Source organism: Bacillus sp. LH1, from assembly GCF_057924895.1.
Genome location: NZ_CM175007.1, coordinates 4,550,950 through 4,608,620 on the forward strand (window position 1 = coordinate 4,550,950; position 57,671 = coordinate 4,608,620).

The 57,671-nt window shown below is 36.7% G+C and carries 61 protein-coding genes and 1 other annotated feature (2 of these 62 only partly in view); of the genes, 20 read left to right on the forward strand and 41 right to left on the reverse strand.

Features of this window, described 5'->3' with window-relative positions:
- The 4 genes from thiI to ACX9TM_RS23550 form a co-directional block, all read right to left on the reverse strand.
- Window positions 1-573, reverse strand: partial view of a tRNA uracil 4-sulfurtransferase ThiI gene (gene thiI / locus ACX9TM_RS23535; RefSeq protein WP_000922337.1) — the 5' end (the start) only. Its footprint begins 642 nt before the window's first position; the window shows 573 of its 1,215 coding nt (coding positions 1-573); the start codon lies at window positions 571-573; its stop codon lies off the left edge, out of view.
- A gap of 7 nt (window positions 574-580) precedes the next feature.
- Window positions 581-1,723 (reverse strand): cysteine desulfurase family protein, encoded by a 1,143-nt coding sequence (locus ACX9TM_RS23540; protein ID WP_000638992.1) that lies wholly within the window; start codon window positions 1,721-1,723, stop codon window positions 581-583.
- A gap of 378 nt (window positions 1,724-2,101) precedes the next feature.
- On the reverse strand, window positions 2,102-3,814 hold the full coding sequence (gene ezrA / locus ACX9TM_RS23545) for a septation ring formation regulator EzrA (RefSeq protein WP_000377303.1): 1,713 nt from the start codon (window positions 3,812-3,814) through the stop codon (window positions 2,102-2,104).
- A gap of 210 nt (window positions 3,815-4,024) precedes the next feature.
- Window positions 4,025-4,864, reverse strand: coding sequence for a LysR family transcriptional regulator (locus ACX9TM_RS23550; protein WP_000362528.1), 840 nt, complete (start codon window positions 4,862-4,864; stop codon window positions 4,025-4,027).
- A gap of 124 nt (window positions 4,865-4,988) precedes the next feature.
- Here ACX9TM_RS23550 and ACX9TM_RS23555 point away from each other — a divergent pair, with 124 nt between their 5' ends.
- Entirely contained in the window at window positions 4,989-5,933 is a 945-nt protein-coding gene (locus ACX9TM_RS23555) for a DMT family transporter (RefSeq protein ID WP_001036054.1), read from the forward strand.
- Between the two features lie 11 nt (window positions 5,934-5,944).
- Here ACX9TM_RS23555 and refZ read toward each other — a convergent pair whose 3' ends face one another.
- Window positions 5,945-6,583, reverse strand: a complete 639-nt coding sequence (refZ, locus tag ACX9TM_RS23560; protein WP_000814923.1) for a forespore capture DNA-binding protein RefZ — start codon at window positions 6,581-6,583, stop codon at window positions 5,945-5,947.
- Window positions 6,584-6,730: 147 nt separating this feature from the next.
- Between refZ and ACX9TM_RS23565 the strand changes: the two genes are divergently transcribed.
- Window positions 6,731-7,210 (forward strand): GAF domain-containing protein, encoded by a 480-nt coding sequence (locus ACX9TM_RS23565; protein ID WP_000494340.1) that lies wholly within the window; start codon window positions 6,731-6,733, stop codon window positions 7,208-7,210.
- A gap of 62 nt (window positions 7,211-7,272) precedes the next feature.
- On the opposite strand, the gene megL is transcribed toward ACX9TM_RS23565, so the two are convergent.
- Window positions 7,273-8,448, reverse strand: coding sequence for a methionine gamma-lyase (megL, locus tag ACX9TM_RS23570; protein WP_063220471.1), 1,176 nt, complete (start codon window positions 8,446-8,448; stop codon window positions 7,273-7,275).
- 399 nt (window positions 8,449-8,847) lie between these two features.
- Here megL and rpsD point away from each other — a divergent pair, with 399 nt between their 5' ends.
- From rpsD to ACX9TM_RS23590, 4 genes are all read left to right on the forward strand, one after another.
- Entirely contained in the window at window positions 8,848-9,450 is a 603-nt protein-coding gene (gene rpsD, locus ACX9TM_RS23575) for a 30S ribosomal protein S4 (protein ID WP_000135312.1), read from the forward strand.
- Window positions 9,451-9,924: 474 nt separating this feature from the next.
- A complete protein-coding gene (locus ACX9TM_RS23580; RefSeq protein ID WP_063220457.1) occupies window positions 9,925-11,349 on the forward strand; it encodes a T7SS effector LXG polymorphic toxin in 1,425 nt (474 codons plus the stop codon).
- 15 nt (window positions 11,350-11,364) lie between these two features.
- Window positions 11,365-12,045 (forward strand): hypothetical protein, encoded by a 681-nt coding sequence (locus tag ACX9TM_RS23585; protein WP_000650400.1) that lies wholly within the window; start codon window positions 11,365-11,367, stop codon window positions 12,043-12,045.
- 164 nt (window positions 12,046-12,209) lie between these two features.
- Window positions 12,210-12,674, forward strand: coding sequence for a hypothetical protein (locus ACX9TM_RS23590; protein ID WP_065381853.1), 465 nt, complete (start codon window positions 12,210-12,212; stop codon window positions 12,672-12,674).
- A gap of 65 nt (window positions 12,675-12,739) precedes the next feature.
- On the opposite strand, the gene ACX9TM_RS23595 is transcribed toward ACX9TM_RS23590, so the two are convergent.
- The 4 genes from ACX9TM_RS23595 to acsA form a co-directional block, all read right to left on the reverse strand.
- Window positions 12,740-12,868 (reverse strand): hypothetical protein, encoded by a 129-nt coding sequence (locus tag ACX9TM_RS23595; protein WP_000050940.1) that lies wholly within the window; start codon window positions 12,866-12,868, stop codon window positions 12,740-12,742.
- A 127-nt stretch (window positions 12,869-12,995) separates the two neighbouring features.
- Window positions 12,996-14,252 (reverse strand): tyrosine--tRNA ligase, encoded by a 1,257-nt coding sequence (gene tyrS / locus ACX9TM_RS23600; protein WP_000512086.1) that lies wholly within the window; start codon window positions 14,250-14,252, stop codon window positions 12,996-12,998.
- 70 nt (window positions 14,253-14,322) lie between these two features.
- Window positions 14,323-14,553: a binding site (T-box leader), on the reverse strand.
- Between the two features lie 176 nt (window positions 14,554-14,729).
- Window positions 14,730-15,290, reverse strand: a complete 561-nt coding sequence (locus tag ACX9TM_RS23605; RefSeq protein ID WP_002026426.1) for a maltose acetyltransferase domain-containing protein — start codon at window positions 15,288-15,290, stop codon at window positions 14,730-14,732.
- An 84-nt stretch (window positions 15,291-15,374) separates the two neighbouring features.
- On the reverse strand, window positions 15,375-17,093 hold the full coding sequence (gene acsA / locus ACX9TM_RS23610; protein WP_000862049.1) for an acetate--CoA ligase: 1,719 nt from the start codon (window positions 17,091-17,093) through the stop codon (window positions 15,375-15,377).
- Window positions 17,094-17,269: 176 nt separating this feature from the next.
- On the opposite strand from acsA, the gene acuA reads away from it, so the two are divergent.
- The 4 genes from acuA (at window position 17,270) to ACX9TM_RS23630 (ending at window position 20,757) form a co-directional block, all read left to right on the forward strand.
- Window positions 17,270-17,902 carry an acetoin utilization protein acetyltransferase AcuA gene (acuA, locus tag ACX9TM_RS23615; RefSeq protein ID WP_000581388.1) on the forward strand — a complete coding sequence of 211 codons (633 nt, stop codon included), beginning with the start codon at window positions 17,270-17,272 and terminating at the stop codon, window positions 17,900-17,902.
- A 17-nt stretch (window positions 17,903-17,919) separates the two neighbouring features.
- A complete protein-coding gene (locus ACX9TM_RS23620) occupies window positions 17,920-18,564 on the forward strand; it encodes an acetoin utilization AcuB family protein (RefSeq protein ID WP_000634583.1) in 645 nt (214 codons plus the stop codon).
- Window positions 18,561-19,727 carry an acetoin utilization protein AcuC gene (gene acuC / locus ACX9TM_RS23625; RefSeq protein WP_000092832.1) on the forward strand — a complete coding sequence of 389 codons (1,167 nt, stop codon included), beginning with the start codon at window positions 18,561-18,563 and terminating at the stop codon, window positions 19,725-19,727. The genes ACX9TM_RS23620 and acuC overlap by 4 nt, the downstream gene beginning before the upstream one ends.
- Before the next feature lie 142 nt (window positions 19,728-19,869).
- The gene (locus tag ACX9TM_RS23630) at window positions 19,870-20,757 is read left to right on the forward strand and encodes an alpha/beta fold hydrolase (RefSeq protein ID WP_002041890.1); all 888 of its coding nucleotides are present in this window, start codon (window positions 19,870-19,872) and stop codon (window positions 20,755-20,757) included.
- A gap of 38 nt (window positions 20,758-20,795) precedes the next feature.
- On the opposite strand, the gene ACX9TM_RS23635 is transcribed toward ACX9TM_RS23630, so the two are convergent.
- From ACX9TM_RS23635 to ACX9TM_RS23645, 3 genes are all read right to left on the reverse strand, one after another.
- Window positions 20,796-21,086, reverse strand: coding sequence for a hypothetical protein (locus ACX9TM_RS23635; protein WP_000900162.1), 291 nt, complete (start codon window positions 21,084-21,086; stop codon window positions 20,796-20,798).
- Between the two features lie 121 nt (window positions 21,087-21,207).
- Complete coding sequence (locus ACX9TM_RS23640) at window positions 21,208-21,897, reverse strand: response regulator transcription factor (RefSeq protein ID WP_002195828.1); 690 nt, start codon at window positions 21,895-21,897, stop codon at window positions 21,208-21,210.
- 1 nt (window position 21,898) lies between these two features.
- Window positions 21,899-23,353: a sensor histidine kinase gene (locus ACX9TM_RS23645; RefSeq protein ID WP_000023865.1), complete on the reverse strand. Its 1,455-nt coding sequence runs from the start codon at window positions 23,351-23,353 to the stop codon at window positions 21,899-21,901.
- A 301-nt stretch (window positions 23,354-23,654) separates the two neighbouring features.
- Between ACX9TM_RS23645 and ACX9TM_RS23650 the strand changes: the two genes are divergently transcribed.
- The 3 genes from ACX9TM_RS23650 (at window position 23,655) to mscL (ending at window position 25,868) form a co-directional block, all read left to right on the forward strand.
- Window positions 23,655-24,335: an ankyrin repeat domain-containing protein gene (locus ACX9TM_RS23650; RefSeq protein WP_065381852.1), complete on the forward strand. Its 681-nt coding sequence runs from the start codon at window positions 23,655-23,657 to the stop codon at window positions 24,333-24,335.
- Between the two features lie 79 nt (window positions 24,336-24,414).
- The gene (locus ACX9TM_RS23655; RefSeq protein WP_065381851.1) at window positions 24,415-25,341 is read left to right on the forward strand and encodes a Gfo/Idh/MocA family protein; all 927 of its coding nucleotides are present in this window, start codon (window positions 24,415-24,417) and stop codon (window positions 25,339-25,341) included.
- Between the two features lie 128 nt (window positions 25,342-25,469).
- Window positions 25,470-25,868, forward strand: coding sequence for a large conductance mechanosensitive channel protein MscL (gene mscL, locus ACX9TM_RS23660; protein WP_000267011.1), 399 nt, complete (start codon window positions 25,470-25,472; stop codon window positions 25,866-25,868).
- Window positions 25,869-25,917: 49 nt separating this feature from the next.
- On the opposite strand, the gene ACX9TM_RS23665 is transcribed toward mscL, so the two are convergent.
- Window positions 25,918-26,190 (reverse strand): DUF3917 domain-containing protein, encoded by a 273-nt coding sequence (locus ACX9TM_RS23665; protein WP_000636589.1) that lies wholly within the window; start codon window positions 26,188-26,190, stop codon window positions 25,918-25,920.
- Between the two features lie 152 nt (window positions 26,191-26,342).
- On the opposite strand from ACX9TM_RS23665, the gene dhp61 reads away from it, so the two are divergent.
- The 3 genes from dhp61 (at window position 26,343) to ACX9TM_RS23680 (ending at window position 27,321) form a co-directional block, all read left to right on the forward strand.
- Window positions 26,343-26,639, forward strand: coding sequence for a protein Dhp61 (gene dhp61, locus ACX9TM_RS23670; RefSeq protein ID WP_016125924.1), 297 nt, complete (start codon window positions 26,343-26,345; stop codon window positions 26,637-26,639).
- 81 nt (window positions 26,640-26,720) lie between these two features.
- Window positions 26,721-26,957 carry a DUF3949 domain-containing protein gene (locus ACX9TM_RS23675; protein WP_000637902.1) on the forward strand — a complete coding sequence of 79 codons (237 nt, stop codon included), beginning with the start codon at window positions 26,721-26,723 and terminating at the stop codon, window positions 26,955-26,957.
- Window position 26,958: 1 nt separating this feature from the next.
- On the forward strand, window positions 26,959-27,321 hold the full coding sequence (locus ACX9TM_RS23680) for a DUF4288 domain-containing protein (RefSeq protein ID WP_033693599.1): 363 nt from the start codon (window positions 26,959-26,961) through the stop codon (window positions 27,319-27,321).
- 34 nt (window positions 27,322-27,355) lie between these two features.
- Here the strand turns inward: ACX9TM_RS23680 and ccpA are convergent, their stop codons facing one another.
- The 5 genes from ccpA to ACX9TM_RS23705 form a co-directional block, all read right to left on the reverse strand.
- Window positions 27,356-28,354 carry a catabolite control protein A gene (ccpA, locus tag ACX9TM_RS23685; protein WP_001103297.1) on the reverse strand — a complete coding sequence of 333 codons (999 nt, stop codon included), beginning with the start codon at window positions 28,352-28,354 and terminating at the stop codon, window positions 27,356-27,358.
- 492 nt (window positions 28,355-28,846) lie between these two features.
- Entirely contained in the window at window positions 28,847-29,920 is a 1,074-nt protein-coding gene (locus ACX9TM_RS23690) for a bifunctional 3-deoxy-7-phosphoheptulonate synthase/chorismate mutase (RefSeq protein WP_000168209.1), read from the reverse strand.
- Window positions 29,921-30,086: 166 nt separating this feature from the next.
- Window positions 30,087-31,109 carry a CamS family sex pheromone protein gene (locus ACX9TM_RS23695; RefSeq protein ID WP_063220453.1) on the reverse strand — a complete coding sequence of 341 codons (1,023 nt, stop codon included), beginning with the start codon at window positions 31,107-31,109 and terminating at the stop codon, window positions 30,087-30,089.
- A 118-nt stretch (window positions 31,110-31,227) separates the two neighbouring features.
- Window positions 31,228-31,554, reverse strand: coding sequence for a bacillithiol system redox-active protein YtxJ (ytxJ, locus tag ACX9TM_RS23700; RefSeq protein WP_001057469.1), 327 nt, complete (start codon window positions 31,552-31,554; stop codon window positions 31,228-31,230).
- Window positions 31,554-32,066 carry a DUF948 domain-containing protein gene (locus ACX9TM_RS23705; protein ID WP_001197720.1) on the reverse strand — a complete coding sequence of 171 codons (513 nt, stop codon included), beginning with the start codon at window positions 32,064-32,066 and terminating at the stop codon, window positions 31,554-31,556. The genes ytxJ and ACX9TM_RS23705 overlap by 1 nt, the downstream gene beginning before the upstream one ends.
- A gap of 187 nt (window positions 32,067-32,253) precedes the next feature.
- On the opposite strand from ACX9TM_RS23705, the gene ACX9TM_RS23710 reads away from it, so the two are divergent.
- Window positions 32,254-33,369, forward strand: a complete 1,116-nt coding sequence (locus tag ACX9TM_RS23710; RefSeq protein WP_000654729.1) for an aminopeptidase — start codon at window positions 32,254-32,256, stop codon at window positions 33,367-33,369.
- 40 nt (window positions 33,370-33,409) lie between these two features.
- Here the strand turns inward: ACX9TM_RS23710 and ACX9TM_RS23715 are convergent, their stop codons facing one another.
- From ACX9TM_RS23715 to ACX9TM_RS23785, 15 genes are all read right to left on the reverse strand, one after another.
- A complete protein-coding gene (locus ACX9TM_RS23715; protein ID WP_000709855.1) occupies window positions 33,410-33,844 on the reverse strand; it encodes a hypothetical protein in 435 nt (144 codons plus the stop codon).
- Between the two features lie 15 nt (window positions 33,845-33,859).
- Window positions 33,860-34,042 carry a hypothetical protein gene (locus ACX9TM_RS23720; RefSeq protein ID WP_065382383.1) on the reverse strand — a complete coding sequence of 61 codons (183 nt, stop codon included), beginning with the start codon at window positions 34,040-34,042 and terminating at the stop codon, window positions 33,860-33,862.
- Complete coding sequence (locus tag ACX9TM_RS23725) at window positions 34,039-34,443, reverse strand: PH domain-containing protein (RefSeq protein ID WP_001010641.1); 405 nt, start codon at window positions 34,441-34,443, stop codon at window positions 34,039-34,041. The genes ACX9TM_RS23720 and ACX9TM_RS23725 overlap by 4 nt, the downstream gene beginning before the upstream one ends.
- A gap of 76 nt (window positions 34,444-34,519) precedes the next feature.
- A complete protein-coding gene (locus ACX9TM_RS23730) occupies window positions 34,520-35,011 on the reverse strand; it encodes a GNAT family N-acetyltransferase (RefSeq protein WP_001003163.1) in 492 nt (163 codons plus the stop codon).
- Window positions 35,008-35,556, reverse strand: a complete 549-nt coding sequence (locus ACX9TM_RS23735; RefSeq protein WP_000494681.1) for a GNAT family N-acetyltransferase — start codon at window positions 35,554-35,556, stop codon at window positions 35,008-35,010. Before ACX9TM_RS23735 ends, ACX9TM_RS23730 begins: the two co-directional genes overlap by 4 nt.
- 182 nt (window positions 35,557-35,738) lie before the next feature.
- A complete protein-coding gene (gene murC, locus ACX9TM_RS23740) occupies window positions 35,739-37,049 on the reverse strand; it encodes a UDP-N-acetylmuramate--L-alanine ligase (RefSeq protein WP_000219468.1) in 1,311 nt (436 codons plus the stop codon).
- Window positions 37,050-37,301: 252 nt separating this feature from the next.
- Entirely contained in the window at window positions 37,302-38,420 is a 1,119-nt protein-coding gene (locus ACX9TM_RS23745; protein WP_000658370.1) for a nicotinate phosphoribosyltransferase, read from the reverse strand.
- A gap of 61 nt (window positions 38,421-38,481) precedes the next feature.
- The gene (locus ACX9TM_RS23750) at window positions 38,482-42,519 is read right to left on the reverse strand and encodes a DNA translocase FtsK (protein WP_077393178.1); all 4,038 of its coding nucleotides are present in this window, start codon (window positions 42,517-42,519) and stop codon (window positions 38,482-38,484) included.
- 155 nt (window positions 42,520-42,674) lie between these two features.
- Window positions 42,675-43,628 (reverse strand): N-acetylmuramoyl-L-alanine amidase, encoded by a 954-nt coding sequence (locus tag ACX9TM_RS23755; protein ID WP_000874035.1) that lies wholly within the window; start codon window positions 43,626-43,628, stop codon window positions 42,675-42,677.
- A gap of 40 nt (window positions 43,629-43,668) precedes the next feature.
- Window positions 43,669-44,013 (reverse strand): hypothetical protein, encoded by a 345-nt coding sequence (locus tag ACX9TM_RS23760; RefSeq protein WP_000813340.1) that lies wholly within the window; start codon window positions 44,011-44,013, stop codon window positions 43,669-43,671.
- A 388-nt stretch (window positions 44,014-44,401) separates the two neighbouring features.
- Window positions 44,402-45,016, reverse strand: coding sequence for a YtpR family tRNA-binding protein (gene ytpR, locus ACX9TM_RS23765; protein ID WP_001006770.1), 615 nt, complete (start codon window positions 45,014-45,016; stop codon window positions 44,402-44,404).
- Window positions 45,013-45,825, reverse strand: coding sequence for a DUF1444 domain-containing protein (locus ACX9TM_RS23770; protein WP_000784588.1), 813 nt, complete (start codon window positions 45,823-45,825; stop codon window positions 45,013-45,015). Before ACX9TM_RS23770 ends, ytpR begins: the two co-directional genes overlap by 4 nt.
- 79 nt (window positions 45,826-45,904) lie before the next feature.
- A complete protein-coding gene (locus tag ACX9TM_RS23775; RefSeq protein WP_000838193.1) occupies window positions 45,905-46,219 on the reverse strand; it encodes a thioredoxin family protein in 315 nt (104 codons plus the stop codon).
- A gap of 82 nt (window positions 46,220-46,301) precedes the next feature.
- Window positions 46,302-46,811 carry a DUF84 family protein gene (locus ACX9TM_RS23780; protein WP_000869940.1) on the reverse strand — a complete coding sequence of 170 codons (510 nt, stop codon included), beginning with the start codon at window positions 46,809-46,811 and terminating at the stop codon, window positions 46,302-46,304.
- A gap of 583 nt (window positions 46,812-47,394) precedes the next feature.
- Complete coding sequence (locus ACX9TM_RS23785; protein ID WP_065382067.1) at window positions 47,395-48,468, reverse strand: M42 family metallopeptidase; 1,074 nt, start codon at window positions 48,466-48,468, stop codon at window positions 47,395-47,397.
- 148 nt (window positions 48,469-48,616) lie between these two features.
- Here ACX9TM_RS23785 and ACX9TM_RS23790 point away from each other — a divergent pair, with 148 nt between their 5' ends.
- Entirely contained in the window at window positions 48,617-48,928 is a 312-nt protein-coding gene (locus ACX9TM_RS23790) for a PepSY domain-containing protein (RefSeq protein WP_000118541.1), read from the forward strand.
- A gap of 158 nt (window positions 48,929-49,086) precedes the next feature.
- On the opposite strand, the gene ACX9TM_RS23795 is transcribed toward ACX9TM_RS23790, so the two are convergent.
- Complete coding sequence (locus ACX9TM_RS23795; protein WP_065212202.1) at window positions 49,087-49,941, reverse strand: YtnP family quorum-quenching lactonase; 855 nt, start codon at window positions 49,939-49,941, stop codon at window positions 49,087-49,089.
- A 70-nt stretch (window positions 49,942-50,011) separates the two neighbouring features.
- Window positions 50,012-50,665, reverse strand: a complete 654-nt coding sequence (gene trmB, locus ACX9TM_RS23800; RefSeq protein WP_001239385.1) for a tRNA (guanosine(46)-N7)-methyltransferase TrmB — start codon at window positions 50,663-50,665, stop codon at window positions 50,012-50,014.
- 228 nt (window positions 50,666-50,893) lie between these two features.
- Here trmB and ACX9TM_RS23805 point away from each other — a divergent pair, with 228 nt between their 5' ends.
- Entirely contained in the window at window positions 50,894-51,172 is a 279-nt protein-coding gene (locus ACX9TM_RS23805; protein WP_001122235.1) for a YtzH-like family protein, read from the forward strand.
- A 3-nt stretch (window positions 51,173-51,175) separates the two neighbouring features.
- Here the strand turns inward: ACX9TM_RS23805 and ACX9TM_RS23810 are convergent, their stop codons facing one another.
- The 4 genes from ACX9TM_RS23810 to pepV all read right to left on the reverse strand — a co-directional run bounded on the left by ACX9TM_RS23810 (window position 51,176) and on the right by pepV (window position 56,610).
- The gene (locus ACX9TM_RS23810; RefSeq protein ID WP_002094168.1) at window positions 51,176-51,973 is read right to left on the reverse strand and encodes a phosphotransferase family protein; all 798 of its coding nucleotides are present in this window, start codon (window positions 51,971-51,973) and stop codon (window positions 51,176-51,178) included.
- Between the two features lie 227 nt (window positions 51,974-52,200).
- On the reverse strand, window positions 52,201-54,342 hold the full coding sequence (pulA, locus tag ACX9TM_RS23815) for a type I pullulanase (protein WP_065382066.1): 2,142 nt from the start codon (window positions 54,340-54,342) through the stop codon (window positions 52,201-52,203).
- Window positions 54,343-54,553: 211 nt separating this feature from the next.
- The gene (gene thpR, locus ACX9TM_RS23820; protein ID WP_000418986.1) at window positions 54,554-55,099 is read right to left on the reverse strand and encodes an RNA 2',3'-cyclic phosphodiesterase; all 546 of its coding nucleotides are present in this window, start codon (window positions 55,097-55,099) and stop codon (window positions 54,554-54,556) included.
- Window positions 55,100-55,203: 104 nt separating this feature from the next.
- Window positions 55,204-56,610: a dipeptidase PepV gene (gene pepV / locus ACX9TM_RS23825; protein WP_001274230.1), complete on the reverse strand. Its 1,407-nt coding sequence runs from the start codon at window positions 56,608-56,610 to the stop codon at window positions 55,204-55,206.
- Between the two features lie 357 nt (window positions 56,611-56,967).
- Here pepV and ACX9TM_RS23830 point away from each other — a divergent pair, with 357 nt between their 5' ends.
- Complete coding sequence (locus ACX9TM_RS23830; protein WP_000805512.1) at window positions 56,968-57,189, forward strand: DeoR family transcriptional regulator; 222 nt, start codon at window positions 56,968-56,970, stop codon at window positions 57,187-57,189.
- 80 nt (window positions 57,190-57,269) lie between these two features.
- On the opposite strand, the gene ACX9TM_RS23835 is transcribed toward ACX9TM_RS23830, so the two are convergent.
- Window positions 57,270-57,671, reverse strand: partial view of a pseudouridine synthase gene (locus ACX9TM_RS23835; protein WP_001234947.1) — the 3' portion only. Its footprint extends 327 nt past the window's final position; 402 of the gene's 729 nt are visible here — the last part of the coding sequence; its start codon lies beyond the right edge, outside the window — the gene reads right to left on this strand; its stop codon occupies window positions 57,270-57,272.

Below are 57,671 nucleotides of genomic sequence, written 5' to 3' on the forward strand. Positions count from 1 at the left end.
GCTATCAATACCACCAGAAAGAAGTACCATTACTTTTCCGCCAACGCCAACTGGTAAACCGCCAGCTCCCATACGCTCATCGCACATGATATAGCTATAGCCACTGCGGATCTCTACACGTACATTTACATCTGGATTATGAACATCTACTGTAATATCTTCTGTATTTTCTAGAATGTGTCCGCCAATCTCAGGTAATAATTCCATCGTTCTCATTGGGAAATGCTTATAAGAACGGTGTACAGTAATTTTAAATGTTTTCACATCACCTTTTACTTGTAAGAAAGCTGCTAATGCACCTTCTTTAATGTCTTCTAATTCTGATGGTACTTTCATCGCTAAGTTAAATTTATGAATACCGAATACATCCTTCAATCTTTCAGAGACTGCTTCATGATCTTCACCATTTAACTGGATGTACATACGATCATGTGTTGCATCGATTTTAATATTTGGGAATTTTTTCAGTTTGAACTTCACGTTATCTTTTAATGTGCTTACAAACTTAGAACGGTTCTTACCTTTTGTCGTCATTTCTCCGTAACGCACTAAAATATATTCATATTTCAACATAATTTCTTTACCTCATCACTTCATATAATTTTGGCATCGTCTCTTTTACAATACCTTCAAATTGTTTTACTTCTTCCATTGTGTTTTCTGGTGCCAAACTAATACGAATAGCGCTTGCAGCTGCTGCATGCGGTACTCCCATTGACACTAACACTCTGCTCACTTCATTTGCTTTTGAAGAACAAGCAGATTTCGTTGACACATATACACCGTGTTCTTCTAAAGCATGAACGACTACTTCTGGTTTTAAACCAACAAATGATACATTTAAAATGTGCGGTGCTGCATATGCAAGCGACGTGTTAATCGTTACATCTTCCATCTCTTTAAAGAAACGAACAAGCTCTGCTTGTAAACTTTGCAAATGAGCTACCTTTTCTTTCACTTGTTCCATTGTCATGCGAAGTGCTTTCACCATCGCTACAATGCCAGGTAAATTCTCTGTACCAGAGCGATACTTAAGCTCTTGTTGACCACCTGATAAAATCGGATCTAATCTTACGCCATCGCGTACATATAGAAGACCCGTTCCTTTTACACTGTGGAATTTATGTCCAGATATTGAGCAAAGATCAATATGAGACGCATATAAATCAAGCGGTACTTTCCCTATCCCTTGTACATGATCTACATGGAATCTTATTTTCGGATGATTCGATAATAACGTTCCAATTTCAGCAACGGGCTGAATTGCTCCAGTTTCGTTGTTCACATGAATAATTGACACAAGAATCGTATCTTCACGAAGTGCTCGTTTCACATCTTCTACCGACACAACACCATGCTCGTTAACCGGTAAATATGTTACATCAAACCCGAGTTCTTCTAATTGCTTATATGCCTCAAACACAGACGCGTGTTCAATATTTGTTGTAATGATATGTTTGCCGCGCGAACGATTCCTCATCGCTATCCCTTTAATCGCAAGGTTATTCCCTTCTGTTCCACCTGATGTGAAAATAATTTCAGAAGGTTTAACACGAAGAAGCTGCGCTGCAATCGTTCTTGATTGTGTTAATAGACGCTCTGCCTCTCCTCCAAGCGAATGAATAGAAGAAGGATTACCAAAATATTTCCCAGCAACCGTCACGTACGATTGAAGAGCTTCTGGATATGGCTTCGTCGTCGCACTATTATCAAAATAGATCATCGTTCTTCCCCTTTCAGCGCTATCACATCGTATAATCATATCATAAATACGTGTCATTACGCTAAGACTACGCAAAGGTTCCGTTTTATCTCGATTGGTGAAGGCTAATAATTGTCGAGGATGCCCTCCTATTACAGTTTCACTTTATCCCGCATGAACAGGCAATAAGACTCTCACCTCAAAATCCAGTTAGAGCAAAGAAGTTAGGTAGGAGTCGGGCTGTCCGTAAATGCCCGATTGGTGAAGGCTAGTAATCAATGGGGATGAATCCTCCTACTGATTACAGTTTCACTTTATTTTGAAACGAATAACCTTGCTGTATTCCGCTATTCATTATAGCAACATCGTCTGCAAAATTACACAAAAAAACAAACCCTTTTATGAAAGGGTTTGTTCATTGTCTACATATTCAGCTATTTTTTGAACAACGCCAGGTTCAAGTTGCTCTAATACTGAAGCCGCTTGTTCTAAAGCTGCATCATATTGATATTCACGGAATAATTTCTCAGCATAATTTAAACTTTCTGCTAGGTTTTCATCATGACTACGGTAACGGTTACCGTACTGAATTAATTTTTCCACTAAATATGCTTGTCCAATTAACTCTTCTGTCATTTCAGCCACACCGTTCACAGTTGTGTATGCTTCTTCTAAACTGCTATTTACAGCGTTCATATTTAACGGCTTCACTTCTAATTGTTCATATACAGCTTGCATTGCCATTTGCCCTCTTTTTAAATCTTCCATAATACTCTCTGGAAGACCTGGCAAATTCGACTTTTGCATAAAGCGTTTCGTTTCGAAAATAGTATTTCGCATTTCTTGTAACTTCTCACGTGCTTCAAATTCTTCTTTGCGCATCGCTTGCAGCATTTCTTTATATTCTGCATGAAGTACTTTTAACGTTTCACATTGCTCATAAACCTCTTCTAGTTCCTCACGAATAATAGAGAAGGCAATATCTTGTTCTGCAACGCGTAATTGTAGCATTTCAAAACGTTTCGTTAAAATGTGCATTTGCTTTTCAATTACTTTTTGAGACTCAATGTCTTTATCTTGTAACTGATAGCTTTGTTTCACAAGTTGTGTTTCTGTTTTCGTTTCAATCGTTTCGATACGCATTTCTTCTAAGTCATCGTAAACAGAAAGTGTTTTTTGCTCCACATAATGTCTCGCATGTACTTCTTGTTCCAATTGATCGTAGAAGCCATCTAAACGTGTTTTTAAATTTTCTACTTTTTCAGCCGCTTCTGTTATATGAAGCTCCTGTATATCCATTAAACATGTTTGTAGTTGTTTCGTCATATCGCGAACTTCTTTAGGGACTTCCAAATAATCTAATACATAACCTTGTCTTACCATATCATTATGTCCGTGTAATAAATCTTCCAGCTGAACTGGTAACGTCGCTTGACACTCTACCAATAAATCTGGAATTTGGTGAATAATGATTTCTAAATCTGCTAAACCTTCTTCCAAACTAATAACAATTTCTCTCGCTTTTAAATAGTCGCCATTGTTTGTTGCTTCTTCAAAGGTTTTAAATTTCTCAGATTCAGCGTCTAGCATCTCTTCGATTTTCTGCTCTGCTGCTCCATACATATGTCTATGAGCAAGAACACTCTTTTTCATACTACGATATGTATCACGTAACCCTTCAATTTCCGAGCTATTTTTCTCATGGCTTTCTAACAATTGCTGTAATTCATTTAAAATGTCAGTAATACGATTATCAGCGTCATCTAAACCACTTATGGATTCGTTCATCGCATGCTTTGCTTTTCGGAAGGAGAATTGCGAGGCGAATTTTCGCGCTTGCGCTAAATCTTTGTCAGCTTTCGGAAGGGTTGTTGATACAATTTCATCCCATTCTTCACGCCATTTACCAAACAGTTCTTCTGTTTGACCCGTCATGTTTAAATCTTTTACCCGTTTTAGTTCATCTGCCACAGGTTTATCTTTTATCTCTTGTTTCCACTGCTCCAGTGCTTCAATATCTTTATATGAACGATTTCTTATCACAAGCTCTATCATGAGCAGCACTAGAATAGAGCTTACTACAATGATAACGATCGTCAGGATAGAATCCATGCAAAAAAGCCTCCTAGTTATATCTCTTTTTTTGTCCGTTCCGTTTATGAAATGGAAGGCATTATGTATAAAAAGGGAATTCCCCTATATTTAACAACTAACAATGTACTAATCATACCATGTAATGGTTTGTTTTTGACCTAGTTTTTTTTAAAATTTCATGTTTCTTTCAATGTGATTGTAATCTTTCTCAATATTCCGCCTACCTCACTACCTATCCTCAAATGATTGTAATAACAAACAATCTTTCGTATGGGATACGAAATAAATTTTCCGCATGAGTGGTGGTTCAACAGAAATTACATGTACATTTCCTTGCCTTACAGACTGCTCCACTGCCCTTTCTGGAAGTAACGTGATACCAAGGCCAGCTTTTACCATTGCAAGCATCGGTTCTGCGTAAGATGTTTCCACAGCTATAGTTGGTTTTACACCTATTTCATGAAACATGTTCATAATCATTTTCCTTACATCACATATTTCTGGATATACAATTAATTTTTCATTGTGTAGCTCTTCTATTTGAATGACTATCTTCTCTTTGTACGGATGATTATTTGAAACGGCACAAACAATTTTCTCTTGTTGCACTTCTTTTATATACGTAGCACCTTCTACTACTGAATCGATGAACATCGCGTCAATCTCCCGCGCTTTAAATAAATCTCTTAATACTTCCGTATGCCCGATTTGCCATTCCACTTCGAACTCATCACCTAATATATCTTTACATTCTGATATGTAATGCTCCGCTAAACTCGGTAGTATACCAATTGAAAACTTCCGGTTCTCTTGATACCCCCTCATTTCTGTTTTCACTTCATTTATTTGCTCCAAAATCGGTAACATTCTTTTTATAAATAACTCTCCTGCCTCCGTTAACTCTACTCCTTGCGCAGAACGCTTAAGTAACGTAACCTCTAAATCCGCTTCTAACTTTTGAATTTGTTTACTAAGCGCTGGTTGCGATATATGTAAAATCTTACTTGCCTTTGATAAACTTCGCGTATGCTTCACTTCAATAAACGATCGTACTGCCTCCAAATCCATCGTACACACCTCTAACAAAAAGTTATAACCGTTATAAGAAATCGATATTTCCTCCTATAAACAATTACTCTTTATACTTATTTCATCAACTTACTATAACGAAATGTAAAGGGGAAAGATACTCTTGAACAAAAAACAAATGCTACTCGGATCCTTTCTATGCTTACTCGCTGTCACTGCCTGGGGATTTATGTTTCCTGTAATGGCAAATGCTCTGCAATTTATCGATCCATTCTTCTTCACAACGATTCGCTATGGATCAGCAGCTATTATTTTTCTTATTTTGCTATTAATTACTGAAGGAAAGACTTCACTCCGCTTAGAAAAAAGAACACTTTCTCTATTCTTTTACGGGACAGTCGGTTTCGCGGGGTATGGTTTTCTCGTTTTCTACGGACAGCAACTTGCCGGACCTTCCGGAGCAATCCATGCAGCTATGATTCAATCCCTTATGCCACTGATTGCCTTATCACTGCAATGGATAACCCAAAATCGCCGCCCACAAAACTATACATTCCTTTGTATGTTCGTTGCATTACTTGGCGTTATGCTTGTCATTTCAAAAGGAAATATTGAATTACTATTTGGAGCTGCAAGCCACTTATCAACAAATATATTGATGCTATGCGGCGTTACTTGCTGGGTCATTTATACAAACGGGGGTGCTCGTTTTCAATCTTGGTCACCACTTAGGTACACGACATTAACTTGTTTATTTGGCTCCATTTCACTCATCGTTATTGTTACTTTCTTAACGTACACAAATATAGTTACTATGCCGTCACTGCGTACAGTTGTGAGCGTTCGTTTTGAGCTCTTTTATATGTCGATTATCGCAGGCGTTATCGCTGTATTTTGCTGGAATATGGGAAATCGCTATATTTCATCTATTAACGGCATATTATTTATGAATTTAGTTCCTATCCTTGCACTCATTGGTTCTATCTTTCGAGGTTATACAGTCGATAAAATTGAAATCGCTGGGGCTGCATTAACAATTATCGCGCTATTATGTAACAATTTATGGCAAAGAAAAGTAAACATAAAAATCCCCACCTCAGTTCGTTAGGTGGGGATTCTTCACATATGAACAGCTCTTGGCCATTCATGGTACATATTCGCTTTACATAATGCTTGTTCCATCCATTGCTCAATCTCTTTCGTATACATTTCTATGAAAAATGTCTCAGACGGGAAAGAATGGAGTACTTCTGATATATATTGTGGATATAAAAACGGCATACTTATCATACCTTTTAATTGCGTCATAAACATTGTAAATGATACTTTCTGAAATTCTTGTTTCATTTGTCCTTGTCTAATCATTTGTTCTATATAATATCTTTCTTTAGAAAAATAAACGGTCATCACTTCACGAATTAATGTCGTATCAAGCGAAAGCTCTCGGTAGAAGAAACGTGTTAGTTCTCTATTTTCAAATTGATATCGTAAAATCCCGCGCACCATTTGCACCATTACATCTTTAGCCGACAAATACTCTCTCTGTTCAAACGACATTTCAATCACATGAATATATCCTTCTAAAAAATCAGTAATAAGCTGTTCTAATAAACCTTGCTTCCCAGCAAAATAATATGAAATATTCGCTACATTCACATCCGCTCGCTTTGCAATGTCTCGCACCGACGTTCCATCATAACCTTTCGTATTAAACAACGATATTGCCGCATCAATTACTTTTTGTTTCGTCTGCTTCATGCGCTCACTTCCCCTCACTGAACAGCTATAGTTTAAATTTCTTGACTTTTAAGACAAATTCCTTTAATTTTCTATCGACAAAGTCATGTGAAATACATCGTATTTTGCTAATATTTTACACATCTCGATAAAAAAGGAGCTGTTTCCATGTTTACTAAAGAAAGTTATGCAGGATCTCGCGTGCAGCAATATGAGACAGTAATTAAACAACTGGATGCGTTATTAACTGGCGAATCAAACGTAGTCGCAAACTTATCAAATGCGTCCGCATTATTAAACCAATTTTTAGATCGCGTTAATTGGGTTGGCTTTTACGTAACAGAAGGAAATCAGCTTGTCCTTGGACCGTTCCAAGGAATGCCTGCTTGCGTACGCATTCCATTTGGACGAGGCGTTTGCGGCGTAGCAGCTGAAACGAAAACAACACAGCTTGTAGCAGACGTTCACCAATTCCCAGGTCACATCGCTTGCGATAGTGCTTCTAATTCAGAAATCGTTGTACCGATTGTGAAAGAAGGAGCTGTCATTGGTGTACTTGACATTGATAGTCCTGAAAAGAATCGTTTTGATGAAGTAGATCAGCGCTATTTAGAAAAGTTTGTGGAAACACTCCTAAAACATATGTAAAAAGAAAAGAGCGAGTTATCGATTTAGTACGCCCTGTACAAAACCGATAGCTCACTCTTTTTTCATTGATTTACAGTAGATATTTTCTTTAATGCCTGCTCTAAATCAGAAACGATATCCTCCCACGATTCTAAACCGACTGATAAGCGTATTAAATTATCGAAAATGCCCATTTCTTTTCTTAGTTCAGCTGGAATCGCAGCGTGCGTCATCGTTGCTGGATGCTGAATTAACGTTTCTGTATCTCCTAAACTCACCGCAATTGTAATAAAGTGAAGATCATTAATAAACGCTTGCGTCTCTTCTTTTCCGCCTTTTACTGAAAAAGAAATAACACCGCCCCCGCGTTTCATTTGACGAGATGCTAACTCCCCTTCTGGATACCAAACACCTTCTACCGCATCATGTTTTCTTAGGAACGATACAATTTTTTCTGCATTATCACAATGACGATCCATTCTTACTGCTAACGTCTTTAACCCGCGTAATAATAACCACGCATCAAACGGTGCCATAATACCACCGATATCCTTTCGCATCGGGCGAATCTTTTCAGCTAATGCTTTCGTTTTACAAATTGTTACGCCTGCTACAACGTCACCGTGACCACCAATATATTTTGTCGCACTATGCACAACAGCGTCACAGCCAAGCTCAAGCGGTCTTTGTAAATAAGGTGAACAAAATGTATTATCAACAATAACAAGTAAGCCATTTCGCTTTGCAACCCGAATCACTTGTTTTAAATCAATTAATTTCATTGTCGGATTAATCGGTGTTTCAACGAAAATAAGCTTTGTATTTGGGCGAATTTTATTTTCAATATCAACCTCTGTCTCCATATCACAAAACGAATGCGTAATCATAAATTTTTCTTCTAACACTTCTAAAAAACCGTACGTGCATCCGTATAATCCATTTGAACAAATAATATGATCTCCAGCCTTTAAAAAACCGATTAAAGTCGCTGAAATAGCTGCCATACCAGATCCGAAGGCAAGTGCCTCTTCTCCTCCTTCTAACACCGCCATACGTTCTTCAAATAATTTCACAGTTGGATTTCCAAGCCGTGAGTAAATATAAGATGGATCCACTCCCGCAAAACTCGCCTCTCCTTGCTGCGCAGTCTCAAATGTAAATGTAGAAGTTTGAAATAAAGGTGGTGTTAAACTTCCTTTATGTTCCTCAGGTTTATAACCGTGATGAATTAACGCTGTCTCCATATGCTTCTTTTTCATAAAAACATCCCCCTTATGTTTTTATTGCCGCATATTCATCCATAAAAATTTGATGAACGTTTTCCTTCATTTTATGTAAGCGTTTTATTTGTGTTTCTATCTCTTCTTCTATATTGTTTTAAATTCCTTCTTATATTAATTTCCAAAATTTATATGCATAAAACAAAAACGTACTCGCTTGACGAAACTCTGGGTAAAAGATATAATAGCGTTTGTGTAAAATAAAAAGGCAGCCTTGTAATGTGAGTTTATCGTTTGTATTTTGTTCCTCTACGGAGGTGTATCTCGTAACTCCCTGCTGCTGGAGCGAAGGTACATGAAAACAAAATGCCCGTAAATATCGATTACGTCTGTTTTTATTTTACGTAAATAAAAACATTTTTAAAGGAGGAGTCAACTATGGCTCGTTATACAGGTCCAGCTTGGAAACTGTCTCGTCGTCTTGGAATCTCTCTAAGCGGCACAGGAAAAGAATTAGAAAAACGCCCTTACGCACCAGGTCCTCACGGTCCTAACCAACGTAAGAAACTTTCAGAATACGGTTTACAATTACAAGAGAAACAAAAACTTCGTCACATGTACGGCATGACTGAGCGTCAATTCCGTCGCACATTTGACCAAGCAGGTAAAATGCCTGGTAAGCACGGCGAAAACTTCATGATCCTTCTTGAAGCTCGTCTTGACAACTTAGTTTACCGTATGGGCTTAGCTCGCACTCGTCGTGCAGCTCGCCAATTAGTAAACCACGGTCACATCATGGTTGATGGCGCTCGCGTAGATATCCCATCTTACCGTGTAAAACCTGGTCAAACTATCAGCGTTCGCGAAAAATCTAACAACCTTGTTGTTGTTAAAGAAGCGATCGAAGTTAACAACTTCGTACCAGAATACTTAACTTTCGATGCTGACAAATTAGAAGCTACTTACACTCGTCACGCTGAGCGTTCTGAGTTACCAGCTGAAATCAACGAAGCATTAATCGTAGAGTTCTACTCTCGTTAATCTCGGTACTCTGCAAAGAGTATTATTAAAAGCCTTAGGAACCTTGTTTATCAAGGGGCCTGGGCTTTTTTTATTGAATATAGCCGATTATATGTATAAAAACAAAACAATGTAACAAAATAAAACTTAACCCTCTCTCTAGAATTTCATCCATTTTTTATCCACATTAATAAAAACCTCCCCCCTTCTTCTAACACTAAAAAAACACTACATTCTACCCCACAACTCATTTTTCTTTGCTGTACTCTCCTTTTGTTAACATGATTTTTACAACGTATTTATTTGTACATAATCTATACCTTCCCTTTTTCTATTTACATTCAACTTAAAAACCTCTTCATCACCCGAGCATCTGAATAAGATTAAAAAAACTTAATGAACAAGTATCTCTTTAACCGCAGAATTATCAGAATATTACATTTACATCCCCTTCCTTAAATTGGTATTATTTTCTTGTAAGAGGAGGGAAAGTTCATGTCTTTAAATATGTATCTCGGTGAAGTACAAGCTCAAACAGAAAGTATGAACTCTTTCTGTACCACTACTATTCAAGGTATGGAACAAATTATTCATTCTATTGATGCTTTTGCATTGGATACTGTTCTACAAGGACAAACATATAGCAGTGCAAAAGCATATTTCTTACAAACCTTTCGTCCGTTAGCACAAGGAATCATTTACTTATGCGAAGAATTAATCCGTCAAAATGATGCTTTTCCAAGAGACTTTCAATCACAGGTCGCTTCTACAGATGTTATCGAACAGGAGATATTAGAACAAATTCGAGAAATTGACCGAATGATAGCAAGTACGGAAGCAATCAATCAAGCTATGCCTATCTCGGGCATGGCTGCTATAGTAAATCTATTTGCTGACATGAGGCGTAAACTTCAAGAAAAGCTAGAGCACCTATATGAATTTAATCAAACATCTAGTGATAACTATAATACAGCGATTCAATTAGCCGCTAGTATCACGACAGGTTTAGCTGAAGTACAAAGCGGAAAAGGTTTTAGTCCCGTCAGTGGTACATTTAGTACACAAAGGTTGAATATGGAATGGATAGCCTCTATTCAAAAAATTGCAGAGGAAAGAGTTCAAGAAGCCGAAATAAAAAAAGAAATTGAAGAAAAAATGGCTTTGCAGGAACAAGAAGCTAATAGACCATGGTACCAAAAAACAGCTATTGGCGCTTGGGAATTCTTCCAAGGAATTTGTAATTCAGCTGCTGAAAACTTTACAGGCGTAGAATTACCAATGGGCAATGAATTAGAAAACAAAACAACCTTTCAAGTCGGAAATCTTGTGGGGAATTTTGTATCAGGGGTAGGATCTATTTTTGAAATTTTGGGCGGTATAGCTATTGTAACAGGATCAAATGTTGGAACCGTATTGTTAGAAGGAGTAACTTTCGGGGCAGCATCACCAATTGTTATCCCAGCTGATTTAGCTCTTACAACCGCTGGAGCAGGTGTTGCTACACATGGTGCATTTGTATGGTATAATACCGTTCAAAATAGTATCGATACTTTGCAAAGGTTTCAGTATTCTTTTGGTAAGTCTGGCGAAAGAGTTATGCAGACAGTAAAACCTAACTACAAAGACTATGTAAAAGCAGAGAAAGGACAAAGACCGCCAAATTTTACTCCTAAAGGAGCTAAGAGAGGTGGAGCTTTCAACGAAGCTAAGAGAGCAAGCGGTATTCCTGTTAATGAACAGCCAACTAAGGTGACACCAGCTGTAGATAAAAGAGGGAACCCTATTCCTGGAAGAGACTATCATTTCAAAGATGGTAAGATTATAAGAGAGCATTCAGGCGGTCATACTTATCCAGATGATCCATCTCAAAATAGAGGATCACATTTCAATGATATACATGGGAATCATTATGACTATTAAAATTGAGGTGGTAAAATGAAGTGTTGGAATGAAGTAGAAGAAGATGCATTCTCATACTACAAATGGTTTAGTAAGGATGAAGCAATCAAAAGAGTCGGGAATTTACCAAATTTAAGTTTATTCAGTGTTAATGGCTCCATGTTATTTAGCTCAGATGAAAAAAAACAATTCAAAGAAGTATGTGGCACTGAAATCAAGCAAGTATTTATGAAACATGATTTGACTAATGTCTACAAATTCTACTTGCTTGCAGCTATTGAAATCAAAGACAAAAACTCTAAAATTGAAAAATACCGAAAGGTATGGAAAGCTCTTCAAACCAAATGGAAACTTGAGGGATTTAATAAGGGTCCAGAAGTTGAAATGGAAACTGGAGGAACAACTTTCTACTCAAGTATTGCAGAGTTTTGTCTTGAGAAACTTCCAGATGCCATTGAAATAGTTTCTAGTAATCCTAAAAGATTTACAATCATTGCAAGTAAAAATAATGATATAATTGCGGAAGAAAATGTTAGAAAAATCTTCAAAAAAGCATTTAATGAATATAACAAATGGAAAGATGAAATAGATTATTTTAACCTTTCCATTCATCTCTGCCCAAAAGATGATATAGTTTTTAGATGGGGAGATTCATTAGAGGAAGCGGAAATAGCTGCTATATTTAAAGGAGATATACTTACACTTTTAAATAGCTAACTGCAAAATCTTTCTAAAAATAACTACATTTTAATTAACAATTATAATATTTGAATAGAATTAAAATAAGAAAAATCCGACTCACAAAAGACGGATTTCTTCATGTATCTAAAATGTATACTGCTTTATTTGATCTAATACTAAAAATTAGGGAGGAGTAATTTTTGGCGTATTCATTAAAACCTGAAATACAAGCCAGTCTTACAAAAATTGATTTTATTAAGAGATATAAAGCCTTATCAGAAAAATTTTCTGATAGAGAAAATACATTTGAAAACTATGAAAATGAAAAAGCAATTGAAGTATTTGAGTCTCTTGGCTATAAAGCTCGTTTTATGAAAAAAGAAAACTTTTTTAGAGTAGGAGAAGTAAAAAACAAAGATATCTATACTTTCAGGTTCAATATTAGCTTGAAATATGGACTCGTTGAATTTATTTGGGAGGCATGGCACACTGGTGAAGTTAGAACTGGAACATCTTGGGCTATGTTTGTAGACGTATTATCCAATGATACAGAAAAAATACTTCGTCCATGCTTCCACAGTTACGATGAACTCAAAGAAATCATGAAAATTGCCTTTGAAATGTACGAAGATTTTAAGCGAAAATTAATTCCTATTTATTCATAATTTAAAAAGCTACCGAAGACACCAAAACAGTTACTTCGAGTAGCTTTTATTTATATATATTAAAGTTATTTATTTTCCTCTTTTTGAACATATACATAAGCATCTTTCTGCTCTTTATGTATATCAACCTTCGAATTCTCTGCAAGTTGACCCGCGTTTAGCAAAGAAAAAATAATCAAAGCTTCTAGTGACATTTCGTTTTACCACTCCTTTCTAATTGTTATACGTTTATCATACCGCTTACATGTGATTTCCGTATGAACTCGAAAAGGAGATTAAAACAAAAAAGCTTTGAGGAATTTCCTCAAAGCTTTTTATTTATTAGTAACGAATTAAGAAATATTTCTTCTTACCGCGGCGAATGATTGTGAATTTACCTTCGATGCGGTCGTTTTCTGTTACAACGTAGTCTAATGCTTGTGTACGCTCACCGTTTACGTAGATTGCGCCGTTCGTTACATCTTCACGTGCTTGACGTTTTGATGGAGAGATTTTGCTTTCTACAAGTAAGTCGATTAATACTGTATCTTCTGCAGTACGTTCTACAGATGGTACGTCTTTGAACCCTTGTTCGATTTCGCTTGCAGTTAGTTCTGCTACAGAACCGCTGAATAATGCAGCTGAAATTTTAATCGCTTGTTCTAATGCTTCTTCGCCGTGAACAAGTTTTGTCATTTCTGCACCTAATGCTTTTTGTGCTGCACGTTTTTCTGGCGCTTCAGCTACTTGCTTTTCAAGCTCAAGAATTTCTTCATGAGATAAGAATGTGAAGTATTTTAAGTATTTAACAACATCACGGTCATCTGTGTTAATCCAGAATTGGTAGAATTCATAAGGAGTTGTTTTCTCTGGGTCTAACCAAATTGCGCCGCCTTCTGTTTTACCAAACTTCGTACCGTCAGATTTAGTAACAAGTGGAATTGTTAAACCGAATGCTTTCGCATCTTCTTCTGATTTACGGATTAATTCAAGACCAGCTGTAATGTTACCCCATTGGTCACTACCACCGATTTGTAGACGGCAATTATGTTGTTGGTATAAGTTTAAGAAGTCGTATGATTGTAAAATCATGTAACTGAACTCAGTGAATGAAATACCAGTTTCTAAACGAGATGCTACTGTATCTTTTGCTAACATATAGTTTAAACCGAAGTTTTTACCGATATCGCGTAAGAATGAAATTACATCTAAGCTACCAAGCCAGTCGTAGTTGTTAGCCATCGTTGCTGGGTTGTCCACGTTTTCAAACTCTAAGAAGTTTGAAAGTTGGTTTTTAATGCTTTCTGTGTAGTAAGCAACTGTATCTTTCGTATTTAATGTACGCTCTGCTTTTTTACCACTTGGATCACCGATCATACCAGTACCACCGCCAACAAGTGCGATTGGTTGGTGACCAGCTAATTGGAAACGACGTAACATTAATACTGGTAACATATGACCAATGTGTAAGCTATCTGCTGTCGGGTCGAAACCACAGTATAATTTAACGCTTTCTTTTTCTAATAATTGCTCAAGGCCCTCAGCATCTGTTTGCTGATTAATTAGACCGCGAAATTCAAGATCTTGTAAAATACCCATATCCTACATACTCTCCTTTAAGTTCATTACTGGCGTGAAGGTTGAAAACATAAAAAAATCGCCCCTTCAAATAAGGGACGATTTTGATTATCGCGTTACCACCCTAGTTGCAAGCAAAAAAAAAGCCTACCACCTTATTTACATAACGGCTTAGCACCGTCTTTTCCCTTTTGAATACAATTCAATCGAAAAAAGATGCTCTAGGGGCGTAATTCGCGATCATCTATGTGCTGATTTTCACCGGCCATCAGCTCTCTAAAACAGGGAAATGATCACTACTTCTCCCTTTCCACGCTCAATTATTCATATACTTTTCTTTATACCATCATTTATATAGGCGTGTCAAATAGAGGTCAGGTTTCCCTTCTTGTCAATCCTTTACAACGTCGCAAGAAGTAATTTATTAGACATATAAAAGCCTCCCTCATCTATTCTTTTATAACTGTATACAGACGAGGAAGGCACTTCGTTCAAATATTATTTTAGTTTTTTTATAATCTTTGCAGGATTCCCGCCAACTACTACATTATTAGGCACATCTTTCGTTACGACAGCACCAGATGCGATCACCGCATTGTCTCCAATTGTTACACCTGGATTAATAATTGCTCTTCCGCCAATCCATACGTTATCGCCAATTGTAACTGGTTTTCCGTATTCTGATCCGCTTATACGCTCTACTGGATCAAGCGGGTGCGTTGCTGTATAAATGTGAACACCTGGAGCTAACATACAGTTCACTCCGATTGTTACCGGGCATACGTCTAAAATCGTACAGTCAAAGTTCGCGTAAAAATTTTCACCGACATGAATGTTATAGCCGTAATCACATCTAAAAGAAGATTCAAGATGAATATTATCTCCTGTCGTTCCAAATAATTCTTTTACGATTTCGCTACGCTCTTTCAATTGCTCTTCTGGCGTATCATTTAATTTTCTCGTTAATATACGTGCTTGCTCTCTTTCTTGTACTAAAACTGGATCAGCCGGTATGTACATTTCTCCTAGTATCATCTTTTCCTTTTCTGTTTTCATCATACTATCCTCTTTAACTTATATATACAAGTTCATGATATCATAAAAAAGAAAGGCCTGAACATTTTTCGTTCAGACCTTTCCCTCTTAATCTTCCATCGTTGATAAGTCACCTGTTGGTAAATTCAGCTCCCACGCTTTTAATACGCGGCGCATAATTTTACCACTTCTCGTTTTCGGTAATTTATCTCTAAATTCAATTTGTCGTGGCGCTGCATGAGCTGCTAGGCCTTTCTTTACAAATTGACGAATTTCTTCTTTTAATTCATCAGATGGTTCGTATCCTGCTCGAAGTGCGATAAATGCTTTAATAATTTCGCCGCGCACCGGATCAGGAATACCAATTACACCAGCTTCTGCAACAGCAGCATGCTCGATTAATTTACTTTCTACTTCAAACGGACCAACGCGCTCACCTGACGTCATAATTACATCGTCGATACGTCCTTGGAACCAGAAGTATCCATCTTCATCCATATAGGCAGAGTCACCTGATACGTACCAATCTCCCGGCATGAAATAAGATTCATATTTTTGCTGGTTATTCCAGATCCCGCGCATCATAGATGGCCAACCTTTCGCAATTGCTAAGTTACCCATTGTGTAAGGAGGCACTTCATTTCCTTCATTATCAACAATCGCTGCTTTCACACCTGGAATTGGTTTACCCATTGAACCTGGACGGATTTCCATACAAGGGTAGTTACAAATTACTTGTCCACCTGTTTCTGTCATCCACCACGTATCATGAATACGAAGTCCAAATGCATTCATACCCCAGCGAATTACTTCTGGATTTAACGGCTCACCAACGCTTAATACGTGACGAACTTGTGATAAGTCATATTTTTTAATTGCGTCTTGTCCAGCTCCCATTAACATACGGAATGCTGTTGGTGCGCTGTACCAAACCGTCACACCGTAATCTTGCAGTGCTTCATACCAAGCTTCTGGACTAAAGCGTCCACCTAAAATAACATTTGACGCTCCAACTAACCACGGTGCGAAAATACCGTAAGCTGTTCCAGTTACCCAGCCCGGGTCAGCAGTACACCAATATACATCGTCTTCTTTTAAATCTAATACCCACTTCGCCGTTTGATAGTGCTGAACCATTGCGTTTTGCGCATGAAGCACACCTTTTGGCTTACCAGTAGAACCAGACGTGTAATGTAGAATCAAACCGTCTTCACGGCCTAACCATTCAATATGTAATTCTTTTGAAGCTTGTTCAAATAACGGATTGAACGCTACCGTTTTACCGCCTTCTTCTACATTATCTCCAACAAGGAAAACTGTTTTTAAAGCCGGTAAATCATTTAATGGTACGCGCTCTAATAATTCAGGCGTTGTAATTAACACCTTTGCTTCGCTATCTTCTAAGCGATCGCGAACTGCGCCTTCCATAAATGCTTCAAATAGCGGTCCAACAATTGCTCCTAATTTCACTGCACCTAAAAGTGCGAAATATAACTCTGGAGAACGTGGCATAAAAATAAAAACGCGATCGCCTTTTTCTACATCGCCATAATTCTTAAGGACGTTTCCTGCTTTATTAGAAAAATCCTTCATTTCCTTAAATGTATATTTCTCTTTTCGCGATCCATCTTGATAATAAAGAGCTACTTTATTCTTTCGATCGGATTTCGCATGCTTATCAATTGCCTCATACGCCATATTTACTCGGCCTGTTTCATTCCAAGTAAAGTTTTTATTAACCTCTTCCCAGTTAAAATTCGCGTATGCCTCATCATAATTCGGCAAATTATTTTCTCCTTTAATGACAGGAAGCGTTTCTACTTTCATACTTTACATCCCCCTCCTATGTATTCTATTATCTATTATAATGACATTATTTAAAATTTTCAGTATATTTGTTGATTTTTAGACAAATTTTTAATGACAAATTTCGATTCACATCGCATATATTATAAAGTACGATATTAATAGATTCACAAACCCTCAAGGTGGTGAGCAATACATTGATTCATAAAAAAATATATAATGCTAGAAACTTAAAAACAGCGAAAGGCACTTTAATTATTGAAGGTCCTGTCTCTACACATAACTTAGAAATGTATGAGTTTCATCCAGACTTAATTGCGTTTCGTCCTGCCGAGCAACAATATAAAGCAATTGTCGAAATTTCTAAATTACCAGAAGCTCGTCTCATTATTGCTAGACATGACCAAACAATTGTTGGATATGTTACATACTTGTATCCTGATCCACTTGAACGATGGTCAGAAGGAAAAATGGAAAACTTAATTGAGCTTGGGGCAATTGAAGTAGTCCCAGCCTTCCGCGGGAGTTCTGTCGGAAAGAACTTACTAGAGGTTTCTATGATGGACGATTATATGGAAGATTACATTATATTGACGACTGAATATTATTGGCACTGGGATTTGAAACAAACAGGATTGAATGTGTGGGAATACCGAAAAGTAATGGAGAAGATGATGAATGCTGGCGGGTTACAATGGATGGCTACAGACGATCCTGAAATTTGTTCACATCCTGCCAACTGTTTAATGGTCCGCATCGGTAAACGCGTTGATACGGATTCTATTCAAGCTTTTGATCGTCTACGTTTTCACAATCGTTTTATGTATTAATAAAGGGGGCAACTGGAATGATTGTAGAAGAAATTATGAATCAAAATGTAGTTACATTACATCCAAACGATACAATCGAAACAGCAATCCGAACGATACGCACGAAAGGCATTCGGCACATTCCAATTGTCGATCAAAATAATCACGTCGTAGGCATTATTTCTGATCGGGATGTAAGAGATGCAAGTCCGTCTATTCTAGATGAACAAGTTTCACTCGATATGCTACAGCAACCGCTCGAACTTATTATGAAACATCCTGTTATGACTTGCCATCCTCTCGATTTCGTTGAGGAAATTGCTACTTTATTTTTTGAAAATAAAATTGGCTGTCTTCCTGTTACAAAGGCCGGGAAGTTAGTTGGAATCATTTCTGAATCTACAGTATTACACACGTTAGTAAAATTAACAGGAGCACATCAACCAAGTTCGCAAATTGAAATTCAAGTAAAAAACGAACCTGGTATTCTTGGAAAAGTCGTTGCTATTTTTAGTGATTTACAAATAAATATCGTGAGCGTTCTCGTCTATCCAGCAAAAGATGAGAATGATAAAGTACTCGTTTTCCGCATTCAAACGATGAATCCTCTAAAAGTGATTGATGCACTTGAAGCAGAAGGCTACCGCGTATTATGGCCAAACATCATGGGGATGCAGGCATGAGTAGCGCGTTTATTTATTCGGATGACTTCCGGGGCTATTCATTTAGCCCTGATCATCCTTTTAACCAACTGCGCGTCACACTTACGTATGATTTATTACAAAAGGGCGGTTTCATCTCTCCCTCTCAAATCATCTCACCACGGACGGCTACAGATGAAGAAATCGCCTACGTTCATACAGAGGAGTACATAAATGCGGTAAAACGTGCTGGAGAAGGAAAGTTAGAAAAATCAATTGCAATGACATATGGACTCGGAACAGAAGATACACCGATGTTCCCAAATATGCACGAAGCAAGCGCATTGCTCGTTGGTGGTACATTAACAGCTGTCGATGCTGTTCTTTCCGGAAAAGTAAAACACGCACTTAATTTGGGCGGCGGCTTACATCACGGCTTTCGCGGCAAAGCATCTGGCTTTTGTATTTATAACGACAGTTCTATCGCAATGAAATATATTCAAAAGAAATACGGTTTACGCGTCTTATATATTGATACAGATGCTCATCACGGTGATGGCGTACAGTGGTCGTTTTATGATGACCCTAACGTATGCACCATTTCACTACATGAAACTGGTCGCTATTTATTTCCTGGAACTGGCGCTGTAAATGAACGCGGACAAGGTAATGGCTATAGTTATTCTTTTAACGTTCCACTCGATGCTTTTACAGAAGATGAATCGTTCTTAAAATCATATCGAACTGTTGTAAAAGAAGTTGCAGCGTACTTTAAACCGGATATTATTTTAACGCAAAATGGTGCTGACGCACATTATTATGACCCACTTACGCATCTTTGTGCGACAATGAATATTTACCGCGAAATACCGAAGCTCGCTCGTGAAATTGCTAATGAATATTGCGACGGTCGCTGGATCGCTGTCGGTGGCGGTGGCTATGATCACTGGCGCGTCGTTCCAAGAGCTTGGGCACTCATTTGGCTCGAAATGAACAACATCCAAAACATCTCAGGTTATCTCCCTCCAGAATGGATTGAAGCTTGGAAAGGACAAGCAGAAACAGAACTTCCCCTCACATGGGAAGATCCAGACAACATGTATAAACCTATCCCCCGTAAACCAGAAATTGAAGAAAAAAACGCATTAACTGTAGCGAAATCCCTTGAAATTATTCGGAATAATATGACAAAATCTTTATACTAAACGAAAAGGAGGCTCGTTTTTGAATAGCCTCCTTTTATTTATTGTCGGTTTCTGTCGGTAAGTCGATATATTTTAATAATCGCTGATATATTTCGAAATGCGCCGATATATTTTCATTTCATAACAGCCTGGCCCAACTTTTATGAGAAAAGGTAGTGATATTATGTGGAAACGACAAATGATCCACACGAAACGTGGTACATTTGAACTCTTTACAAAAGGAGATGGCGAATCGCTTTGTATTACACATCACTATTCACAATTTAATGAAACTGGTGATTACTTTGCGGATGTTTTTACTGCTACGCATCGTGTATTTCTCATTAATTTACGAGACGCTGGTAACTCTTTAAAAGCCAATTCAGAAAAAGAATTAAGCATGATTGAAACAATCCACGACTTGGAAGCCATACGAGAAGCATTACAACTTCCAACATGGCATTTCGCTGGCCATTCAACAGGTGGTATGCTTGGACTTTTATATGCAATTACATATCCACATTCCTTACAATCATTAGTCGTAGCAGGAGCTGCAGCAAGTAACTATACCGAAACACCATTCTGCATTTATCACCCAGCACATCCACAGTTTCATTATATGCAAAAACTCATCGAAAACTTAAAAAGCCCTCACCTTACAAATGAAGAACGGAAAGAACTATCTACTAAGAGAACAAAATTATCATTGTATAAACCAGAAAACTACAACTCTTATTTTTGTAAACCAATCAATAAAACAATGTCCATTAGCCGGATGAATGCTTTCGCCAATGAATATCCTTCATTTGATTTAAGAGAGAATTTACCTTCCATCCAAACAAAGACACTTATTATATGCGGAAGATATGATGTACAGTGCCCAATTCAATATTCTATCGAGATACATGATGGGATACGTAATTCTATCTTCATTCCATTCGAAAACAGCAACCATTATCCTTTTTTAGAAGAAGCTGCTCAGTTTACTTCTACTACTCAAACATTTTATAAATCGTTATTACCATTATTATCAATAAAAACTAAACACTGACAAAAAGCTCATAGCCTCTATACGACTATGAGCTTTTTTCAAATGAAATATTTCACACTAAAAACAACTAAAAAAACAAAAGAAATAACAACTAAACCCACATCAAGTAATACCGACTTTTTATCTCTATCTTTTAAACTTACCTTAGAGCTAGAAATGCTTTTAATTACCCAAAAGATCGCAAAAAAGAACCAACCGAAATGATCATTCGTAGAATCTTCATCATAAAACATTTGTATTGCACCAATAATCAATAAGATAAGTACGATATTAGTTCCAATCTTTAAAGTCTTATTTGATTTATTATCTTTTAATATATCCCCCAACATATAGCTCGCTCCCTATGCTCTCCTCTGTTTTGTTTCTCTTTACATTTTAACACAAATTACCTATTTCTTCCTTTTCATTCGAATAACATACAAAAAACCTGCCAATTACTCGGCAGGTATATTACACGTTAAAACGATAACCAGCTCCCCATACCGTTTCAATATATTGCGGGTGAGCTGGATCTCTTTCAATTTTTTCACGTAGCTTTCTAATATGAACGACAACAGTTGCTAAATCACCAGCAGAGTCTAATCCCCAAATGCGTTCAAATAGCTGTTCTTTATTTAATACTTGATTTGGGTTTGTGACAAAGAATGTTAATAAATCAAATTCCTTCGTTGTAAATGCCACTTCTTCATTGTTTATAAAAACTTTCCTCGCTCGTTGATCGATAGAAATTCCGTGAATATATAACGTATCGCGTTGCTTACTTACATTTCCTAATAATCTTTCATAACGAGAAATATGTGCTTTTACTCTTGCGACTAATTCACTCGGGCTAAACGGCTTCGTTATATAATCATCCGCTCCTAATCCGAGTCCGCGAATTTTATCTATATCTTCTTTTTTTGCTGAAACAAGTAGAATCGGAATATCTTTTACAGCACGTATTTGTTTACAAATTTCGAATCCGTTCATTTTCGGAAGCATAATATCTAAAATAATTAAATCATAGTCTTCTTGCAGGGCTATTTGTAAACCTGTTTCTCCTGAATGCTCTACATCAACTTGGAAATCATTAATTTCTAAATAATCTCGCTGTAATTCTGCAATACTTACTTCATCTTCTATTAATAAAATTCTTTTCAATTTACTCACCACATTCCTCTACTTTTTCCAATGAGAAGAAAATGCTTGTGCCTTTACCAAGCTCGCTTTCCGCCCAAATTTCCCCGCCATGTTCTTCAACAATTTGCTTCGCTATTGCTAAACCAAGTCCACTTCCACCTGTGCTAGAATTCCGCGATTGTTCTGCACGATAAAAACGTTCAAAGATATAAGGTAGCGTATCAGATTCTATACCTGATCCATTGTCCATCACTTTCACAATAACTTTATTATTATTACTCGATACTGTTACAGTAATTTTCTTCTCTTCTTTATCCATGTATTTCACACTATTATGAATTAAATTTGATATAACTCTATTTATCTTTTCGCAATCAGCCGTTACATATAGTGGTGATGTATGTAATTGCAAGTTAACTTCTATACCTTCTTTACTTAAATCCATTTGCATCTCTTCGATTAACTCTTGCATAAACGTATTCAATTCAACCGTTTCAAACTGAAAGGGAACTCGATTCAAATCGAGCTTTGAGAATAAAAATAATTCATCAATAAGTGTATCCATATGTCTTGCTTTCGTATGGATAGTTGTTAAATACTTATCCATTTTTTCTGGCGTATTTGCTACTCCGTCCTTTATTCCTTCTACATATCCGATAATTGATGTAATCGGTGTTTTTAAATCATGAGAGATGTTTGAAATAAGCTCTTTTCGATTTTCTTCATACTGTGTTTGCATCTCTATCGATTCTTTTAATCTCTTCCTCATTTCCTCAAATCCTTGATTTAATTGCCCTATTTCATCGTGTGATGTAACTGGTATTTGAAAATCTAAATTTCCTTCTTTAATTTTCTCCGTTGCGCCTTTCAATACAAAAATTGGTTTTATTACACTTCTTGAAACGAGGTAACTTAATAATCCAATGAGTAAAATGGCTAGTAGTAAGAGCGCTACGAATAAGATTGGAAATAATTTTTGTGTAAGATCTACAAATGAACTTTGCTTTTTTAATACAAATATACTTCCCTCTTCTTCCTGAGGAAAATAAAAATCAAACTTTACATATCGATAAAATGTATCGCCTAGTTCCGTTGTACCACGACTATTAATATTTGCTGATTCAAATTTCGGAAGGGCTTCTTTTAAAGATACACTTTCAAATACGTTTGAAGCATATGAAAGTGTTTCTCCTTTTCTTACTACTATTTTCACACCCTCTTTTTCTATTGCTGAGACAAACGACTCATCTAACAATTGAGATTGATGCTGTTTAGCTGCTGACTTCAACTCAAGATAGGCATTCTCTTCTTCTGGTGTAAGCGGCTTTTGAATGTAAGAACTTTTATAGAAATTTTTCACTGCTTCCAAGTCACCTGTTATCGAAAAAACGATTAAAAATCCCGCGACTAATATAAGCGTAATGGAAACGAGGATAACAGCAATATAAGAAAATAAAAACCTTGTTTTAATAGACATATCTTAAATCCTCACTTTACCCCGCATTAACGGGCAGTAAGATCCCGACCTCAAAATTCAGAGAAAGCAAAGAAGTTAAGTGGGGGATCAACTGCCCATAAAAGCCCGATTGGTTCAACTAATAATCAGTGGGGGATGAACAAAACCCCCACTGATTAAAGTTTCACTTTATCAAACCTTATTATTTATAAGCATAAAAATATATGTTCAATTACTCAAGCGATTTTATAGTAATTTTAGCGTCAGTTTATAAAAATTTAATGTTCCTATTTTACAGTTGAAATTAGGAGGTTGAAATTCCATGTTCAAAAAAACATTCAATATGATATGTTGCGTAATTTTTTTACAAGGATGCTCGCAAGAACAAGAAGTAAAAAAGGAGATGACAAACATGGAGACTGCACTACTAGCAGCTACTGAAAAAAATGAAACGAATACTGTTATATCTTTACTAAAACAAGGCGCAAATATAAATGCGACGGATAGTCAAGGACGCACTCCGCTTATGATTGCTACATACAAAAATGATGTAAAAACCGCAAAGGCGCTTATCAAAGCCGGTGCTGACGTAAATATTCAAGATGACATGAAAAATAATCCCTTTCTATACGCCGGTGCGGAAGGTTACTTAGACATTTTAAAACTAACAATTGATGCTGGTGCAGATCCTACGATTACAAATCGTTACGGCGGAACAGCTCTTATCCCAGCTTCAGAACATGGCTATATTGACGTCATAAAAGAACTCCTCACTCGAACAAATATTGATGTAAATCATGTAAATAACCTGGGATGGACAGCTTTAATGGAAGCCATCGTACTAAGTAACGGAAACGAAACACAGCAACAAGTCATTCGCCTTCTTATTGAGCACGGTGCAGATGTAAATATTCCAGACAATGATGGTGTTACCCCGCTAGAGCATGCTCGCGCTCATCACTTTGAGGAGATAGAGAAGATTTTGTTAGAAGGCCGTAAGTAAAAAGCTAATTTTTGCCTTCCTCCCCCACCCTATGCTACATTTAAGCCGTTACATTAATATTAATAGGGTGGGAATAAACATGAACAAACCTAAAATTGGGATGATTGGACTTGGAAGTATTGCGCAAAAGGCCTATCTTCCAACACTTACAAAAGAAACTGATTGGAATTTTGTAGGGGCGTTTACACCTAACGCAGAGAAAAGAAAACAAGTTTGCCAGCAATACCGAATTCAAGACTTTCATTCTATTGAAATGTTAGCTTCGGAATGCGATGCAATCTTCGTTCATAGTTCAACTGCATCGCATTATGAAATCGTTTCTGAACTTCTAAAAAAAGGGATCGACGTTTATGTTGATAAACCGCTAGCAGCTACAGTGGAACAAGCTGAGCAACTAGTCGAGTTAAGCGAGAAGTATAACCGAAAATTAATGGTCGGATTTAATCGCAGATTCGTTCCTATGTATGTCGCTGCCAAAGAACAGGCTAATGATATTTCATGGATTCGAATTGAAAAGCATCGTACAAATAAAGTCGGGCCATATACGTACGACTTCACTATGTTAGATGATTATTTACACATTGTAGATACCGCTCGCTGGTTAGCTAATGATGACCTTAACGCCGTTCACAATATGATGCAAATCAATGAAAAGAATGAACTTCTTTACGGACATCATACATATACAACTCCAAGTGGACTGTTACTTTCTACTGCAATGCATCGCCATGCCGGTACAAATTTAGAACAAATTGAACTTGTAACGCCAGGGAAAATCATTCGCGTAAAAAATATGAATACATTTGAAATTGAACAGGAAAACTCAGTTTCACAAAGTGGTTCCCCATCATGGGATACGACGTTAAAACAACGTGGTTTTGAAGATGCTGTTCATCATTTTATTAAGTGTGTACAAGGCGATACAAAGCCTGTTGTAGATGGATTAGAAGGATTAAAAACGCAACAAATGCTACAACCTTTACTAGATGATGTAAACAAAAATTAAAACGGATACATTTTTCAGAATTTACTTTCATTCCCATTCCCTCTTTATTTCTCTCGTAAATTTCTATAGAATATGTTGATAGGAATTATAAATTTCATAATGAATCGTGGAAAGGATGGGATTAACACATGTGGAACGAGTTTAAAAAATTCGCTTTCAAAGGGAATGTCGTTGATTTAGCTGTCGGGGTTGTAATCGGTGCTGCATTCGGTAAAATCGTTAGTTCTTTAGTAAAAGATATCATCACACCATTACTTGGTATGGTATTAGGTGGCGTTGACTTTACAAGTTTACACTTTGGATACGGTAAATCTGCTGTTATGTATGGTAACTTCATCCAAACAATTTTTGACTTCTTAATTATCGCAGCTTCTATCTTTATGTTTGTTAAAGTTTTCAACAAACTAACATCTAAAAAAGAAGAAGAAAAAGAGGAAGAAATTCCAGAACCAACAAAAGAAGAAGAACTTCTTGGCGAAATTCGCGACTTACTAAAACAGCAAAACTCTTCTAAAGATAGAGCATAATTGAACGGATAAAAAGGCATGTCCCCTCGGGACATGCCTTTTCTATATGCTATAACGTTTCCGAATTCATATGAATAAATAAAATAATACCAGCAACCATAAGTACCATAATGCTACCTGCAAATAGTGTAATACCAATAAACATTAAACTTGTGCTCATATCTACTGATACACTTTCAATAAAAATAGAAATTACATACGTGATAAGGGCAATTCCTGCAAGAATACTTCCTGGAACAAATCGCTTTAAACCATTTTGTTTTAACGTCATATATGCAAAAATAGCAGTCATACAAAGCGTAATTATCCAAAGAACGATCATCTCTTTTCCCCCCTCACAAGCCTTTTCTTTCTATTATACATGACATTGCCCTATAATAGTTAAATTTGCACTTATGTGACATATAACAAGGAATAGCCCCATCTATAGCGAAGGCATTATAACATACACTTATACAATAAGGAGGCTTTCATTTGGAATATACTACTACATATAAATTAGAGCTATCCGAACGATTCGATTATGTTACGATTGACTTAGACAAACAGTTTTTTTACATCGAAGTTGTAAATTTACAAAGTAATATAACTGTACTAAAAATATCAATTAACTTACAAAAAGACGAAACGATGGTAGAGGGAAATATAATTCATTATGATACTTTTCACGTAGATGCATTATTACAAGGATTGAAATATGTTGCTCGAACATGTATTAATCACAATTTAAAAAACCAAAAGGAACTGTTTGCATTTTTAGAAGAAAATTAGCTCCAACAAAAAAATGGTTATTTTTTCTTTTTATTGATATAATTGTTATATAGAAATATTCTTTATAAGGGAGTGTTCATAATGATTTGGATTTCACTAATCGTATTAGCTTATTTTATCATTCTCGTCCCAATACAGTACAACTACATTAAAATGCTCAAAGAAAAACAGAAAAAAATGAGTGTCTCACAAAACGAACTATATGACAACATGTCTTATGAAGAATCCCAAGTACATTACCATTATCAAAGTAACGTATTTACAATACCTGCTTCGCTTGTCGCAAGTATTATTTATAAAGTGAAACATGCAGCATAATCTGTACGCTGTAAAATTATTATTTGAGTCTGTTCATTCTGGTGAGACTGATTCTACGAAAATTGATGAGTATTATGAAGAGAATCACGATACACTTTTTGAAGAAAGTATTATTCTTGTTAAAGCAAACAGTTTGGAAAAAGCTCATGCACTAGGCGAACAAATCGCTATACAGTCTGAGCATACGTACGATAATAAGTACGGCCAGCAAATAACATGGACGTTTCGAAAACTATTGCATGTGTTTGAATTAGACGATACCCCATTTGAAACCGGAAAAGAATTGTATGCAAGATTTTTACACGTTAAGAAAGACGAAATGGTAAATGCAGTCGTACAAAAATACTATCCTGAATACGAATAAAAGCTCACAGCAATCGCTGTGAGCTTTTTTATACTTACTTCGTTGAATCTCTAAATTGGATACGGTGAGGTAAGATAACAGTGTGATCTTCCACTTTTTCTTTGTTCATATACTTTGTTAATAGACGCATTGCTACTGCACCGATATCATACATCGGTTGAACAACTGTTGAAAGCTGCGGACGAACCATTAATGCAAGGCGTGTATTATCGAAACCAAGTACTTCTACGTCAGTTGGTACGTTTAATCCAGCGTCTTGTGCTGCATGGATTACACCTAGTGCCATTTCATCAGAAGATACGAAGATTGCTGTTGGCTTTTCATCATTGCTCCAAAGCTTTTCGAATGCTTCGATACCTGAGTCATATGTGTAATCTCCATCGATTACAAGATTTTCATCATATGAAATACCTGCTTCTTCTAAAGCTTTTTTGTAACCTTGTAACTTCTTCGCGCTTCCCGCTTTATCAATGAAAGGACCAGAGACGAAACCGATACGTTTATGTCCTTGCTCGATAAAGTGCTTCATTGCATCATAAGCTGCTTGTGTATAATCAATATTTACTGATGGCGTTTCATTTTGCTCATCAAATGATGCTGCTAATACAATTGGTACTGGAGATTTTTTAAATTCTTCAATGTGAATGTCTGTAATATCTTCACCCATGAAAACAATTCCGTCCACTTGTTTTCCAAGCATCGTATTTAATAAATGGAACTCTTTCTCTTTGTTTTGGTCAGAGTTACTTAAAATGATGTTATATTTGTACATTGTTGCGATATCTTCAATTCCACGAGCTAGTTCTGCATAAAACGTATTTGAGATATCAGGAATAATAACACCTACTGTAGTTGTCTTCTTACTTGCTAGTCCACGTGCTACCGCATTTGGGCGGTATCCTAAACGATCAATTGCTTCTAATACTTTCTTTCTTGTTGTAGGCTTTACATTTGGGTTACCGTTCACAACGCGTGATACGGTAGCCATTGAAACGTTCGCTTCACGCGCTACATCATATATTGTTACGTTCATCTCATCGCACACTCCTTCTATTTTTGTTATCTATTTTTATGTATCGGTTACTTGAATGAAAAAAAGACATCAACTCTATTTGCAGATGCCACCAATCGTCCCGAGTTCTTCCTTTTACTAATGATACGATAAAAACGCAGGCTCATACAATATTTTCCCGCAAAAGTTTCGAAAAAATTCGCTTCTTTTCTCGTATTTTCGTATTTTTTATGAAAAAAGGGCATTTTTTGTAAAAAAATAGATGTTTCCTTAGTAGAAATCTTATTTTAAGCAGTACGATAGTAAATGAAATTTATATCGGCGATTTTTCGAATATATCGACTGTAACTCGAAATATATCAGCGATTTTCCAAATATATCGACCGCAACTCTAATTATATCAGCGATTTTTTAAATATATCAACTTACCAACAAAAATCGACAATGACAGTCGCTATACAATAGGAGAAAGCTGTTCCAAAATGCCTTTTTGGAACAGCTCATTAAAAGTTTTTATAATTTACTTCCAAATGATTTTAATTCATTCATAAAATCATTGAACTGCGGTATATTCATTTGTTGCGCTGCATCAGATAAAGCTACAGCTGGATCTGGATGTACTTCAGCCATAATTGCGTCTGCACCAATTGCCATCGCTGCTTTTGCAGTTGGTAAGAGAAGGTCACGTCGCCCTGTAGAATGCGTTACATCGACAACGACAGGTAAATGTGTTTCTTTCTTTAAAATCGGCACAGCGGAAATATCAAGCGTATTACGCGTCGCTCTTTCATACGTGCGAATACCTCGTTCACATAAAATAATGTTCCCATTTCCCTTTGCCATAATATATTCTGCCGCATTAATGAATTCTTCAATCGTTGCTGATAGACCACGTTTTAATAATACTGGTTTATTCACAGCACCAGCTGCCCTTAGCAAATCAAAGTTTTGCATATTGCGAGCGCCAATTTGAATAACATCAACGTAATCTAATGACATCTCAATATCATTCGGATTTAAAATTTCACTAATAACAGCCAAATCATATTCATCTGCTACCTGGCGCAAAATTTGTAATCCCTCTAATCCAAGACCTTGAAAATCATACGGTGAAGTACGTGGTTTAAACGCACCACCACGCATTAATTTCAGACCTTGCCCTTTCATTGCTTCAGCAACTTGACGTACTTGTTCATAACTTTCCACTGCACACGGTCCCATAATAAAATGCTGATTTCCGTCACCAATTTTTTCACCATTAATTTCAACAATCGTATCTTCTGTTTTTTTCTTACGAGAAACAAGTAATGCTTTACGATGATCGTCTTCTTGTAATTCTAAACCAGCTTGAAAAATTTGTTTGAAAATATGTTGTAAAGTCGAAGTTTCAAATGGACCATTATTATTCTCTGCAATTAAATCCAGCATATTTCTTTCACGTACAGGATCAAAACGTTTCACACCTTGTACTTCTTTTAAATTACCAACTTCTTGTACGAGACGACCTCTTTCGTTTAGTAACTCTAATATTTGTAAATTAAGTTGATCAATTTCAGAACGTAAACGACCTAATTGTTGTGATGCCATAAGAAAGCCACCTCTTTCAAATTCCTATATGTTACTTTTTTAAGATAATTTATTATAGCTGATACATATACGATTGTCACACGATATACAGCAAGGAATTACTATCAAAAAACATTATATATTTTCATTTAAAATAAAAAAAAGACAGTTTACATACTGTCTTTTTTTACAAGAAGGAAACAAACGGTTTATCACTGTTTTTCTCTTTTATAATAACGGCCTCAATTTTACTCTCGGACTTGATCTGTAATTGTACTTTCGCATCTTTAGGCAATTTGTCTAACATGCCTTGAGCAGCCAATTGGGTAAGAGCCATTAATTCTGTTTTACCGTTATATTTAATAACAATATTCATATTTAATGTATCCATTTGATCTTTCTTATAAGAAACTTTAGCGTTGACTGGAATAAAATCTCCATTAGAAAAACCTTTTATTTCCTTAGCAAAGTTATTTATTTTTATATTATCTTCTCCATGTGCTTGTGTAAATTCATCAGAAGGATATGAATACGACTTTTCATCGATCGTACTCCAATTTCCAAGGTTCGTATCATTCTTTTGAACAGTAGCACTAGCAATATACGTACCATTTTTTAAAGAACTTGTACTTTCTTGCTTAAAGATAGCAAACGTAATTGGAGATTTGTTATATTTATCATTTTTGTTAATAGCTTCAATAAGTTGTTTAGCAACTTCAGTCCCTTTAGACATAGCCTCTTCATTCGATACACTTGAAGACATAGCTAAGCCAATCATAACACCAGATAAACTTAATTCATTTGAATTCTGTTTTCCGAAATAATCTTGTTCTATAATATTTGTCAAAACTGGCGCTTCTACTTTCGCAACTAGTTCATCAATTAGTTTCTCTGGAATATACTGGTTTAATTGCAGTACGTGACTCTCTGTATCAAATTGCTGCGTTGCAATATTTATTAAACCATTTTCATACTCTGCTAAATCTAATTTAGAATTTGTTTTTATATTAGCTGTATTAATAACCTTTTGTTCTTTTAAAGGAATAACAGTTCTATAATAATCTTTAGAAACAGCAGTTCTCGGAATCATACTTTTTTCTTTTGTATCTTTTTGTATAACTTCATCCTTCTTACTAATCGTATTACTATTGTTACTACAAGCTCCCAGTAATAAACTTACGACTGCGAAGGATAATGCCATTTTCTTCATTACTTAAAACCTACTTTCAACAATCTAGTTATTTAGTTTGAACTATTAATAGTGTACCACTAAATATATTTCAACAAAAACAAAAAAAAAGAAGCAAGCACCTTTAGCTTGCTTCTTTTTACTTTATATTCTCTTCTAAAGCATCTTTTTTAATATTCCAATGAGATGTATTCCATACTACCATCCCATCTTTTATGTATAACACTTGCGGTGATTCATGTCTAATACTGTATTGTTCTGCAACACGATTTGACACATCTCTCGCATCTTGTACGTATAAGTAATACGCTGGTACTTCTCTTTCTTCGCTGCAATACGCTTGAAATTCTGTGTATGCACCGTGACTAATTGGGCATGTCGTACTGTGTTTAAAAAGAACATACGGCTCGTTCTTTTCTACTAAGACTTCAAGCTCTTCAATTGTTTCAAGTTTTGTCATATTCATCACGATTCACCTCTCATACGAAATCTAGAGCGTTTCTCTTTCTTTTCAGCTTTTTTCTCAATTCTTTCTAATTTACGCTCTTCTTTTTCAACCTTCTTCTCTTGTCTCGACGCACGGTAATGATTGTATACTTCAATCGCCGCACTGCTCCACTGTACAACTTGCGCTACTTTATCAGCGTTATTTTCAATTTCGTCCGTTACAGAGTCTGATACATTACGAAGCTTCGTATTTAAAGATTGGATTGTCGTTCCAATCCCATCTACACCCGCTACCACTTTATTTAATGACTGTGACTTCTGTTGAATATCATCAGCTAACGCATTCGTTTTATGTAATAATTGCTCTGTCTCTACGCTAATTCCTTGCATTTGTTTTTCTAAACCTTCTAACGTGCTTGCAACGTTTTCTAACGTCTTCTGAACCGATAACAACGTTCTACATACATACACTACTAATACTGCGAAAGCAACCGCGATAATAGCCGCACTTACATATAAAAGAACTTGCATTTCATCACTTCCTTTATCTTTTTCATACTTTCCCCTATTATACAATCATTTTCCGTTTCATTCTAATCCCTATCTCATCATTAGAATTTTCATACTTATTCGTTAACTGTAACATAAATCATTCAACAAATTCCACTAAGTAGGTTACAATAGGAGAGGATACATAATTAGTAGGGAGGCTTTACATATGAAAGATCCACGTATTGAAAAGTTAGCATACAATTTAATTAACTACTCTATCCGCTTACAAAAAGGTGAAAAAGTATTAATTGAAAACTTTGGCTTACAAAAAGAACTTGTAACTGCACTTGTAAAAGAAGCATATGCAGCTGGTGGTTTCCCATTCGTCTCTTTAAAAGATCATCAAGTAGATCGCTCTTTATTAATGGGTGCTACTGAAGAACATTTCGAACAAATCGCTGCATATGAAGCAAGCGTAATGAAAGACATGGACGCTTATATCGGCCTTCGCTCTGGCGATAATATTAATGAACAAGCTGACGTTCCAAGTGAGCGTATGAAAGTTCATGGCCAAACAGTTGGTAAAAAAGTTCATAGAGACATTCGCGTTCCAAAAACACGCTGGGTTGTTCTTCGCTACCCAAATGCTTCTATGGCACAGCTTGCTAAAATGAGTACAGAAGCTTTCGAAGACTTCTACTTTGAAGTATGTAACTTAGACTACGGTAAAATGGATAAGGCGATGGACAGCCTTGTTACATTAATGAATAAAACAGATAAAGTTCGTTTAACTGGTCCTGGAACTGACTTAACATTCTCTATTAAAGACATTCCAGCAATTAAATGCTCCGGTCATTTAAACATTCCAGACGGTGAAGTATACTCTGCACCAGTTCGTGATTCTGTTAACGGTACAGTTTCTTACAACACACCATCTCCTTACAACGGTTATACATTTGAAAATGTACAACTTAAGTTCGAGAACGGCCAAATCGTTGAAGCAACTGCAAACGATTCAGAACGCATTAACAAAATCTTCGATACAGACGAAGGCGCACGCTACGTTGGTGAGTTCGCAATCGGCGTAAACCCATACATCTTACATCCAATGGGAGACATCCTATTCGATGAAAAAATCGATGGCAGCTTCCACTTCACTCCTGGACAAGCTTACGACGATGCATGGAACGGTAACAACTCGAACATCCATTGGGACTTAGTATGTATCCAACGCCCTGAATACGGCGGCGGCGAAATTTACTTTGACGACGTACTAATCCGTAAAGACGGGCGCTTCGTTGTACCTGAATTAGAAGCTTTAAACCCAGAGAACTTAAAATAATAAAAAAAAACGCTCGGGATTTTTCCGAGCGTTTTTTTTATTAATACTTTAATAACTCTTTCGCCACATCTTCTGGCACTTTAAAACTCATTTTCTTATTTTTCATTTCAACTTCGACATAAGGGACATCTTTATATACTGTCATCGTACCAATTTCATGTAACTCTTTTTTATCTTTACTCGAATCCAATAATTTCGGTGTATCCTCTTGATACATTGTAAATGTTTTCCCTTGCGGAGTATCTAAAGGAGCCGATTGCATTTTCCACTTATCCATTTTCATGACTTCAAACAGCTTTTCAATTTTTTTCTTATCGGTAATTACTTTTTTCTCACTTGAATCAGTAAGTGATTCAATTTCAACTTTTTGTGCCTTTTCTAAGTTCATATCAGCCTTTTCCTTCTTCGCACTACACCCTATTAAAAGAAAGGATGCAGTTAACAGAAGTAAAAATAACATAAGGGCTTTTTTCATTTCTAATCCCCCTAACTACATAATGCTACTTTTCTCACTTTTTGTTTGCTGAAAATGAAAATAATATAAAAGCGCCACTGCAATAGTACTTATTAATATTGGTATATATAAGGGCAAATCCCATTTCATATATACTCTAGTGCAAATAGCAAGCACCAGTAATATTTCTAAGCAAAACAAAGGTTTTACATATTTCATTTCTTACCCACCATTTCTATTTTCACATGTGGATTTTCTTTTTCGATAAGCGCCAAAAATTCATTCATATCTTGCGGCATCGCAACCATATGTACTTTATATGCATTCGTCGTAATTTCAAGAGACTTTCCGACCTGACGTATAATTCTCACATCTTTTAATACAATATCATCATTTAAAATACCGTACTTTAATACGCCATTTTCTACTTTATGTTTTTTAATAAATACTTCCCAAACGAGTGGTACATTTACAATGAAGCATAAACCCATCCCAATCAACGCTGACATCCAATGCGCTTTATTAGTGAAAAGCATGACAATTGGATATATAAACATAAAAACTAACGTAAGGCAAACGAAAATGACTACTGACTTACTTCTTTGAATTGGAAAGTTCATACCTACACCCCCTAATCCAAATTATACCACTATTTCCATTTTGGTTCATAGAAAAAGGCCATTTCTAAATGACCTTTTACACAATGTACCTATAAAATTTCTTATCTACCTGTAGCACCGGAAAGTTTTTCGGCAACTCGTCTATACTCACACTTTGAAAACCATTCTTTTCATAAAAGCGATGTGCCGCTAAAAATTTTACTGTTGTTCCTAAGTAAATATCTTTCAATTTTTTATCCTCAGCCCATGAAATTGCTGTTTGAAGCAACATATGTGATGCGCCCCATTCTTTTCCGCGAAACTCTTTTTGTACGAACATTTTTCTTAGCGCTACTTGATGATTCTCAATATCTAATAAAGCTACTGTTCCAACTACTTTACCATCATAAATTGCTACCCAAAAGTTTCCGTGATCCTTTTGATAGAATGTTTCTATTTCAAGTAAATCAGGTTGCTCTTCTTTCGTAATTGAAACATTATACTCTTTTTGCTGAATATGAACGATAAGATCTACTACTTCCTCTTGAAACGTACTTTCATATGGAACAATACGAATCTTCTCGTTCATCGAATCTCTTTCCATTCTGAAGCTAGTAAACTATATACAGCGATATCATGAAAATGATCATATAGCCATTCTTCATCTCGTAAAATACCATCTAACTTAAATCCTAAACGTTCTGGAATTGCGCGGCTTTTCGCATTTCCAACACCGCACCGAATTTCAATTTTATTCAGCTTTAAATTTTCAAATGCATAGTGAAGTACAGCCTTTACGCTACGCGTCATAATACCTTTCCCGCCAGCATCTTCTGCAAGATAATACCCAAGACTCGTCGCTTTCTTCCCCCAGCTCACTGGATGAATGCCTACCATCCCAACGAGCTTTCCTTTGTAACGTATACCACTTTCAAAACCGTCTCCCTCTGCAAACTTCTTTAACCACATCGGAAAAATTTCATCATAAGCATCAGCAGATTTTGTCCCATCTACCCAAGGGAGCCATTTCCGTAAATGATTACGGTTTTGATCTAATAATTGATATAATTCCTCTTTATGATGTTTTTCTAGTAATTGTAGTTCGATTTCGTCATCTACTCGGAGTGTGAACATGTTTTTTAGTCCCCTTTTTAGTTTTCTTATTATTCTAACATTTATATTTCAAAACGCGTACCAATATATCAACGATTTTTGAAACATATCGAACACAACTCCATATATATCGACGTTTCAACATTAATGCACAACCACGACAACATAAAAAAGACGCACAGCCAAGCTATGCGTCTTTTCTATTATTTCTCTGCAACTTGAACTTCTTTTACGTAAGCCGCTTCGAATTTTTGGATGTCACCTGCGCCCATGAAAATTAGAACGCCGTTTTTATGTTTCTTTAATACATCCGTTGTTGTATCTGTAATTAATTCTGCACCGTCAATACGCTTTTGCAGATCTTCGATTGTTAATTCACCTTTGTTTTCACGTGCTGATCCGAAAATATCACATAAGTATACTTGGTCAGCTTTGCTTAGGCTTTCTGCGAACTCATCTAAGAACTTTTCTGTACGTGAAAATGTATGTGGCTGGAATACAGCGACAATTTCACGCTCTGGATGTTTTTGACGAGCAGCTTCAATCGTTGCATTAATCTCTGTCGGATGGTGTGCGTAGTCATCGATGATTACTTGCTCTCCCATCGGCTTTTCATTAAAGCGACGTTTTACGCCTTCAAAAGTTGTTAATTGATGTTTTACTGCTTCTACATCAACATTTTCATAATGGCAAAGCGCGATTACTGCTAACGCATTTAATACGCTGTGATTGCCGTATCCTGTAATTTTGAACGTATCATAGTACGTGTTACGAACGAATACATCAAATATCGTACCATCTGTTCTCTTTTGAATGTTGCGTGCTTGGAAATCATTATCTTCTCCAAATCCATAGAAAATAACAGGTACTTTCGCTTGAATTTTTTGAAGTTCTTCATCATCTCCACATGCAATAATGCCTTTTTTCACTTGCAATGCCATCTCTTGGAATGCACTGAATACATCATTGATGTCTGCAAAATAATCTGGATGATCAAAATCAATATTCGTCATAATTGCATAGTCTGGATTATAAGACAAGAAATGACGACGATACTCACAAGCTTCAAATACAAAATACTTACTATTTTCTACCCCATGCCCTGTTCCATCTCCAATAAGGTAAGATGTTGGGTGTGCACCTTGCATTACATGGGCTAACAAACCTGTTGTTGATGTTTTTCCGTGTGCACCAGTTACAGCAACACTTGTGTATTGGCTCATCAGGTCACCTAAGAAATGATGGTAACGATGGACTGGGATGTTTAATTCTTTTGCTGCTACGATTTCTTCATGCGTATCAGGAAATGCATTTCCTGCAATAATCACTTGTCCTTCTTCTACATTATTCTTATCAAAAGGAAGGATCGAGATACTACGCTTTTCCAACGCTGTTTGTGTAAAGAAACGCTTTTCATAATCAGACCCTTGAACAGTATGCTTCATATCATGAAGAATTTGCGCTAATGAACTCATTCCTGTTCCTTTAATTCCTACAAAATGGTAAACTGTCATCTTAAAGAACCTCCAACATTTCGAACTAATACAACGGCCTATCTATAAGACAGTATATGAATCTTTTCTTATTTTGGTAATCATCATACATTTTTGATGTAGTGAAGTTATTCTTTCCCTTCACTTATCAGGATAAACTCGTACGTACTTCTTTATATGTCCATAATAAGTCCATTATAGCAAAAAAGAAGCCGCTATACTATGATAACAGAAAAACTGATAGGGTCAATCACCTATCAGTTTTTCTCTCTTTTACATCTCTTCTCTTTTTTCTAATTGAACACGCTCTAAACGTGGGTTTGGACGATATTTACGACCAGCTTTTGCTTCTGGTTTCCCATTTAGTTCTACATTATCACCAGTAAAGCCAATATTCATTTTTAATAAGCTACTTCCTACCCCGTATATGTCAACAGGTACGTTTTGAGCTTCAAATTCACGAATACGCTTCTCATCAAATCCACCAGTTACAACGATATCTACATGCTGGAATCCTTCTTCATCAAGTGCTTTACGAAGTGCGAATACAAGCGATGGGTTTACACCACGTGGATCGAATGTTCCAAGTACTTCTGGGTGGCGAATAAAGTATTGATCAATCATCGTGCGGGACGTATCTACACGTACACCTTTTAATGTTGATCCAAATTCACGCGCTACGCGAAGTGCATCTGTAATGACATCATTGTTGTAATCAATTAATACAACTAATTCATCTTCTGGGAATTTCTTATGATATGCTTTTGCCGCTTCCACAACATCACCATTAAACATTTGAATTAATGCGTGAGGCATCGTCCCCATACCACTTTTGCCCCACCATTCATTCATCGCATGCGTCGCTTGTGCGCTCATACCTCCGATGTATGCTGCATAACCGTCACCAGCTTGTTGTGTATAATGATCATCACGATCTCCCATGAAAATAACTGGTTTTTCTTTATCTACGCTACGCGCAGCTTGGACAACGTTATATACGTTTGTCGCAACCGATGTACGACGAGCTAAAATCCCATCAATGACACCTTCTAAAAATCCGAAATTTTCATAAGGACCATGAATTGTTAACACTGTTTCAAATGGACTAATTTTATCGCCATCTTTTAAAGAGTTAATTTCAAGTTCCTCAGGATTTTTAGCGAATGTTTGTAGCAATGCAATTACTTCATCCGTTCCGCAAAGAACTGCATTTTCCTTTTGGAAAAATTGCATCGTTACAACACTTTTCGGGCGAAATTCTTCGATGATTTCTCTAGTCTTTAAAAAGTAAACGGCAGAGAACCAACCTTCTCCAACACGTTCGTCAAATTTAAATGTTTTATTTGTTAGTCTATTTATTTCACCTTTTAATTTTAATTCAATTTCTTTCATGTCGCTTTACTCCCTACTTTACTATCCAACATTTTCTCTTAGTATACAGCAAAACCGTTTACTATACATTTGTTTCCTGCATAGCGGCAAATTCATCCTCAGAAATAAGGACATCTCTCGGTTTCGTTCCTCTACCTTCAGAAATAATTCCTTGCGATTCCATCTCTTCAATGAGACGTGCCGCGCGATTATAACCGATGCGGAATTTTCGCTGTACAGAAGATGTGGACGCTCCCCCTTGTTCTACAACAAATTGACATGCATCAAGGAACAATTCGTCTTCCGACTCAGCTTGTTCTGTTTTCGCTAATAAATCCTCTTGCTTAAATAAGTAATTCGGCTTCATTTGCTTTTTCACATGATCAACTGTTTTTTCAATCTCATCATCCGATACGTATACACCTTGTACACGAACTGGTTTAGATGTACCGTTCCCTAAGAATAACATATCACCACGGCCAAGTAATTTCTCCGCGCCCCCAATATCAATAATCGTACGCGAATCAACTTGAGATGATACAGTAAACGCAATACGCGTTGGAATGTTTGACTTAATTAAACCTGTAATAACATCTACAGATGGACGCTGCGTCGCTACTAATAAATGAATACCACAAGCACGTGCTTTTTGCGCAATACGACAAATCGCTTCCTCAACATCACCAGGTGCTACCATCATTAAATCGGCTAACTCGTCAATGACAATAACGATATAAGGTAATGTCTCTCCTGGAATTTCTCGCTCACTTACAATCGTATTGTAGCGAGTTAAATCACGAGCACCTGCGTGTGCAAACAATTCATAACGGCGTTCCATTTCCTCAACTGCCCATTTTAATGCAGCTGTCGCTGCTTTTACATCCGTAATAACAGGTGCTACAAGATGCGGAACAGAATTGTATGGTGCAAGCTCAACCATCTTCGGATCAATTAACATTAACTTCACTTCATGTGGTTTCGCTTTATATAAAATACTCGTTAAAATCGCGTTAATACACACACTTTTACCTGAACCCGTTGCACCCGCAATAAGTCCGTGCGGCATTTTTCGAATATCCGTTACAATTGGGTCCCCTGAAATATCAAGTCCAAGCGCAACAGTAAGCGGTGATTCACTCTTTGTGAATACAGGACTTCTTAAAATTTCGCGAAGAAATACTGGCTTGCTTTCTTTATTTGGAACTTCAATTCCAATTGCACTCTTCCCTGGAATCGGCGCTTCAATACGAATATCTTTCGCAGCTAAACTTAACTTAATATCATCACTTAAGTTTGTAATTTTATTTACTTTCACACCTGGGTCTGGCTGTACTTCAAAACGAGTTACCGCTGGCCCTTGCGATACATTAATAACATGTGCGCCAACGTGAAAATTATTAAACGTTGTATCTAATAATTCTTTCTGCTCCTCTAACCATTCTGTATTATCTAACGCTGATTGCTGTGGAATCGACAACAGCGCTAATGGTGGAACAGTATATGTCGGTGGTGTATGCAATACATTTCGCATATCGTTCTCTCTTTGATTTACAACATATGCTTTCTCTTGTACTTCCGTACTTGAAATTGGCTTTTGTACTTGCTCTACCACTACTTGCTGCATTGGTTGCTCTTCCACTTGTGGTTCTGCTACTTGCTGCACTGGGCGCTCTTCCACTTGTGGTTCTACTACCACCTGCTGCACTGGGCGCTCTTCCACTTGTGGTTCTACTACCACCTGCTGCACTGGACGTTCTTCCACTTGTGGTTCTACTACCACCTGCTGCATTGGGTTTTCTTCCACTTGTGGTTCTGCTACTACTTGCTGCACTGGGCGTTCTTCCACTTGTGGTTCTGCTACTACTTGCTGCACTGGGCGTTCTTCCACTTGTGGTTCTGCTACCTCTTGTTGTACTGGCTTATTCTCTACTCGTACATTAGCAGAAGGCTGCATTGCATTTGCTCTAGCTGCATGTCTTTCCATTAATCGTGTTCTATCTTGTTTCAACATAACAACATTAAATGGTACATGGCGTTTTTTCTCACGTTTTGGTTCTTCTTTTTGTACAACTGGTTGCTCTTCTGTGATTGGTGTTTCTTCTACAACTCGTTGCTCTTCTACGACTGGCGCTTCTTCTACAACTCGTTGCTCTTCTGCGACTGGTGCTTCTTCTACAACTCGTTGCTCTTCTGCGACCTGTGCTTCTTCTACAACTCGTCTATTTTCCTCTGTTTCTGCAATTAAAACATTCGCAAAGCTTTGAACATCTTTCTTCGTTTGTTCATCAGCCTCAGCAACATGTATGAATTCACTCTTTTGTTCAATTGCTTCATCTTCTTGCTGAATTTCCTCAAGTGCTACAAATGTCTCTACTACAGGCGCTTTTGTTTCTGCAATCACTTCTGTTTCTTCTGCTTCCGCAATTACTTCCACTTCTTCTGACTCTTCTGTTTCTGTAATTACTTCCACTTCTTCTAGCTCTTTCGCTTCCGCAATTACTTCCACTTCTTCTGACTCTTCTGTTTCTGCAATTACTTCCACTTCTTCTGACTCTTTCGCTTCCGCAATTACTTCCACTTCTTCTGACTCTTTCGCTTCCGCAATTACTTCCACTTCTTCTGACTCTTCTGTTTCTGCAATTACTTCCACTTCTTCTGACTCTTTCGCTTCCGCAATTACTTCCACTTCTTCTGACTCTTTCGCTTCCGCAATTACTTCCACTTCTTCTGACTCTTTCGCTTCCGCAATTACTTCCACTTCTTCTGACTCTTTCGCTTCCGCAATTACTTCTACTTCTTCTGACTCTTCTGTTTCTACAATCACTTCTACTTCTTCTGCTTCCGCAATTACTTCCACTTCTTCTGTTTCCATAACTACTTCTTCTGGCTCTTTCGTTTCTGCAATTACTTCCACTTCTTCCGTTTCCGCAATTACTTCCACTTCTTCTGACTCTTCCGTTTCCGCAATTACTTCCACTTCTTCAGGTGCCTCTGTTTCCATAACTACTTCTTCAAGCTCTTCCGTTTCTGCAATTACTTCTACTTTTGACACTTCTTCTGGTATTTCCACAATGATTGTTTCTTCAAGTTTTTCTTCTGCTTTGACAATCACTGATTCTTCTGGAGCTTGCTTTTCTACTTCAATAGTAGGTTGTTTTATTTCTGTATTACGTTTAATTTCTTCTGATAATATTGTATCCTCGTGCTCTACTTTAGAAGCTACTAATTCTTCTTGTAGATTGTTTTCGTTTAACACCACTACATCTTTTTCTAGCTTAGCACTTTCCATCTGCTCAGCTACTGTTTTATGAAGTAATTCATCCGCTGAAACTTCCTGCGGTGTACTCATTTCTTTAATCACTTCTTTTTCTTCTACTAAAGGCACTTGGCGTTCAATTTCATAACCGTTTTTCTCTAGCCATTGATCAACTACTGACTTTTCTTCCTTTTTATTCTCTTCATATTGTTGCTCTCCTTGCTGGTTAGCAGCTCTATGACTAGAAGAAGTTGGTGCTTGTCCTTCTGAGAAATCAGATAATTTATATCCTTTTTTCTCTAACCATGCATCAACGACTGATTTACCCTCTACAGATATTTCAAGATCTTCTCTTTCTTTTACTTCCTCCTGCTTTTCAACCTTTTTCTCTACTGAAGGACGATTATATCCATAAATTGGCGAAATCATTTCTGTTGGACGAAATGGTCTACGGTTACTCTCTTGCGAAGGTGCAGATGCCTTTTTAACGACAGACTCCCGCACCGGTTCATATTGCACTTCCAGTTCTTCATATGTAGAAACAACCTTTTCCACATACGGTCGTCTGCTTCTTTCCACCTTTATTCCTCTTTGGGCAGTCGGTTCTTCATATGCTACTCCTTGAACAGGTTGTTCTTCAAAGCGATTTACTTCGCTTTCATCCTCTTCATCGAACCCATTATCCGGTACTAAAGGAAAACGGCATTTACCTGCATTCCTACTTGCCATTTGTGCTTCTCTTGCTTCAGTGTAGTGGTTTACACGAGGAATTTTCGGCTGACTTTCAATTTGCTTTGGTACTTCTTTATTCATCGCTGTTTGTTCTTCCTCTTTGTTAAACAGCTTTTTCATCCAATCTAACATGCTTACCACTCTTTCTACTAAATAGTAACATCCTTTATTGTATCAGCATTCGGCAAAAAGTGCAGGTAAAATTAAGCATGTCATATTTATCCACAATATTCTAATTTACGAGTGTTTTCATATGGAAAAACGCAGCCTTTCATGTAAGACTGCGTTTAAGCTTTACTCTTCCGATATGCATCTACACTATCCGTTACACTTTGCAATAAAGAATTTACATACTGCGGGTCAGATAATTTTTTGTCTTCTTCATAGTTTGACATAAACCCAAGTTCTAATAACACACCAGGAACCTTTGCCCAATTAAATCCAGAAAGATCATCCCGAAATTTAATTCCATTTACTTTTACTTGCTGGTTCTCCCTCATTTTATTTACAATCATTTGAGAGATTTGAAGACTTTCCGCATAAATCTCTTTCGTATACGGACTTCCTTCTGCCGGCGTCAATACAGCGAATCCACTTTCGTTTGGATTTTCAGAACCATCTGCATGAAGACGTAAAAATAAATTCGCCTTATGATTATTTGCGAATGTCGCCCGTTCTTTATTACTTATATCAACGTCTTGTGATGTTCTCGTCATTAATACTTGTATCCCTTTTGCTTCAAGCTTTTCTTTTAATAAAAAAGCCATTTCTAATACAAGTACAGCCTCTCTCTTTTTCGTCACAACACCTGTTGTACCGTCTGTCACTTTATATTTTTGCGTTGTTGCCCCTGGTCCAATTGGCTCTAAATTTAAATTCGCTTTTTGTTGATGTCCTGGATCAATAACGACGAGAAACTTCTCTTGTTTTTCATTACCCTCTACTTTTTGTTCATTATTTTGCACTGGTTGCTCAGTTGGCTGTACTGGCGTAGTTTCTTCTTTCTTTTCCTCAGATGATACTTCCTCTTGCTTATGTTCTACTTGCTCATTCGTTTGAATTGCTTGCAATTCTTCGTTTATTTCTTGTTCTTGCTGTTTTTCTACCGGTGCGTCTTCTTTGGTATCTTTGTTTTTCTCTTGTATAGAAGATTTAGTTTCTTTTTTCGGCTGCTCTTGTGAACAACCGGCCATATATATTCCAATGAATGCAATCATGCTCATTATTTTTATATACTTCATACTTCTCTCCCATCACTTTGCACCGGATTCAAAGTTTTTCTTATAATTGCCCTATAATCTCATCCATATTTCCAATATAAACTGGCTGCCATTTTTCTGTACCACGTTCTGCAGTATAAACCGGATAAGCGTCATCATCTATATTTACGAAAACTGGATTGCCCATATCCGTTTCATATCCAATTGTAATCCATCCTTCTTGCCACTTTCCGTTTTCTTCACTTATTAATGAATTTTTATGTTTATCGTATCGGTAACCGATTTGTCCTTTTTCTAATTCACTTTCACTAAACACATATATTTCATAAGTACCTAGCTCAATATCTTGCTGTTTTGAAGTTTCAATTCGTTTCAGAAGTTCTGCGATTTTTGGTTGTTGTTTCATAAGTCTATCCCCTTCTATTTTTCTAAATTTTAACTAGATTGTTTATAAAATACAATATGGATTTTGTGAAAAAGGTGACATCCTTATAATATGAATGATTTTTTGAATATATCTGTCAAAACTCTCAATATATCAACAATTTTTCAAATATATCTATCGTAACTCTACATATATCAACGATTTTTCAAATATATCTATCGTAACTCTACATATATCAACGATTTTTCAAATATATCTATCGTAACTCTACATATATCAACGATTTTTCAAATATATCTATCACAACTCTCAATATATCAACGATTCAACACGAAATTTCGATTTACCGAAAAAGAATGTAAAAAAAGAGAGACTGTCCAAAAGGACAACCTCTCTCTTCTTATATCAATTAAAATTTAAACTCTTGTCCAACTTCAAAGCTATCTTCTAATACAAGAATACCTTTTTCTTGTGGAGCATCTGGAAGCTCTAATTCACGTGCAGAGCAGATCATTCCAGAAGAAGGAACACCGCGAAGTTCTGCTGGTTTAATTAACATACCACTTGGCATTACAGCACCAATTTTTGCAACGACAACTTTTTGTCCTGCATCAACGTTTGGTGCACCACATACGATTTGTAATGTTTCTGTACCGATTTCTACTTTACAGATGTTTAGCTTGTCAGCATTTGGATGCTTTTCTTTTTCAGCTACATAGCCTACAACAAATTTCGGAGAAAGATCTGCTTCTACTGTTTCTTCAAAGCCATTCTTCGCTAAAATTTCGTTGATTTTCTCTACAAGCTCTTTCGTTAATGTAAGGTTGCCTGTTTCTTTTACTTCTAAGTAAGAAGATGCATTAAAGATGTTGAATCCTGCTGTTACATTGCTTTCACGATCATATACGCGTGCAACATCTCCTTTGCGATCAAAAGTACGGTTCTCTAAAGTAATATCTTGTAAGGCAACAATTAAAGTGTCACCAATTCCTTCAAGGTTGTAAAAAACGTTCACTTCGTTCATCCTTTCTCTTTTCCATCTGTCTTCTTCCGATTTTTCGCTAAAATAAAGATTGGTTCAAATTCTCCATCTTCATATACGAATGAAAGTGATGTAATCGGAACATGCCCTTCGGCAAAAAATTTCATTGTCATTTGTGCAATAATATCATAACCGATTTCGTTGACGATATCAGCAATAATTAATACATCTTGGTGAGGAACAGCAACAACCATGTCACCAGAAATCTTTTCACGCATCGATTGTAGTAACGATTCGTTTAAAATACGAGTCGCGTCATACCCATCATTTGTGTTTAAAAAGTAGAATGTATTACCCGCTACTGTGTCTTGTTTAAATTCATAACCTAATGAGCGTGCGTTGAATAATGCCATTTCACGCACTTGCTGTTCTGTAAGTTCTAATTTTTGTAATAGACGCTCATCAATTAGTCGATACGTTTTATTCGAATCTAGCGCGTAGTAAATACGTGTTTCCGCCGTATGATCCGTCATAATAAACGGATTTCCTTCTTCTGCTTGTTTCGGGAAAGAAGTAGAGCGAATAACAGGTAAAATTTTCGCTCCGCTATTTTCTTCTTTATGCATCGCAATTAGCGCTTCTTGTACGTAATAAGCAACTTCTTCAATTGCCTTTTCCTTGTTCACTTCCCATTTTGCCACAACTCCTGGAAGCGATACGTTAATACCTTTTTTGGAGTCTTTTTGTTCAATACGTAAAACTTCTTTCTCACTATCATACTGAAAGTCCCATTCTGGGCGAGATAATTTCTTTATTAACTCATCTTTCATCTTTTTACTTGTCATCTTCATCTCTTTTTTCCTCCCTTCCAAAAAAATAACCTCCCCCGCGAAGGTAGAGGTTGTTTTACAATTCAATTGGCAAATTGCCTTATTTTAAACCTTCAATGAACTCTTCGATTTGTTCTTGTGTTTTACGATCTTTGTTTACATAGCGACCAGTTTCTTCACCTTTATTGTACGCTACAAAGCTCGGAATGCCAAATACGTCTAATTTTACACATAGATCAATAAACTCATCACGATCTACATAGTAAAATGAGAAATCACTATATTTCTCTTCTACTTCTGGCATAAATGGATCTACAAAGCGGCAGTCTGGGCACCATTCTGCTGAGAACATAAAGACTACATTCTCTTCATTTTTTAACTGTTGGAATTGCTCCATGCTTTCTAATGACTTCATCTATATTTCCTCCTCTAACGGGTGCATTTTTCATGTTATAATCTTTCTTTTATACTACCATACATCGCGCACGGTGCAAGGTTTATGCTTGCTTTTTGTCATACTTATATTGCCCAACTAACAACTTAACAACGTGTACAAATAATTCCGTGCGGTCGACATAATCATCTGTAAAAATACCGATAGCACCTTCGTGACTACGAATATCTTTTCGCTGCACAAACTCTTCCATCACTTCGCTTAATTCCTTACCATCTTCAAGAGGTGCTAAAAAATCGTCTGGTAACGTAATACGCGCTCCTCCGGCCACAAATACTTTCCCATCCATTGTTGCTAGCGCGCCCCAGTTACACATAAATAAACCGTGCTCCGTTTTCATTACGCCGCCTTCTAGCCCAATACCAATTGGAGCTTCTCCTTCCTCTAGCGCTCGCTTCGCTCTATTAATCGCTCCTTGCATCGTCTCTTCATCTGAGAAAGGCTGAGCTGATACTCCTGACGGAACAGAAAGAGATGTAATTTCAGCATCTTTCCAAACCTTCTCCACAGCGCCAACCTTCGTTTTATTCTTTGATCCTACTACTACTTTCATTTCGTTCACCTCTATAAAAATTCATCATTCTATTCTAATATCCCTATCAGATACGAATTAAGCATCAACCACTACCACATATCACCAAGTCATCTATTCAGCCTAAAAAAGAAGGTTTTTTCTAGCAACATTACCGTCTTCAAAAACAAAAACAGCCTTCCTCTCACTTCCTACTTGGGGTCTTCATACATCATTCGAACACCAATTAAGCACTGACCATTCCCACTCATGGATGGGGCATCTATTCAATCTAAAAAAAGAAGGTTTTTTCTAACAACATTACCGTCTTCAAAAACAAAAACAGCCTTCCTCTCACTTCCTACTTGGAGTCTTCATACATCATTCGAACACCAATTAAGCACTGACCGCTCCCACTCATCGATGGGTCATCTATTCAATCTAAAAAAGAAGGTTTTTTCTAACAACATTACCGTCTTCAAAAACAAAAACAGCCTTCCTCTCTTTTCCTATCCAGGGTCTTAATACACCATTCGAGCACCAATCAGGCACTGACCGCTCCCACTCATCGCTGGGTCATCTATTCAATCTAAAAAAAGAAAGGCTCTTCAGCCCTTCTTCCTCTCTACACGTTATTCTTAATTGTCTCTAACGTCGTTTTATCTGTTGTTCTTACAAGCTTCGTAATTAATTCTTTCGCCGCTGCATAATCATCAACATGTAAAATTGAAGCATGTGTATGAATGTAGCGCGCACAAACACCAATTACTGCTGATGGGATACCAGAGTTACTTGTATGTACACGGCCCGCATCTGTACCACCTTGTGAAATAAAGTATTGGTACGGAATGTTGTTTGTTTCTGCTGTATCTAAAATGAATTCGCGTATTCCTCTATGTGTTACCATCGTGCGATCGTAAATACGAAGAAGAGCACCTTTTCCTAATTGACCGAACTGTGTTTTGTCACCAGATGCATCGTTTGCTGGACTTGCATCAAGCGCATAGAAAATGTCTGGTTGAATCATATTTGCAGCGGTTTGCGCTCCGCGAAGACCTACTTCTTCTTGTACAGTAGCACCAGAATATAATGTATTTGGTAATGTTTCGTCTTTTAATTCTTTTAACAATTCGATTGCAAGACCACATCCGTAACGGTTGTCCCAAGCTTTCGCCATAATTTTCTTCTCATTTGCCATCGGTGTAAACGGGCAGATCGGCACGATTTGTTGTCCTGGTTTTACACCAATTTCAATCGCATCTTCATAACTATCTGCACCTATATCAATTAACATATTTTTTATATCCATCGGTTTTGCACGTTGCGCGTCACTTAATAAATGAGGAGGAATAGAACCAACAACCCCAATAACAGGGCCATTCTTCGTCATAACTTGTACACGCTGTGCTAATAAAACTTGGCTCCACCAGCCGCCTAACGTTTGAAAACGAAGCATTCCGTTTTTCGTAATTTGCGTAACCATGAAACCTACTTCATCCATATGACCTGCTACAAGAACACGTGGGCCAGTTTCGTCCCCTTTTTTCAGACCAAATACGCTACCTAAACCGTCTTGTACAATTTCATCTGCATATTTGCTTAATTCTTGTTTCATAAAACGGCGTACATCATGTTCAAAACCTGATGCACCTTGTAATTCTGTTAACGTACGAAATAATTGTAATGTCTCTTTATTCACGAAGTCCCCTTCTTTCAAACCTTAGTAGAATACCTCTTTTATTGTAACGAAATTTTCGAAATGTTTCTAGTTTCTTCTTTTTTAGCTGTATTTGCTTTATAATTATTATCGGTACACTATTTTTATTTTATAGAATTGAGGTGAATATATGAGCTGGAAAGGTTTAGTAGCAGGTCTTGGCGTTGGGTTCGCAGCTGGTTATCTCGTTGCAAACAAAGTACAAGAACAATCCCATATTTCTTCAGAAAAAGCATTGAAAATGGTGAAACAAGCATTAAGTCATAAAGGTGAAATTACTGGCTCTTGGGTACATATGGTTCCAGAGACATTTGAAAAATATGATGTCGCATATGAAGTTTATCGCGGCGGTCTTACAACAATGTTAGATGATATACAAGAACGATTTGAATTTTTAGTTGATGCTAAAACAGGTACTGTTTTAGAGGTTATAGCAGCATAAAACGGAGGGTTCCCATTAGGTGAACCTCTTATTTTTTTGAAATTGCGGGTATTGATTAAAATTATATCAGCGATTTTTTAAATATATCGACTTACCGGCAAAATTCTATAATAAAAAAGAAGCTGCTCCAATAAATATGATGGAACAACCTCCTATTTTTATGCTTCTATACTCGTTTTCCGTTCTATTTTTTCTACGATACGACCTTCCTCATTCCACTTCACAGCGCGATAATATGCGTCATGGTAAAACGTAAACCATGCCTCTTTTTCAGCACCATACTTCATCCACTTTTTCTTATTTTCAATCGAGGTCATCGGATAATCATCGTATGCCATTACCCATAATACATTTTGATGCGCGTGCGTCGGCAATAGATCTGCTAAATGTAGCATCGTTTCCCCTTGACTCTCCAAAATGATGACTGCATGTCCATCACTATGCCCACCCGTATGTGCCATCTTGATTTCATCTGTAATTTCTATTTCTTGCTGGAACGTAACAACTTGATCTACAATTGGCTCCCAATTTTCCTTCCAATATGTATTACGTGATCTAATGTTTGGATTCCTCATTTCATTCCATTCTGTTTCACTTACGTAAACTTTCGCATTTGGAAATGCCGGTACAAGGTGATCATCTTCCCATTTGGTTAGACCAGATGCATGATCAAAATGAAGATGCGTCATCAAGACGTAGTCGATATCTTCAGGCTTTAATCCTAATTTTTCTAATGATTCATAAACCGATGATTCTTCTGTTACACCTTGATTGCGTTTCATCTTCTCATTCAACTTACCGTTTCCTATCCCGGAATCAATGAGCATATTTCCGTCTTTCGTTTGCAAAAGTAACGGATCTGTTCGTAAATAAATATGATTTGTGTCATTATGTTTATATTTACGTGACCAAAGTACTTTCGGCACGACTCCAAACATTGCTCCTCCATCTAAATGTGTATTCCCGCCTTTTAACCACGTTACTTTTATATCTCCAATTTGTAACTGTTCCATTACACATCCCCCTTTTTAATTAATCTTAACATAAAATTCTGATTATTTTAGGTGTAAAAAAACCTACGCATTACTGCATAGGCTCTGTACGATATTTTGCTTCAACTCGGTAAATACGATGACCTTTACTAGAGAATTTCTCTTCGTATTCAGTCATGATGTTACCTTCAAAGTCGCTGTTATGAAGATCTAAGCTTAAGTACGTTAGTAACATACCATACTCAGCCATACTCATAAGAGAATATTCAAATAAACCTTGGTTATCTGTTTTGAAATGAATTTCTCCGCCTTCTACTAACACTTCTTCGTAATTACGTAAAAATGTTTTATACGTTAAACGACGCTTCGTATGACGTTTCTTTGGCCATGGATCTGAGAAGTTTAAATAAACGCGATCAATTTCACCTTTCGCAAAGAAAACTGTTAAATCTTCAGCATCTTTATTAATTAACTTTAAGTTTGGTAATTCTTCTTCAATTAATTTATCAAGTGCATCTACAACAACACTTGTGAATTTTTCAATTCCAATATAATTAATATGTGGATTCGCTTTCGCCATATCATACATGAAGCGGCCACGACCTGTACCTACTTCAATGTGAATTGGTTGTTCGTTTCCAAATACTTCTTTCCAGCTACCAGCGCGCTCCTCTGGGTTTCCGATTACGATATGTGAATATTCATTAATTCGATCCATTGCATACGGTTTATGTCTTAAACGCATAGATGTTTCCCTCTCTTTACATAGCTATTTTAAAGGAATAATTCCTTCTTTCTTTTTTAATCAATCTACCAAACAAAAAACCAAGTACGTACGAGCACTCGGTCCGTTTCTTTCAAGTATAAGATGTACCATTTTGATAAAAACTACATACAGCATTAAACATTCCATGACGAAACAGCTTTTTCTCTTACATTTGAAGAGAAAAACAATCGAAAGGATGATCCGTTCATGCCAATTAATCAACAACATCAATTAGAAGTGCTGAAAGATATTTTAGTCAACCACCAAAGTGATTGCTGCGGGACAGTTTCAGAATGCGAGCAATTAGAGCGCCTCATTCAATCGTTACTCGCAAACGATAATATAAGTAGTGACGCTAAAACAATGCTAAACGATGTATATTCTTATAGTCAATCGGGTAAATCTTCCTCTAATTTGGACAACCATATTTCCAATAATCAAGAACAACTTACTCAGTGGATTGCTGGAATGGACAATTTTTCTTAAGTATTATTCTGAAGCAAGTAGTTGCTGTAAATATTGATGCCAATATTCAGCTTCTGCTTGCTGTTTTTTTGTTGTATGCCATTGAATAGACAAAATCGTTTGTGCTATCACATACCATCTCATGCGCCTAAGCAGCGATTCATCCATTTCAATATCATAAAAACCGAGCCACTCACTCCACTCCTGGCGCGGAATGTACCAATATAATAACATACCAAGGTCTAGAGCTGGGTCAGCAATCACAGCTCCATCCCAATCAATTAAAAACAACTCATCTTCATCCGACAATATCCAGTTGTTATGGTTTACATCACAATGGCATACAACGAATTCATTGTATTCAATAGCTTTTAATGAATCCATTAAATATTGAAGGCCTTGCTGAATTGTTTCATCATCCCTTATATCTCCTCTTAAAACGAGTTGCAGTTGTTGTAATAACTCTTGTGCGTGAAGCGGTTGCTTCCCAAGTCTTTGAATCATCTGTACAAGCGCTTTAGAGGAGTGAATTTTCTTCAAAAGTTTCGCAACACGTTCTAGTTTCATATCCTCTGGCTCTAACTTCTGTCCCGGAAGCCATTTTTGAGCAGAAATTACATCACCGTTCGTTACCCTTCTTGTCCAAAGTAATTTTGGAACAATTCCTTCTGCTGACAATACCGCTAAAAAGGGCGATGTATTCCGCTTTAAAAATAACTTCTGTTGTCCGTTTTGCGCAATATATGCATCGCCCGTTACTCCACCAGCCGGTACAAGACTCCACTCTTTTCCTAATAATTGTTCCAACCATTCCATATTCATTACCCGTTAACAAATCCTTATCTTTTATAGTTATGAAAAGAAAAACCGCAACATTTCTACACATGTTGTGGATTCATATATTTTACTGTAAATGAAAAGAAAAATTAGCCTAAGCCAAAAATCCTCTATTTTATTTTACAAAACCTGTCATAGAATGACAACTTATCAAAATCGTCACCTTTGTCAATTCTACATTTATTACATTCTCATCGTCAAGTAGCGATTTGTCACATTATCGTCAATATATACGTGCTAATTGGAGCGAGCTTAAGTTCCTTTCCTCTAAATGAAGAAATTGGCTCTATTTTCGCTTCGTTTTCGTTTACTAACACATGCCACGTTGCTTCATTCGGAAGTTGCACAGTTTTAGCTTCTAAACCGCTATTAAATAAGACGATAATCTCTTTCCATGGCCCAAACGTTTCTGCATGCTCTAGGTGATATGCAAGTACTTCTGTAGATGTTTGTAAAAAAGTCATATGTTTTTTTATAAGATCTGCGCTTTGTAATCGGAATGCCCCATGCTCTTTACGAATCGCAATTAAACCTTTTATATAGTTAACGGTCTCTATCTCTTTCTCTTTTTGATCCCAATCTAATTGATTGATCTCATCATTTGCATTATAACTATTTTCATTTCCTTTCTTCGTACGATAAAACTCTTGCCCTGCGTGTAAGAAAGGGATGCCTTGTGAAAGAATAACCATTGCGCTCGCTAACAGGTGACGTTTTTTCAAAATCGTTTCTGATTCTTCATTACTGCGCACTAGTTTATCCCACATCGTCATATTATCATGACATTCTACATAGTTAATGCTTTGCGCTGGCTCTAGAAACAGGCCTGTTTCTTTCATACTTAAAAGACTTCCTGCTGCAATATACTGCAAATGATTACAGTCTACATGCCCACCAAATGCAAAACCACGCTTATTTATATGAAATGTACTCCCTTTTATCCCATCACGAAATTGATCATTAAACTGCGCGATATGTGGCATTTTCTTCGCATTATTTAACGTTGCTTTTTCCTCACGAGGAAGCGGTGTTTGCAAATCCCATCCTTCTCCTAATAACAAAGCATCTCGTTTTATGTTTCGCACTTCTTTTTCTATCATATTCATCGTATCAACATCTAAAATTCCCATTAAGTCGAATCGGAATCCATCGACATTGTATTCAGTAAGCCAATATAAAATAGACTCTACAATGAATTTCCTCATCATTTTCCGTTCAGACGCTATATCATTTCCGACTCCCGTCCCATTAGAAGGCATACCATCTTCACCATGACGAAAATAGTATCCTGGAACAAGCTTTTCAAATGATGATAGCTCTCTTTCATAAACATGATTATAGACAACATCTATAATCACCCTAATACCTTGTTCATGAAATGTTTCAATTAGTTGTTTGCACTCAACTATCCTGTTATACGGATCAGAGGGGTTTATAGCATAATATCCTGTTGGTGCATTGTAATATAATGGATTATATCCCCAATTATAGGCGGACGAAGGATTCGCCTCATCTACACCACCGAAACAATATAAAGGTAATAGTTCAACATGTGTAACACCTAAATCTTTTATATGGGACAACCCTGTTAATGTCCCATTCCGTCCTGTTGTTCCCTCTTCCATCAATCCTTTATATGTTCCCTTTTGAATTACTCCACTATTTGGATGTATAGTCGCATCACGAATATGCAGTTCATACAATATGGCATCTGTCATTGATTGTAATGTTGGTAATCCCTCTCGTCTTGTTACATTCGTTTTTTCTAAATTGATAACAACACCATGTTTTCCATTTACCGTCACCGACTTTGCATAAGGATCCACAGCTTCGTTCCATATTAAATTAATACAAACAAGAAATGTATAGCGTGCTCCGTCTAAATCACCTTGTAATGTTTGAATCCAAACTCCGTTTTCTCCCCTGTACATTTCATGATCGGTATATTCTTTATCGCTCTTATAAATTCTTACTTTCGCAAGCCTTGCAGTTGGGGCCCATACTTTAAATGTCGTTTCTTCTTTTTGATAAACAGCACCTAAATCTGTACCTTCGTAATAATACTTTTCATCGAAACTTTTTGTTCGAATAACAGCACCTATTTGTAAATCAGTTTCTTCATTCCGTTCATCTCGTACTGTATAATACTTCCCCACATCTAGCGGCTCTTCTATAAAGCACTCATACTTCGTTGCATCTGGAAGCGCAATAGTATGAGCAATCGGTAAATCTTTCACATTACTTCCTTCTTGCAAACGAAATGTCCGACTTGTTCCATACGCATGTGGGAGCAAAATTGTAATTTTATTCATTTCATCTAAATAGGCATCAAATGGACGTTTTACTTTCAACATAAAAAAATCACCATCATTCTCAAAGTTAAAATAAAGTGAAACTTTAATGAGCGAGAAAATTTCTCCATCCTCACTTATTATTAGCCTTCACCAATTAGGCGAGATAAAATGAGCTGCAAATGATAAGGCTTTTCTTATCAACAAGACTCTATACAGTAACTCCATTCTTCTCTATAGTATATTCACCTGCATAAAAAACGTTTTCAACATTCTATTTTTGTAATTTTATTTCAGCAATCGATTTATACTTCGGGGTTTCTTTCACGTGGGATTCGTATAAAGTAATTGTATCTGCTTGAAATGATATTTCAGGCACTTCTTTTATACTTTCTAAACGAAACTTTTCTTCTCCTATCCATTTACGAGCAACGGTAATATGCGGGTGATATGGGCGTGTTTCTAGAGAAAATCCATTTTCTTCACAAATGGCATGTATTTGCTTTTGCAACTGAAACAAATCGTGATTCTCACTTACCTTCGCCCAAAAAATACGAGGCTGATCTTCCCTACCAAACGTTGAAAAACCTTGTAATGTGAACGATAGTTCTTTTGTTTCTGCAATTGTTTTTAATCCATTCTTTATTCCCTCTAATTGTTCCCCCGTTGCACTCCCTAAAAATGAAAGGGTAATATGATAGTCTTCTTTATGTACCCATGAACGAAATTGTAATTCCTCTTGCATATCCTCTTTATAGTTAGACAGCATTTCTTTTATATGATTCGGTAACGTAATTGCGACAAAATAATGCAGTTCCATGTACATCTTCTCCTTCTTTTCTATTGTTGCTTTTCTTTCTTATCTCATTCAGGTAAAAAGAAGCCGCTCTCCAAAATAGAGAGCGGACATTATTTATATATCCATTACTTCGCTAATTCATGAATTGCTTGCGCGTAAATTGCTGTTGCTTTCAATAAGTCTTCAATTTCGATATACTCATCTTTTTGATGCGCAAGTTCTTCTTTTCCAGGGAATAGCGGGCCAAATGCCACACCAGCTTTTAATGAACGAGCATAAGTACCGCCGCCGATTGCTAATAGTTCTGCTTTTTCACCTGTTTGTTCTTCATACACACGTTGTAACGTACGGATTAATACGTGATCTTTATCGACGTGATGTGGGCGAGAATTAGAATAGTCAGCCACTTCAAAACCATGCGTACCAACATATTCTTTCAACTTCACAATTGTTTCTTCAAAGTTAGTTGTAACTGGGTAACGTACGTTTAGCCCTAAGTTACCACCGTTTTCTTTCGTATAAGAAATGCGACCGACATTCACTGTTAACGGACCGCTAATTTCATCTTTGTAAGCAATAGTAGCTTTTTCACCAAAAATATCACCAGTAAATGTTTCTGTTGCAAATGTCGCAAATGCAGTTGCTTTTCCATCAAGTGAAACTGTAGTTAAGAAGTTTGCTAATAATAAACCTGCATTTTCTCCTTTTTCAGGAGTAGATCCGTGCGCTGAAATTCCTTCTATTTGCAACGTCACTGTATTTCCTTCTATAGTCGATTTCCCTATTTTTTTAGCAGTTTGTAAATACTCTTCATATGCTACTGTAAGTGCATTTACATCTTCTCCTGTGATAACTGCTTCTGCAAAATCAGGAACCATATTTAAACGGCGCCCTGAATCAAATGAAACAAGTTCATATGCACCTTTTTTCTCTTCACTACCATTTTGCACAACTTGTATATCAGAAATTCCTTTTTCTGCATTAATAATTGGAAAGTCTGCATCCGGTGCAAAACCAATTGTTGGCATTTCTTCATTTTTAAAGTAGTGATCTACACATTTCCAATTGCTTTCCTCATCTGTTCCTATAATCATACGAACACGTTTTGAAAGAGGTAAGCCTAATTCTTTCACAATTTTCATTGCATAATATGCTGCCATCGTTGGGCCTTTATCGTCAATTGCACCACGTGCAAAAATCTTTCCATCGCGAATATCCGCACTATATGCGGGAGTCGTCCAGCCATCTCCTTCTGGTACAACGTCAACGTGACAAAGAATACCTACTAATTCTTCTCCTTGTCCCATTTCAAGATGACCTGCATATCCTTCTAAATTTTTAGAAGCAAAACCTTCAGCTTCTCCTTTATGTAACATGAAAGATAGAGCTTTTTCTACACCTTCACCGAATGGTGCGCCCTCTTTCGCAGATTCTTCTTCCCATACACTTTTAATTTGTAAAAATTGTTGTGTATCACGAATTAAATCATCTTTTCGTTTTGCAACTTCTTCTGTCCAATTAATCGCTGACATCACGCATCCATCCTTCACTATATTGTTTCTTTCATCATAACAAACAGAAATCTCTTATGCCATACACGAAAACTAAATACCGAACAATTGTAATATTTCAGATATTTCTTATTAGTTTTTCTTTTGTTTTTTCAAAAAAATTTGCAGGAATTTGGCGTTTTACGTAGAATTTTATGTGTTAGTTGACTGACCATATATACAATGTCAACTACCAATATTTTTCTATATGAATATTTGTTAAATTTCTGTAAAATTTAAGTAGATTAAAGCATGAATTTTATCATGTAGAGTACAATGGTAGTAACGACCTTCTTTCCTGAATGGGGTCAAAAAAACTAGTAGAGGAGTGGTTTTCTCTTGAAACCTACAACTACTCGTATGCTAACACGCATTAAATCAATTTATATGTACATCAATGAAAACGGAACGGTAACGACGAAAGACCTTGTAGATGAGTTCGGGATCACACCGCGAACGATACAACGTGATCTAAATGTGTTGCAGTTTAATGAACTCGTGTATAGCCCTTGCCGCGGTAAGTGGACAACAACAGGAAAGAAAGTGAGAATGACCTCATAACGAAAAATAATTGTATGGTAAATAAATACATACCCCTTTCTAATAATTAGAAAGGGGTCTTTTCTGCGCCTATAAAGGTACTACTTTTCAGTATCTACTTGATATGTTTTTAACATTTCTACTTCTTCATCTGTTAGCTCTCGGTATTGTCCAAGTTCTAGTTCTTCATCTAATACTAACGGACCCATCTCTGTTCTCTTTAGGTAGACTACTTTTTTTCCTACCGCTTCAAACATACGCTTCACTTGATGGAATTTCCCTTCCGTAATCACAAGCTCAATTTCAGAAATATCATCGCTTTTCAATATTGTAAGTGCACCTGGCTTTGTTTCATAGCCATCGTCTAAAATAACACCTTTAGCAAATTCTTTTACATCCTCTTCTGTTACTACTCCTGCAACGTGTGCATAATATTTTTTCGGCACATGCTTTTTCGGAGATAATAATTGATGTGATAACTTCCCATCATTTGTTATCAATAA

Coding starts and splice junctions, on each gene's coding strand:
- ACX9TM_RS23540 (WP_000638992.1), bottom strand. CDS start 1,723: ATGATCTATTTTGATAATAGTGCGACGACGAAGCCATATCCAGAAGCT.
- ezrA (WP_000377303.1), bottom strand. CDS start 3,814: ATGGATTCTATCCTGACGATCGTTATCATTGTAGTAAGCTCTATTCTA.
- ACX9TM_RS23550 (WP_000362528.1), bottom strand. CDS start 4,864: ATGGATTTGGAGGCAGTACGATCGTTTATTGAAGTGAAGCATACGCGA.
- refZ (WP_000814923.1), bottom strand. CDS start 6,583: ATGAAGCAGACGAAACAAAAAGTAATTGATGCGGCAATATCGTTGTTT.
- ACX9TM_RS23565 (WP_000494340.1), top strand. CDS start 6,731: ATGTTTACTAAAGAAAGTTATGCAGGATCTCGCGTGCAGCAATATGAG.
- megL (WP_063220471.1), bottom strand. CDS start 8,448: ATGAAAAAGAAGCATATGGAGACAGCGTTAATTCATCACGGTTATAAA.
- rpsD (WP_000135312.1), top strand. CDS start 8,848: ATGGCTCGTTATACAGGTCCAGCTTGGAAACTGTCTCGTCGTCTTGGA.
- ACX9TM_RS23580 (WP_063220457.1), top strand. CDS start 9,925: ATGTCTTTAAATATGTATCTCGGTGAAGTACAAGCTCAAACAGAAAGT.
- ACX9TM_RS23585 (WP_000650400.1), top strand. CDS start 11,365: ATGAAGTGTTGGAATGAAGTAGAAGAAGATGCATTCTCATACTACAAA.
- ACX9TM_RS23595 (WP_000050940.1), bottom strand. CDS start 12,868: ATGTCACTAGAAGCTTTGATTATTTTTTCTTTGCTAAACGCGGGTCAA.
- tyrS (WP_000512086.1), bottom strand. CDS start 14,252: ATGGGTATTTTACAAGATCTTGAATTTCGCGGTCTAATTAATCAGCAA.
- ACX9TM_RS23605 (WP_002026426.1), bottom strand. CDS start 15,290: ATGATGAAAACAGAAAAGGAAAAGATGATACTAGGAGAAATGTACATA.
- acsA (WP_000862049.1), bottom strand. CDS start 17,093: ATGAAAGTAGAAACGCTTCCTGTCATTAAAGGAGAAAATAATTTGCCG.
- ACX9TM_RS23620 (WP_000634583.1), top strand. CDS start 17,920: ATGATTGTAGAAGAAATTATGAATCAAAATGTAGTTACATTACATCCA.
- acuC (WP_000092832.1), top strand. CDS start 18,561: ATGAGTAGCGCGTTTATTTATTCGGATGACTTCCGGGGCTATTCATTT.
- ACX9TM_RS23630 (WP_002041890.1), top strand. CDS start 19,870: ATGAGAAAAGGTAGTGATATTATGTGGAAACGACAAATGATCCACACG.
- ACX9TM_RS23635 (WP_000900162.1), bottom strand. CDS start 21,086: ATGTTGGGGGATATATTAAAAGATAATAAATCAAATAAGACTTTAAAG.
- ACX9TM_RS23645 (WP_000023865.1), bottom strand. CDS start 23,353: ATGTCTATTAAAACAAGGTTTTTATTTTCTTATATTGCTGTTATCCTC.
- ACX9TM_RS23650 (WP_065381852.1), top strand. CDS start 23,655: ATGTTCAAAAAAACATTCAATATGATATGTTGCGTAATTTTTTTACAA.
- ACX9TM_RS23655 (WP_065381851.1), top strand. CDS start 24,415: ATGAACAAACCTAAAATTGGGATGATTGGACTTGGAAGTATTGCGCAA.
- mscL (WP_000267011.1), top strand. CDS start 25,470: ATGTGGAACGAGTTTAAAAAATTCGCTTTCAAAGGGAATGTCGTTGAT.
- ACX9TM_RS23665 (WP_000636589.1), bottom strand. CDS start 26,190: ATGATCGTTCTTTGGATAATTACGCTTTGTATGACTGCTATTTTTGCA.
- ACX9TM_RS23675 (WP_000637902.1), top strand. CDS start 26,721: ATGATTTGGATTTCACTAATCGTATTAGCTTATTTTATCATTCTCGTC.
- ccpA (WP_001103297.1), bottom strand. CDS start 28,354: ATGAACGTAACAATATATGATGTAGCGCGTGAAGCGAACGTTTCAATG.
- ACX9TM_RS23690 (WP_000168209.1), bottom strand. CDS start 29,920: ATGGCATCACAACAATTAGGTCGTTTACGTTCTGAAATTGATCAACTT.
- ACX9TM_RS23695 (WP_063220453.1), bottom strand. CDS start 31,109: ATGAAGAAAATGGCATTATCCTTCGCAGTCGTAAGTTTATTACTGGGA.
- ytxJ (WP_001057469.1), bottom strand. CDS start 31,554: ATGAATATGACAAAACTTGAAACAATTGAAGAGCTTGAAGTCTTAGTA.
- ACX9TM_RS23705 (WP_001197720.1), bottom strand. CDS start 32,066: ATGCAAGTTCTTTTATATGTAAGTGCGGCTATTATCGCGGTTGCTTTC.
- ACX9TM_RS23710 (WP_000654729.1), top strand. CDS start 32,254: ATGAAAGATCCACGTATTGAAAAGTTAGCATACAATTTAATTAACTAC.
- ACX9TM_RS23715 (WP_000709855.1), bottom strand. CDS start 33,844: ATGAAAAAAGCCCTTATGTTATTTTTACTTCTGTTAACTGCATCCTTT.
- ACX9TM_RS23720 (WP_065382383.1), bottom strand. CDS start 34,042: ATGAAATATGTAAAACCTTTGTTTTGCTTAGAAATATTACTGGTGCTT.
- ACX9TM_RS23725 (WP_001010641.1), bottom strand. CDS start 34,443: ATGAACTTTCCAATTCAAAGAAGTAAGTCAGTAGTCATTTTCGTTTGC.
- ACX9TM_RS23730 (WP_001003163.1), bottom strand. CDS start 35,011: ATGAACGAGAAGATTCGTATTGTTCCATATGAAAGTACGTTTCAAGAG.
- ACX9TM_RS23735 (WP_000494681.1), bottom strand. CDS start 35,556: ATGTTCACACTCCGAGTAGATGACGAAATCGAACTACAATTACTAGAA.
- murC (WP_000219468.1), bottom strand. CDS start 37,049: ATGACAGTTTACCATTTTGTAGGAATTAAAGGAACAGGAATGAGTTCA.
- ACX9TM_RS23745 (WP_000658370.1), bottom strand. CDS start 38,420: ATGAAAGAAATTGAATTAAAATTAAAAGGTGAAATAAATAGACTAACA.
- ACX9TM_RS23750 (WP_077393178.1), bottom strand. CDS start 42,519: ATGTTAGATTGGATGAAAAAGCTGTTTAACAAAGAGGAAGAACAAACA.
- ACX9TM_RS23755 (WP_000874035.1), bottom strand. CDS start 43,628: ATGAAGTATATAAAAATAATGAGCATGATTGCATTCATTGGAATATAT.
- ACX9TM_RS23760 (WP_000813340.1), bottom strand. CDS start 44,013: ATGAAACAACAACCAAAAATCGCAGAACTTCTGAAACGAATTGAAACT.
- ytpR (WP_001006770.1), bottom strand. CDS start 45,016: ATGAACGAAGTGAACGTTTTTTACAACCTTGAAGGAATTGGTGACACT.
- ACX9TM_RS23770 (WP_000784588.1), bottom strand. CDS start 45,825: ATGAAGATGACAAGTAAAAAGATGAAAGATGAGTTAATAAAGAAATTA.
- ACX9TM_RS23775 (WP_000838193.1), bottom strand. CDS start 46,219: ATGAAGTCATTAGAAAGCATGGAGCAATTCCAACAGTTAAAAAATGAA.
- ACX9TM_RS23780 (WP_000869940.1), bottom strand. CDS start 46,811: ATGAAAGTAGTAGTAGGATCAAAGAATAAAACGAAGGTTGGCGCTGTG.
- ACX9TM_RS23790 (WP_000118541.1), top strand. CDS start 48,617: ATGAGCTGGAAAGGTTTAGTAGCAGGTCTTGGCGTTGGGTTCGCAGCT.
- ACX9TM_RS23795 (WP_065212202.1), bottom strand. CDS start 49,941: ATGGAACAGTTACAAATTGGAGATATAAAAGTAACGTGGTTAAAAGGC.
- trmB (WP_001239385.1), bottom strand. CDS start 50,665: ATGCGTTTAAGACATAAACCGTATGCAATGGATCGAATTAATGAATAT.
- ACX9TM_RS23805 (WP_001122235.1), top strand. CDS start 50,894: ATGCCAATTAATCAACAACATCAATTAGAAGTGCTGAAAGATATTTTA.
- ACX9TM_RS23810 (WP_002094168.1), bottom strand. CDS start 51,973: ATGAATATGGAATGGTTGGAACAATTATTAGGAAAAGAGTGGAGTCTT.
- pulA (WP_065382066.1), bottom strand. CDS start 54,342: ATGTTGAAAGTAAAACGTCCATTTGATGCCTATTTAGATGAAATGAAT.
- thpR (WP_000418986.1), bottom strand. CDS start 55,099: ATGGAACTGCATTATTTTGTCGCAATTACGTTACCGAATCATATAAAA.
- pepV (WP_001274230.1), bottom strand. CDS start 56,610: ATGTCAGCGATTAATTGGACAGAAGAAGTTGCAAAACGAAAAGATGAT.